56 protein-coding genes (1 of these 56 only partly in view) are annotated in these 57,671 nt (G+C 31.9%); 25 read left to right on the forward strand and 31 right to left on the reverse strand.

The genetic code is table 11. From position 1 onward, the window contains the following. Nucleotides 1-88 precede the first annotated feature (88 nt). The 11 genes from WNY78_RS03845 to WNY78_RS03895 form a co-directional block, all read right to left on the reverse strand. The gene (locus WNY78_RS03845) at nucleotides 89-1,288 is read right to left on the reverse strand and encodes an ATP-grasp domain-containing protein (RefSeq protein WP_342871866.1); all 1,200 of its coding nucleotides are present in this window, start codon (nucleotides 1,286-1,288) and stop codon (nucleotides 89-91) included. A 62-nt stretch (nucleotides 1,289-1,350) separates the two neighbouring features. Further along, nucleotides 1,351-2,760 (reverse strand): leucyl aminopeptidase family protein, encoded by a 1,410-nt coding sequence (locus WNY78_RS03850; protein WP_342871867.1) that lies wholly within the window; start codon nucleotides 2,758-2,760, stop codon nucleotides 1,351-1,353. Nucleotides 2,761-2,763: 3 nt separating this feature from the next. After that, complete coding sequence (locus WNY78_RS03855; protein WP_342871868.1) at nucleotides 2,764-3,537, reverse strand: alpha/beta hydrolase-fold protein; 774 nt, start codon at nucleotides 3,535-3,537, stop codon at nucleotides 2,764-2,766. Nucleotides 3,538-3,734: 197 nt separating this feature from the next. Beyond that, on the reverse strand, nucleotides 3,735-5,207 hold the full coding sequence (gene guaB, locus WNY78_RS03860; protein WP_342871869.1) for an IMP dehydrogenase: 1,473 nt from the start codon (nucleotides 5,205-5,207) through the stop codon (nucleotides 3,735-3,737). Nucleotides 5,208-5,240: 33 nt separating this feature from the next. Beyond that, nucleotides 5,241-5,750: a hypothetical protein gene (locus WNY78_RS03865; protein ID WP_342871870.1), complete on the reverse strand. Its 510-nt coding sequence runs from the start codon at nucleotides 5,748-5,750 to the stop codon at nucleotides 5,241-5,243. Further along, the gene (locus tag WNY78_RS03870) at nucleotides 5,751-6,278 is read right to left on the reverse strand and encodes an FMN-binding protein (RefSeq protein WP_342871871.1); all 528 of its coding nucleotides are present in this window, start codon (nucleotides 6,276-6,278) and stop codon (nucleotides 5,751-5,753) included. Between the two features lie 88 nt (nucleotides 6,279-6,366). Next, nucleotides 6,367-7,524, reverse strand: a complete 1,158-nt coding sequence (locus tag WNY78_RS03875) for a porin (RefSeq protein WP_342871872.1) — start codon at nucleotides 7,522-7,524, stop codon at nucleotides 6,367-6,369. Nucleotides 7,525-7,651: 127 nt separating this feature from the next. After that, nucleotides 7,652-9,847 (reverse strand): PepSY domain-containing protein, encoded by a 2,196-nt coding sequence (locus tag WNY78_RS03880; protein WP_342871873.1) that lies wholly within the window; start codon nucleotides 9,845-9,847, stop codon nucleotides 7,652-7,654. An 11-nt stretch (nucleotides 9,848-9,858) separates the two neighbouring features. Beyond that, nucleotides 9,859-10,344 carry a DUF2271 domain-containing protein gene (locus WNY78_RS03885; protein WP_342871874.1) on the reverse strand — a complete coding sequence of 162 codons (486 nt, stop codon included), beginning with the start codon at nucleotides 10,342-10,344 and terminating at the stop codon, nucleotides 9,859-9,861. A gap of 12 nt (nucleotides 10,345-10,356) precedes the next feature. Further along, nucleotides 10,357-11,826: an ankyrin repeat domain-containing protein gene (locus WNY78_RS03890; RefSeq protein WP_342871875.1), complete on the reverse strand. Its 1,470-nt coding sequence runs from the start codon at nucleotides 11,824-11,826 to the stop codon at nucleotides 10,357-10,359. Nucleotides 11,827-11,836: 10 nt separating this feature from the next. Continuing rightward, a complete protein-coding gene (locus WNY78_RS03895; protein WP_342871876.1) occupies nucleotides 11,837-12,742 on the reverse strand; it encodes a DUF6607 family protein in 906 nt (301 codons plus the stop codon). A 104-nt stretch (nucleotides 12,743-12,846) separates the two neighbouring features. Between WNY78_RS03895 and WNY78_RS03900 the strand changes: the two genes are divergently transcribed. Together WNY78_RS03900 and WNY78_RS03905 are read left to right on the forward strand one after the other, a co-directional pair. After that, complete coding sequence (locus WNY78_RS03900; protein ID WP_342871877.1) at nucleotides 12,847-14,988, forward strand: TonB-dependent receptor; 2,142 nt, start codon at nucleotides 12,847-12,849, stop codon at nucleotides 14,986-14,988. A 10-nt stretch (nucleotides 14,989-14,998) separates the two neighbouring features. Then, nucleotides 14,999-16,102 carry an HmuY family protein gene (locus tag WNY78_RS03905; RefSeq protein WP_342871878.1) on the forward strand — a complete coding sequence of 368 codons (1,104 nt, stop codon included), beginning with the start codon at nucleotides 14,999-15,001 and terminating at the stop codon, nucleotides 16,100-16,102. Between the two features lie 54 nt (nucleotides 16,103-16,156). Here WNY78_RS03905 and WNY78_RS03910 read toward each other — a convergent pair whose 3' ends face one another. Together WNY78_RS03910 and WNY78_RS03915 are read right to left on the reverse strand one after the other, a co-directional pair. Beyond that, a complete protein-coding gene (locus WNY78_RS03910; RefSeq protein WP_342871879.1) occupies nucleotides 16,157-17,020 on the reverse strand; it encodes a hydroxymethylglutaryl-CoA lyase in 864 nt (287 codons plus the stop codon). A 37-nt stretch (nucleotides 17,021-17,057) separates the two neighbouring features. Further along, entirely contained in the window at nucleotides 17,058-17,684 is a 627-nt protein-coding gene (locus WNY78_RS03915) for a LysE family translocator (RefSeq protein ID WP_342871880.1), read from the reverse strand. Between the two features lie 90 nt (nucleotides 17,685-17,774). Here WNY78_RS03915 and WNY78_RS03920 point away from each other — a divergent pair, with 90 nt between their 5' ends. Next, a complete protein-coding gene (locus WNY78_RS03920) occupies nucleotides 17,775-18,728 on the forward strand; it encodes a spondin domain-containing protein (protein WP_342871881.1) in 954 nt (317 codons plus the stop codon). A gap of 91 nt (nucleotides 18,729-18,819) precedes the next feature. After that, entirely contained in the window at nucleotides 18,820-20,562 is a 1,743-nt protein-coding gene (locus WNY78_RS03925) for a T9SS type A sorting domain-containing protein (RefSeq protein ID WP_342871882.1), read from the forward strand. A gap of 43 nt (nucleotides 20,563-20,605) precedes the next feature. Here WNY78_RS03925 and WNY78_RS03930 read toward each other — a convergent pair whose 3' ends face one another. Next, nucleotides 20,606-21,643 (reverse strand): quinone-dependent dihydroorotate dehydrogenase, encoded by a 1,038-nt coding sequence (locus WNY78_RS03930; RefSeq protein WP_342871883.1) that lies wholly within the window; start codon nucleotides 21,641-21,643, stop codon nucleotides 20,606-20,608. 123 nt (nucleotides 21,644-21,766) lie between these two features. Between WNY78_RS03930 and pepT the strand changes: the two genes are divergently transcribed. Both pepT and WNY78_RS03940 read left to right on the forward strand, forming a co-directional pair. Beyond that, nucleotides 21,767-23,011, forward strand: coding sequence for a peptidase T (gene pepT / locus WNY78_RS03935; RefSeq protein ID WP_342871884.1), 1,245 nt, complete (start codon nucleotides 21,767-21,769; stop codon nucleotides 23,009-23,011). Nucleotides 23,012-23,025: 14 nt separating this feature from the next. Then, entirely contained in the window at nucleotides 23,026-23,628 is a 603-nt protein-coding gene (locus tag WNY78_RS03940; RefSeq protein WP_342871885.1) for a DUF1801 domain-containing protein, read from the forward strand. Between the two features lie 198 nt (nucleotides 23,629-23,826). Here WNY78_RS03940 and yajC read toward each other — a convergent pair whose 3' ends face one another. The 4 genes from yajC to WNY78_RS03960 form a co-directional block, all read right to left on the reverse strand. Further along, a complete protein-coding gene (gene yajC, locus WNY78_RS03945) occupies nucleotides 23,827-24,114 on the reverse strand; it encodes a preprotein translocase subunit YajC (RefSeq protein ID WP_342871886.1) in 288 nt (95 codons plus the stop codon). 4 nt (nucleotides 24,115-24,118) lie between these two features. Then, nucleotides 24,119-24,616, reverse strand: coding sequence for a DUF1573 domain-containing protein (locus WNY78_RS03950; RefSeq protein ID WP_342871887.1), 498 nt, complete (start codon nucleotides 24,614-24,616; stop codon nucleotides 24,119-24,121). A 125-nt stretch (nucleotides 24,617-24,741) separates the two neighbouring features. Beyond that, nucleotides 24,742-25,653 carry a transcription antitermination factor NusB gene (gene nusB / locus WNY78_RS03955; protein ID WP_342871888.1) on the reverse strand — a complete coding sequence of 304 codons (912 nt, stop codon included), beginning with the start codon at nucleotides 25,651-25,653 and terminating at the stop codon, nucleotides 24,742-24,744. A gap of 161 nt (nucleotides 25,654-25,814) precedes the next feature. Then, nucleotides 25,815-26,918 carry a Glu/Leu/Phe/Val dehydrogenase gene (locus tag WNY78_RS03960; RefSeq protein WP_342871889.1) on the reverse strand — a complete coding sequence of 368 codons (1,104 nt, stop codon included), beginning with the start codon at nucleotides 26,916-26,918 and terminating at the stop codon, nucleotides 25,815-25,817. Between the two features lie 145 nt (nucleotides 26,919-27,063). Here WNY78_RS03960 and WNY78_RS03965 point away from each other — a divergent pair, with 145 nt between their 5' ends. From WNY78_RS03965 to WNY78_RS03975, 3 genes are all read left to right on the forward strand, one after another. Beyond that, complete coding sequence (locus tag WNY78_RS03965; RefSeq protein WP_342871890.1) at nucleotides 27,064-28,818, forward strand: ABC transporter ATP-binding protein; 1,755 nt, start codon at nucleotides 27,064-27,066, stop codon at nucleotides 28,816-28,818. 71 nt (nucleotides 28,819-28,889) lie between these two features. Then, nucleotides 28,890-29,291: a PUR family DNA/RNA-binding protein gene (locus WNY78_RS03970; RefSeq protein WP_342871891.1), complete on the forward strand. Its 402-nt coding sequence runs from the start codon at nucleotides 28,890-28,892 to the stop codon at nucleotides 29,289-29,291. 118 nt (nucleotides 29,292-29,409) lie between these two features. Next, complete coding sequence (locus tag WNY78_RS03975; RefSeq protein WP_342871892.1) at nucleotides 29,410-31,914, forward strand: M14 family metallopeptidase; 2,505 nt, start codon at nucleotides 29,410-29,412, stop codon at nucleotides 31,912-31,914. Between the two features lie 170 nt (nucleotides 31,915-32,084). Here the strand turns inward: WNY78_RS03975 and WNY78_RS03980 are convergent, their stop codons facing one another. The 3 genes from WNY78_RS03980 to WNY78_RS03990 are packed head-to-tail and all read right to left on the reverse strand — an operon-like array spanning nucleotide 32,085 to nucleotide 34,363. Continuing rightward, complete coding sequence (locus WNY78_RS03980) at nucleotides 32,085-33,116, reverse strand: lysophospholipid acyltransferase family protein (protein WP_342871893.1); 1,032 nt, start codon at nucleotides 33,114-33,116, stop codon at nucleotides 32,085-32,087. Beyond that, nucleotides 33,113-34,024, reverse strand: a complete 912-nt coding sequence (locus WNY78_RS03985) for a bile acid:sodium symporter family protein (protein ID WP_342871894.1) — start codon at nucleotides 34,022-34,024, stop codon at nucleotides 33,113-33,115. Before WNY78_RS03985 ends, WNY78_RS03980 begins: the two co-directional genes overlap by 4 nt. A gap of 3 nt (nucleotides 34,025-34,027) precedes the next feature. Then, complete coding sequence (locus WNY78_RS03990) at nucleotides 34,028-34,363, reverse strand: tRNA-binding protein (protein ID WP_342871895.1); 336 nt, start codon at nucleotides 34,361-34,363, stop codon at nucleotides 34,028-34,030. Between the two features lie 67 nt (nucleotides 34,364-34,430). Here WNY78_RS03990 and WNY78_RS03995 point away from each other — a divergent pair, with 67 nt between their 5' ends. Beyond that, nucleotides 34,431-34,985, forward strand: a complete 555-nt coding sequence (locus WNY78_RS03995) for a thioredoxin family protein (protein ID WP_342871896.1) — start codon at nucleotides 34,431-34,433, stop codon at nucleotides 34,983-34,985. A gap of 308 nt (nucleotides 34,986-35,293) precedes the next feature. Here the strand turns inward: WNY78_RS03995 and mazG are convergent, their stop codons facing one another. From mazG to ruvX, 4 genes are all read right to left on the reverse strand, one after another. Further along, entirely contained in the window at nucleotides 35,294-36,073 is a 780-nt protein-coding gene (gene mazG / locus WNY78_RS04000; RefSeq protein WP_342871897.1) for a nucleoside triphosphate pyrophosphohydrolase, read from the reverse strand. Nucleotides 36,074-36,160: 87 nt separating this feature from the next. Continuing rightward, nucleotides 36,161-36,589: a DUF5606 domain-containing protein gene (locus WNY78_RS04005; RefSeq protein ID WP_342871898.1), complete on the reverse strand. Its 429-nt coding sequence runs from the start codon at nucleotides 36,587-36,589 to the stop codon at nucleotides 36,161-36,163. A gap of 15 nt (nucleotides 36,590-36,604) precedes the next feature. Next, entirely contained in the window at nucleotides 36,605-37,195 is a 591-nt protein-coding gene (gene def / locus WNY78_RS04010) for a peptide deformylase (protein WP_342871899.1), read from the reverse strand. A 65-nt stretch (nucleotides 37,196-37,260) separates the two neighbouring features. Then, nucleotides 37,261-37,674, reverse strand: a complete 414-nt coding sequence (ruvX, locus tag WNY78_RS04015) for a Holliday junction resolvase RuvX (RefSeq protein WP_342871900.1) — start codon at nucleotides 37,672-37,674, stop codon at nucleotides 37,261-37,263. Nucleotides 37,675-38,267: 593 nt separating this feature from the next. Between ruvX and WNY78_RS04020 the strand changes: the two genes are divergently transcribed. The 3 genes from WNY78_RS04020 to WNY78_RS04030 are packed head-to-tail and all read left to right on the forward strand — an operon-like array spanning nucleotide 38,268 to nucleotide 42,052. Next, nucleotides 38,268-39,083, forward strand: a complete 816-nt coding sequence (locus WNY78_RS04020; protein WP_342871901.1) for a 2,3,4,5-tetrahydropyridine-2,6-dicarboxylate N-succinyltransferase — start codon at nucleotides 38,268-38,270, stop codon at nucleotides 39,081-39,083. A 9-nt stretch (nucleotides 39,084-39,092) separates the two neighbouring features. Further along, entirely contained in the window at nucleotides 39,093-40,958 is a 1,866-nt protein-coding gene (locus WNY78_RS04025) for a sulfatase-like hydrolase/transferase (protein WP_342871902.1), read from the forward strand. Nucleotides 40,959-40,993: 35 nt separating this feature from the next. After that, nucleotides 40,994-42,052: a glycosyltransferase family 9 protein gene (locus WNY78_RS04030; protein WP_342871903.1), complete on the forward strand. Its 1,059-nt coding sequence runs from the start codon at nucleotides 40,994-40,996 to the stop codon at nucleotides 42,050-42,052. Nucleotides 42,053-42,076: 24 nt separating this feature from the next. Here the strand turns inward: WNY78_RS04030 and WNY78_RS04035 are convergent, their stop codons facing one another. Next, nucleotides 42,077-42,898, reverse strand: a complete 822-nt coding sequence (locus WNY78_RS04035; RefSeq protein ID WP_342871904.1) for a glycosyltransferase family 2 protein — start codon at nucleotides 42,896-42,898, stop codon at nucleotides 42,077-42,079. 50 nt (nucleotides 42,899-42,948) lie between these two features. On the opposite strand from WNY78_RS04035, the gene WNY78_RS04040 reads away from it, so the two are divergent. Further along, nucleotides 42,949-43,722: a glycosyltransferase family 2 protein gene (locus WNY78_RS04040; protein WP_342871905.1), complete on the forward strand. Its 774-nt coding sequence runs from the start codon at nucleotides 42,949-42,951 to the stop codon at nucleotides 43,720-43,722. On the opposite strand, the gene WNY78_RS04045 is transcribed toward WNY78_RS04040, so the two are convergent. The 4 genes from WNY78_RS04045 to WNY78_RS04060 are packed head-to-tail and all read right to left on the reverse strand — an operon-like array spanning nucleotide 43,699 to nucleotide 47,080. Further along, entirely contained in the window at nucleotides 43,699-44,469 is a 771-nt protein-coding gene (locus WNY78_RS04045) for a lipopolysaccharide kinase InaA family protein (protein WP_342871906.1), read from the reverse strand. The two genes, WNY78_RS04040 and WNY78_RS04045, sit on opposite strands and share 24 nt — an antisense overlap. 30 nt (nucleotides 44,470-44,499) lie before the next feature. Then, nucleotides 44,500-45,378, reverse strand: a complete 879-nt coding sequence (locus tag WNY78_RS04050) for an alpha-1,2-fucosyltransferase (protein ID WP_342871907.1) — start codon at nucleotides 45,376-45,378, stop codon at nucleotides 44,500-44,502. Further along, nucleotides 45,375-46,178, reverse strand: coding sequence for a glycosyltransferase family 2 protein (locus tag WNY78_RS04055; RefSeq protein ID WP_342871908.1), 804 nt, complete (start codon nucleotides 46,176-46,178; stop codon nucleotides 45,375-45,377). Before WNY78_RS04055 ends, WNY78_RS04050 begins: the two co-directional genes overlap by 4 nt. 2 nt (nucleotides 46,179-46,180) lie before the next feature. Further along, nucleotides 46,181-47,080, reverse strand: coding sequence for a hypothetical protein (locus tag WNY78_RS04060; RefSeq protein WP_342871909.1), 900 nt, complete (start codon nucleotides 47,078-47,080; stop codon nucleotides 46,181-46,183). Nucleotides 47,081-47,175: 95 nt separating this feature from the next. Between WNY78_RS04060 and WNY78_RS04065 the strand changes: the two genes are divergently transcribed. The 8 genes from WNY78_RS04065 to WNY78_RS04100 are packed head-to-tail and all read left to right on the forward strand — an operon-like array spanning nucleotide 47,176 to nucleotide 53,347. Then, entirely contained in the window at nucleotides 47,176-48,060 is an 885-nt protein-coding gene (locus tag WNY78_RS04065; RefSeq protein WP_342871910.1) for a glycosyltransferase family 2 protein, read from the forward strand. Between the two features lie 14 nt (nucleotides 48,061-48,074). Further along, on the forward strand, nucleotides 48,075-48,719 hold the full coding sequence (locus WNY78_RS04070) for a class I SAM-dependent methyltransferase (RefSeq protein WP_342871911.1): 645 nt from the start codon (nucleotides 48,075-48,077) through the stop codon (nucleotides 48,717-48,719). A gap of 4 nt (nucleotides 48,720-48,723) precedes the next feature. Beyond that, entirely contained in the window at nucleotides 48,724-49,284 is a 561-nt protein-coding gene (locus WNY78_RS04075; protein WP_342871912.1) for an L-threonylcarbamoyladenylate synthase, read from the forward strand. A gap of 30 nt (nucleotides 49,285-49,314) precedes the next feature. Then, a complete protein-coding gene (locus WNY78_RS04080) occupies nucleotides 49,315-50,742 on the forward strand; it encodes an HD domain-containing protein (RefSeq protein WP_342871913.1) in 1,428 nt (475 codons plus the stop codon). 2 nt (nucleotides 50,743-50,744) lie between these two features. Then, nucleotides 50,745-51,197, forward strand: coding sequence for a GNAT family N-acetyltransferase (locus WNY78_RS04085; protein WP_342871914.1), 453 nt, complete (start codon nucleotides 50,745-50,747; stop codon nucleotides 51,195-51,197). Then, a complete protein-coding gene (locus WNY78_RS04090; protein ID WP_342871915.1) occupies nucleotides 51,194-52,210 on the forward strand; it encodes a COX15/CtaA family protein in 1,017 nt (338 codons plus the stop codon). Before WNY78_RS04085 ends, WNY78_RS04090 begins: the two co-directional genes overlap by 4 nt. Nucleotides 52,211-52,236: 26 nt before the next feature. Continuing rightward, on the forward strand, nucleotides 52,237-52,758 hold the full coding sequence (locus tag WNY78_RS04095) for a hypothetical protein (RefSeq protein ID WP_342871916.1): 522 nt from the start codon (nucleotides 52,237-52,239) through the stop codon (nucleotides 52,756-52,758). A gap of 13 nt (nucleotides 52,759-52,771) precedes the next feature. Continuing rightward, a complete protein-coding gene (locus WNY78_RS04100) occupies nucleotides 52,772-53,347 on the forward strand; it encodes a HupE/UreJ family protein (protein ID WP_342871917.1) in 576 nt (191 codons plus the stop codon). Between the two features lie 12 nt (nucleotides 53,348-53,359). Here the strand turns inward: WNY78_RS04100 and WNY78_RS04105 are convergent, their stop codons facing one another. Next, on the reverse strand, nucleotides 53,360-54,424 hold the full coding sequence (locus WNY78_RS04105) for a hypothetical protein (RefSeq protein WP_342872325.1): 1,065 nt from the start codon (nucleotides 54,422-54,424) through the stop codon (nucleotides 53,360-53,362). Nucleotides 54,425-54,541: 117 nt separating this feature from the next. On the opposite strand from WNY78_RS04105, the gene WNY78_RS04110 reads away from it, so the two are divergent. The 3 genes from WNY78_RS04110 to WNY78_RS04120 all read left to right on the forward strand — a co-directional run. Next, nucleotides 54,542-55,444, forward strand: coding sequence for an ATP-binding cassette domain-containing protein (locus WNY78_RS04110; protein ID WP_342871918.1), 903 nt, complete (start codon nucleotides 54,542-54,544; stop codon nucleotides 55,442-55,444). A 58-nt stretch (nucleotides 55,445-55,502) separates the two neighbouring features. Beyond that, complete coding sequence (locus WNY78_RS04115; protein ID WP_342871919.1) at nucleotides 55,503-56,327, forward strand: ABC transporter permease subunit; 825 nt, start codon at nucleotides 55,503-55,505, stop codon at nucleotides 56,325-56,327. 126 nt (nucleotides 56,328-56,453) lie between these two features. Beyond that, on the forward strand, nucleotides 56,454-57,671 hold the start of the coding sequence (locus WNY78_RS04120; RefSeq protein WP_342871920.1) for a T9SS type B sorting domain-containing protein. Its footprint extends 2,178 nt past the window's final position; 1,218 of the gene's 3,396 nt are visible here — the first part of the coding sequence; its start codon is at nucleotides 56,454-56,456; its stop codon lies off the right edge, out of view.

Below are 57,671 nucleotides of genomic sequence, written 5' to 3' on the forward strand. Positions count from 1 at the left end.
ATTGTTGAGTAATCGATAGAAACGAGTTCTAGCTTAATGTTTTTTATTTTATCAAATATACCACAACTCATCAATCAACTCCCAAAACCTACAACGACTTATCTGGAGCTGGTAAACTGGCATGAAACTCCTTCCCTATTCTATCTGTATACTGATCTAACAATTCTAATACACGTTCACTAGAATCTGAAACTACAATGAGTCCAATATGCCATTGTTTATCCATTCTCCAAGCAATTTCTTTATCTGTGAAGCTTGAAGTATCAGGATATTCAAATCGGCTTAAAGACACCACAATTCCTGCGTATTGATTATTAATCTTAGGTAATTTATACTTAGTTTTCCTTAGGTTTGCAGCTTCAATTTTTGCCCATTCAGACCATAAGTTTATTCCAGATGCGTATTGCACCATTTCGGCTAAATTTGCACCTCCTACTCTAGATGATGTTTCTAAAAAGAATAATTCTCCAGTGGCTTTAGATTGTATAAACTCAGTATGAGACGCTCCAAATTGCATCCCAAATGCTTTCATCACTTCAGCATTCATTTTTTGTAGACCTTTTTCAATTTTAGATCCAATCTTAGAGCTTGCAGATCTAAAAATTCCGCCTCCATGAGCCACTTCAAAAGGTGTATCTAAATATTTACTCACTCTAGAAAACATCACTTTTCCGTCAACATTTAATCCGTCAACATGAAACACATCTCCTGGTGCAAATTTTTCGACTAAATAATTATCGCGTTCATCACCTAAATCATTGATGACTTGCCACAATTCATCTTTACTATGTATTTTTTTAATTCCTGTTGCTGAGGCTTCCATTCTTGGTTTAATTAACCAAGGTGCAGGCACACGATCTGCATATTCATTGATAGTATCATTATTAAATAAATCTGTAAACTCAGGCACATTAACACCTTCTTCTTTTGCTTTTACTCGCATTGCGAGTTTATCTCTAAAATAATGTGCTGTAGTTCTTCCCATTCCTGGCATTCTAAAATGCTCACGAAGTAATGCTACTTTTTCAACATCAAAATCATCAAGTGCTACAAAACGATCAAACTTAATCTCTCTAAATTTATAAGCAATGCCTTTACTTACATCATGTTGATTCCAATCTTCAATATAAAACGTATCGTCAATAGATTCCCAAGGCCAAGGTTCTTGATCTAGCTTTTTCTTAGTTAATAAAAAGACATTATTTCCATCTGCTTTACAGCTTTTCAGGAAATCTTCGCCTTTAAAATACGTTGAAATGCAAAGGAAGTTTAGTGGTTTTTTAGACATGATGTTATTTTAGAATCAAGACTTGATTGATTAGTACTTTCAATTTACAAAACTTAATATGATTAAGATACTTTCGATTTAATAAATTCTGTAATTAACTGAATCCCATAGCCTGAAGCACTTTTCATTTTTGCGTAAGGAGAGCTTCCGAAGGAAACACCTGCAATATCTAAATGCATCCATTTTTCATGATCTTCTGTAAATGCTTCTAAAAACTTGGCTGCATTTGTTGCTCCAGCTAGCGGATTTCCACTAAAGTTTCTAATATCTGCGATATCGCTGTGCAAGTCACTTTCATAATCTTCAAACATTGGTAATTGCCACACGCGTTCGTGAACTTTGTATCCAATATCTGATGTTGTTTTAGCCATCTCTTCGTTATTCGTAAACATTCCAGCAGCATGATACCCTAAAGTTCTCACGACACTTCCTGTTAATGTTGCCAAATCAATCAAATATTCAGGCTTAATTTTTTTAACAGCATAGCTTAATCCATCTGCTAAAACCAAACGACCTTCTGCATCTGTATCAATAATCTCAATTGTTTTACCAGAGTACGAATTTATCACATCTCCTGGTCTGTAACTTTCAGCATCTACAGCATTTTCTGCAGAGCAAACAACACCTACAATATTGATATTTAGTTTTAATTTAGCTACCAATTCTACAACTCCTAACACAACAGCTGCTCCACCCATATCACTTTTCATGTAGTGCAAATTTGTAGATGGTTTAATGGATAGTCCACCAGAATCAAAAGTAATCCCTTTACCAACGAGTGTGATATCTACTTTTTTAGTCTTTTTTGGTGTGTATTCTGTAATAATTACTACAGGTTTATTCACACTTCCTTTACCAACAGATAATACAGCGTCGAAGCCTTTTTTCTCCAGCTCTTTTTCTTTTAAAACGGTACATTTATAGTCAGCTTCTTTCGCTGATTTTTTTGCCCATTTCCCTAAAAATTCTGGTGTTTTAATATTTGGTGGTGCATCAACTAAAGCTTTAATTTTATTGATGGTCTCACCTGTAAATTTCCCTTCGTCTAAACTCTTTTTAATGGTTTTAGATGATGAAAATGAGACAACCGTTTTTTGATCTTTTTTGATTTCAGATTTATACTCACCAATCTGATATTGAGCCATTTCAAAACCAATAACTGCTTTTTTTATCTGGTCTTCGGAAAGATCTTCAGCGTAAACCTGAATCGTTTTATCCCAATGTTTCTGGGTTTCAAAAGCTAATTTCCTGAAGGTCTCTTCTAATTTTACCAACTCCTTTTCTTCTCCTAAACCAATGAGATAAATACGGTTACCCTCTTTTCCGTAGAGTAATTGATAGGTAGAAAAACTACCATCAAAATCTGGTTTATCAATTGGTAAAAATTCTTTTATAGCATCAAGATTATCTTTTCTACATGGTAAAATAAAATCTTGTAATACATCAAGAGATTTAGTGTGTTTATACGTCATAATTTAAGATTTAAAAAAAAGCCATTTTACAGCTTTAGGGAATTCTTCTCGCCAATGCATTTCGGCATGATTACCATGTTCATTGATAGAAAAATGAAAATCGATATGATAACCTTTAGTCATTTTTTCTTTAATAATGTCTCCTAATCTGTGTGCATTAGGCAAATGTTGCTCGCTTTCTTTTCCTCCAGAATACAAGTAAATTTTTGATTCCTCTAAAGGTTTAAAGGTTTTTGTGTACTTAAATATGCGGTTAGAAATCCATAGACTAGGTGAGAAAATCATTAGTTTTCCAAAAACACCAGGATTAGACAAACCTGCATGAAGACTAATTAATGCTCCCATTGAACTACCACCAATTCCTGTATTTTCGAAATCTGTGAGTGTTCTAAATTTTTCATTGATATAAGGCATTAGTTTTTCAATCATAAACTGAATGTAAAAATCACCTTTTCCTTCACCAAAACGCGGATGATAATACGGCAAATATTCACTGATACGTTCTTGTTCGCCATGATCTACAGCAATGATAATTAAATCACCAAAACCTTCTTCTGCTAATTTTGCCATCGACTTATCAATAGCCCAATCACCATAAGGTGCAGATGGATTGAATAAATTTTGTCCATCTTGTAAATAAAGCACTGGATAATGCTTATCTGTTTCGTAATAATCGTGTGGTAATAAAGCCGAGATTTTACGAGTCGCACCTAAATGCGGAATTTCGTAGGCTTCTTCAATAACTTCTATAATAGGTTCAAACTCCGTCACTGTCATTTATAATTAATTTTTAAAAATAGGGAAAACGAATGTACAGAATTAAGTCAATAAATGCTATCCTTTAGAATATATTAATTAAAAAAAATACAAACGATTTATTACCAAAAACCTATTGATAAATGTTCGAGTAATTTAACGATCAAATGTGTTCAAAATAAACAAACCAAGTCGCTTTTCAATAATTATAAAGCAAACTATCTAGAATAATTTGGAGATTCATTTGTAATCGTTACATCATGAGGATGACTTTCATTGATACCAGATGCTGTAATTTTCACAAATTGTCCTTTATCTTGAAGCGTAGCGATATCTTTTGAACCACAGTAACCCATTCCTGCTCTTAATCCGCCAATAAATTGATGAATACTTTCAACCAATTCACCTTTGTATGGCACACGACCAACTATACCTTCTGGTACTAGTTTTTTGATATCATCTTCTACATCTTGGAAATAACGATCCTTACTACCTTGTTTCATGGCTTCAACAGATCCCATGCCTCGATACGATTTAAATTTTCGACCTTCGTAAATAATGGTTTGTCCAGGACTTTCTTTTGTTCCTGCCAATAACGATCCTAACATCACAGAATCTGCTCCTGCAGCAATAGCTTTAGGGATATCACCTGTATAACGAATTCCTCCATCTGCAATAACTGGCACACCAGAACCTTTTATGGCTGCTGCAACTTCTAATACTGCCGAAAACTGCGGAAATCCAACTCCTGCAACAACTCTCGTCGTACAAATAGAACCTGGTCCAATCCCAACTTTAACAGCATCTGCTCCTGCTTCTACTAAATATTTTGCGGCTTCTCCTGTTGCAATGTTTCCTACGATAACTTCTAACTTCGGAAATTTCTGTTTAATATCTTTTAGTACCATCACCACACCTTTGGTATGACCATGAGCTGTATCTATTATCACTGCATCTACTCCTGCTTTCACTAATGCTGTTGCACGTTCTACAGCATCTGCTGTAACACCAATTGCTGCTGCAACACGAAGTCTTCCGTAAGAATCTTTATTTGCATTTGGTTTTTGAGTAACCTTTGTGATATCTCTAAATGTGATGAGTCCAACTAGTTTATAGTTATCATCAACAATCAATAATTTTTCGATTTTATTCTTTTGTAGAATCTTCTCAGCATCTTTCAACGAAGTGCCTTCTCTTGAAGTTACTAAATTTTCCGAAGTCATTACTTCAACAATCGGTCTATTATTTTCGTGTTCAAAACGTAAATCACGATTAGTAACAATTCCTTTCAGTAAACCATTGTCGTCTACAATAGGAATTCCTCCAATACTATGCTCTGCCATGTTTTGCTTTGCATCACTCACTTTTGCTGTCAATGGCAAGGTCACAGGATCGATAATCATACCGCTTTCTGCACGTTTTACTCTACGTACTTTTTCGGCTTGTTGCTCTATAGTCATGTTTTTATGAAGTACACCAATACCACCTTCTTGAGCCATAGCTATTGCCATTTTGCTCTCTGTAACCGTATCCATAGCTGCTGAAACTATAGGAATATTTATCGTAATGTTACGCGTTAATTTGGTTTGGATATTAACTTCTCTAGGTAAGACTTCAGAAAATGCTGGAACTAAAAGTACGTCGTCATAAGTAAGACCTTCTCCAACAATTTTATTTTCGTGTGCTGTCATGATGCAATTAGAATTAATTGCGAGCAAAGATACTTATTTTAAATGAGAAGACATTTTTTTAGAGATAAATAATTGGTATAGAATTATTAGTACAGATAGTGTGTAAGTGATGGTCATCAAGGTTCCTGATATCATGACCACATATTTCATCCAGAGAATTCCATCCCATAAAAAGTAAAGACCTCCAAATGTTAAAACTACAGAGATAAATGGCTCTACAGCTAAAACAACTTTAAGTTTTTTTGAAAGTTTTGTAGTACTTAAAATTAAACCGACTAAAAAGAAGATTATAGACATGGATAAAATATGACCATGAACTAAAGTGAGCATCTGTTGTTCATTCTTTTTGAATTTCATTACAGTTGCATCCTCAACATCTTCATTACCTAAATAATGTTCTTCAATACCGTTTGGATTTGCTGAAGAGGTTTCGCTAACAAATAATAAACCCGTGTAAAACCCAATGCTCAAAACAATAATAAATGTACCAATTAGCATTTTTATTTCCTTCGGAAATGTAAAAATTAAACCATTGACTTCCATTTATAAAGCTTTTTTAGTTTTAAGAATTTCTAGTGATCTCAACATGTCATTTACTGCTGTTGTCATAGAACGTACTGAAATGGTTGCTCCAGCAATAGCGACAATATTATCTTGATATTTCAGTCTATCTTTAGGCGTTTTATCTACAAATTGTTTTAACCAACGTTTGCTACCTATCTCACCACCATAATCTTCTCTGTACACCAATACTTTAGCTTGTTTTACAACTAAATCTGTACTTAGTAGTATCAAATAATCAAACTCATCTGTTTTACTAGGTGCTTTTGAAACATAAGCATATCCTAATAATATGTTATCCTTTTTGATTTCAAAAAAATGATTTGGGCTAAATTCTGAAGGAAGTGTTTTTAAAATTTCGACATCAAAAGTTTTAGATTCGAAAACGAATTCTTCAACATCATAAGTGTTTTTTATTTCCTTATCAACCTTCTTCTGGATATTTTTAGGTAGCTGAGATCCTATAAATAAAAACGCTAAACATGTGAATAAAATAGACGTAAATTTCATATTTCAAAAGTAAACTTTTAAAAGTCTATTAGCCAAAAAAGACATAAAATCTTAATTGGCTAATACACTTGATAATATTTAAAACAACTTAGAACCAAACACCTAAACCAACATTTAATTGATTAGGAATATCTGTATCTGTTGCATTATCTTTTATTTGATAATCTGCTTTAACAACTGCACCAGGCGCAATTTTATAACTTAAACCAACTGTCCATTCATTACGATCATAACTATCATTTTTCATCAATCCTCCATCTACAGAAGCATGAGTATCATAATCTTCATATCTAGCAAAGGCAAATAATTGTTGTTGTTTTTTTAATGGTAGTAAGTTGTAAGCTGCTTCTACATAATAACCTTGTAAAGCGCTTCCTAAATCTGCTGCATTTAAAGTATTATAATCTTCACTATCGCTAATACTAGCGTGAATAAATTGACCACGAGCAGTAAAACGTTTATAAGCATATCTCGCATCAAAACCTACCATGGAAATCCCAACTGAAGTTCCATCAATATCTTCAATGTCATCTTCTGCTTGAGTACGACCAAAATATCCAGATAAACCTAAACGTAATCCTGGAAGTCCGTAGTAATCTAATTTAGCAGAAAACGTTGGAGAATCAACTGTAGATTTAATTCCTTTTTGTCTTCCGTTTCTTAATCCATTACTTCCTCCTAAAACTTTTGTGCCATTCACTGAAGAAAATCCGTTAAAAATATAAGCTTGGTAACGTAATGACGCTTCATTGAAACGACCCGAAACTCCAAAACCAATTTCTCTCCAAGTTGTTGGCACGATACTACCATCAACACTAGGTCTTTCAACACCATTAAATGTTGTAGGTTCGTGATATTCATTTACAATTCCCATTGGCACCAACATTAATCCACCACGCAGATTAACATTATCATTTAAACTATATTGTAAAAACGCTTGCTCTACAAATACTTCTTCTACATGTTCTAATTCAACTTCTGTAACAAACTGTACTTTATCATTAAACTTATATCCAAAAAGTAATACCAAACGTTGTACATCTAATTCTCCATTATCACCTTCTGGCTGGTTATATGTGATTTCTCCATAACCTCCTACTGTAACTCCAGTATTGATGTTTCCTGATAAAATACGCTGAGCTGCATTTTGTTGATTTTGAGGATTAGTGTTTAAAGAATCTGGAACTGTTTGAGCATACGTCAATGATGCAGATAATGTAATAATAAGGGCAAATACTTTTTTCATTTTGATTGTTTTGTTATTCTTATTTAGACTTGATACAGATAGTTTGGTCTAATTCGGGTGCAAATTTAAAACAGATATTTAGTTGAACCAAAGTTTATTTAGATTAATTTTAAATAAAATATTTGATTTAGTAACAATCGGTTTTAATCTGTTCATTAGATTCAAAATGACTCAATGGCAAATGAAGTATATTATTAGAGATATCATGTAGTTTTATTAAGACTTGATTTTGCATCACTATAGAACCGCAAATCATAATTACACCTCCATTTTTAAGATGTTTTCCTATAAATTTGGCTTGATTTAACAACAGATCTTGAACGTAAACTTTATCAATACCCTCTTGAGAATAAGCAATTTGACATGTTTTTAATTTATTGTCATGTAATGCCTCATCAAGTAAGCCTGAATAAAGTTTTAACGATGTTTTTTTACGTAAGCCTAGAAATAAATGAATATCGCTTTTTGCCTCATTTTGGTGAATCATCCCTAAAAAAGGTGCGATTCCTGTTCCGTTGGCTATCATGATAACTGGTTTTGATGGCTTCGGAAAATGGAAATCTTTATTTTGCTCAACTGTTGCAGATATTGTATCACTAGTATTAAGAGTACTTAAATATGACGAACATAAACCTTTATTATGTCTTTTAATGCTCAATAATATATCATCTCCAAATTTTGCTACTGAATATTGTCGCGCTGCCTCGTTAACATTAGGTTTAAAAGCTAACAAATCTCCCGATTGAAATTTCACTTTTTTTGTTGGCTTTAATTGTAACATAAAAGTGTCATCACAATTTAAATCGGTGCGTTTTACAACTTTAAATTGTCTCGTGTTTTTTGAATTAAGCTTTACTACAGGTTGTTTGATTTTAAGTTCTAAACCATTAGTAATATTCCATTGTTTTATCCACGTTTGAAAAGCTTCAAACGACTGATTATTAATTTTAAATAGTTTTAATTGTTGTTTAAAACCTTGATGTGAATTTAGAAGCGTATCAACATCTTCAGCATATTTACAATAGTCTAGATAAAGTAAAGACCCAAAACCTAAAACATTAAAATCTATTGTTTGATTTTGATGTGTATTTACGACTAAACTTTCAAATTTTGTAGCATTAATTGGTGCATCACCTTCACCATAAGTAGATGTGAAGATGACAATTTGTTTAGCTTGCTTATAGTTGGTATATGTATTCATTTCAGAAATAAAAACCGTTTTACCTTGTGAGAGTAAAGCTTTATAAAATAGGTTAGCAAAACCGATTGTACTTCCAGTTTCTGAACCTACAAGAATAATGATTTCCGAAGTATCTTTTGAAAATTTATTTTTGGAGATTCCTGGTTTCTTCCTTCGTTTTAAGGTCATTGCAAAGCCAGAATAGATAAAAAACAATAGTGCTACACAAACCACAAACAATACAATTGACCATAAAACAGTGCCTTGACCTGTATGCAAAAACAAACTCCATTGCGACAATAATTGTGTCAATGGATACTTTTGTTCACTAACAATTACTCCAGTATATTGATTGACGAGCAGCTCTTTATCTTTCAGTTTGATAAAAAAATAATCTTCTATATCTTCGGAAAATGGAAATTCTAAGCTTTTTACGTCTGTGATTTTTAACGATTTAAATAGTTCAAAGTCTGAGATTGAAGGTGTATCAATTTCCGTAGTTACAACCTCAGGATACTCATGAGATATGTTTGTTTCTGGAAGTAATGAAAACTTTTCTAGCGACAAATACACACCTGTTAGCGCGACAATCACAATAGGAATTAAAAGCCACCTACCAAAAACGACATGATAATATTGCTCGAAATTTTCGTTAACAATTTTAGAGAAGTAGCGACGAATTCCACCTTGTCTTTTGGCAATTAAAATCATTCCTGAAAGTGACATCAGTATTAAAAAGAAAGATACTAAACCAACAATAAGTCGTCCTGTTGATTTTAAAAAGAGAGAGCGATGTAAATTGGTAGCAAAACTAAAAATAGGTGCTTTTTCTATAAGATTACCTAATTTTTCGCCTGTTTCTGGATTAACGTAAAAGGTATTGTTTTCTCCCTCATTTGTAATAACAGACGCTATAACAAAATCATTCTCATCGGTTTCGATAGTCAGGATTTCATCATAACGTTCTGCTAAATGTTTTATAGTTGTCGCTACTGGTGTTTTGCTATTAATTCCATATGGTTGTAACTGATTTGAAATTGGCTCGAAAGCCAAAATCATACCAGTGACCGAAGCTAAAACTATAAAAACAGAGGAAATTAAAGCCAAAATAAGATGGCTAAATCTCCATATAGAAATGGTCATTCTTAATCGTTTTATTGAGGCATCATACGTATATATCTAATAAAACCTGTGCCTTCAATTTTACTTTTTACGTTTTGTGATGTAAGTTCAAACTCAACATCGCTTGTAAAATAATCTTGATCTTCTACAGCAGATTCAAACCTAAGTTTGTAACCTTTATCTAATTTATCATTATCAATTTCAATGACATTAATTGCACGTTCGCCTCCACTGATTGTTGCTCCAGTAATAGCATCTAGATCTGATCGCCTTTTTCCGTAGAAATCCCACCATGATTCTACAGTATTATACCACTCATCATCATCACCTTTTACATACAATGTTTTTTCATAATCGCCTTCAGGATTAAGTAATGAAATGACGATGTATGCACCTTCTCCAGTGTAATTAGTCATTTGAATCATGCATTTGTATTTTGATGATTCTTTTAAATTTTTAAAAGACATGAAGCCCAAAACCAAAACTAATAATGGTAGTATTATGCGTATTTTTTTCATAGGAAATTGATCTTATTTTAAAAATTCTATTGAGCTATTATTCTTCTTAAGTAGCTCATTTTCATTTGCTAAATCGTATGCAGTTTCTTCAAAATCAGTAACTAATGTTTTATCTGCTCCTTGATCTATAAGAAATTTTAAGACATCAGTGTTTTCAGCTTTCATAGCTGCCAAAAGTAAAGCTGTATTACCTTGGCTATTTTTAGCATTTATATCTTGTTTCATATCTAATGCAAGCTTAATTAAGTCTGTACTATTTTTATCAACAGCGAAATGAAACCATGTATTTCCGTTTTTTTGAACCCTTGTTAGATCAATATTATAATGTTTAAAGAGTTCCATTTTTTCAAAAAATTGCGCATCATTTCTTTTAGAAAAAGCATTTGCTAAATAATATGCTAAATTATTTCCCTCAGCATCTACAATAGTTGTATCGTAACCTTTTCTAATTAAAAACTCAACAACAGCTGGTGTGTTTCCTTGTATTGCAAGTGATAAAGCAGATTGTCCTTTTTTGTTAGTATCATTAATAGTTTTTAGGTTTGAAACTAATATTTTAACCACCTCTAGGTTGTTTCTTGAAGCTGCATTCATTACTGCACTATTGCCTTTAAAATCTTTTGTTGCTGCGTCTAAACCTTTTTCTAGCAAATAATAAATAAGCTCAGTATCTTCACTTCTAGATGCTACAATATGTAATGGAGAAACACCTTCTTCATTAGAAATATTTGGATCTAAATCTAGACTCTCTAAAAACTTATAAACCTCTACTCCATTTGTTTTACCTCGTGTACCATTAGCTGCAAACAAAAAAGCTTGATTTGTTCCTGTAATCCCTTTTTTTATTAAGGCACTCATTAACTCTATATTTCCTGTTTTTGCGACATAATTGAAAACGCCATTTCCATTGTTATCAACACTATTAATATCTAAACCTTTAGATTGAAAATAATTAATAAGCATTAACTCATTATCACTTGGCGCTACTAATAATAATGCATTTGCACCATTTGGAGTAAGGTCTGTTTTTAGATTAGCTCCATTTGCCAAGCACAAATCATATACCTCAGTATTTTGTTGACCTGATGATGCTGCGAAATTTAGAATTGTATTTCCTTTATCATCTGTAAGATCGGTTTTTGCACCTTTTTTCAGTAAATAATTCATGATTTCAACATTACCTTTATAGGCTGCCCAAAAGATATATGTTCTACCATCATGAGTTAGTTTATTGACATCATTACCTTTTTTTGATTGTATGTACTCAATAGTTTTAGTTGGCGCATTTTGAAGAATCGCATAAACCACTGCATCAAAATTATTAGCATTAGCTTGAGCAATATTGTTTCCTTCTTTAATTTTCAAATCTATATTTTCTATTGAAGGATTTGAACTCCAATAATCACGATTTAAAAACACATTGTCTTGAGAATAGCCAAAAACACTTATTAGAAGTGTCACGATAGCTATCAATGATTTCATCTGTTTCATATTATTTTTTCACGAAAGATTCTATTACAGTCTCAATTTGCTTTTCATCGTTTATATCTTCTGCAAATAAGTATTTGTAAAGTAATTTATTGTCTACTTTAGATTCTAATGATAGATTTTGGTGTCTTCCATAAACGTCATCCCACTTACGTCTTACAATTACCCATTTATCTTGGTTTTCTTTCCACCAATTTGCTGCTGCTTGACATCTACTATCATCAACCTTAACATACGTATTATACCCTTTTTCTTTAGCTAATATGACATCGTCTTTTCCTTCTTCACGAATCACTTTATCATTATCTTGATCATGTACCCAACCATAATTAGTAATTTCATGTCTATTACCTCTATTGGTTATGTTGTAATCACTACGCTTCGTATATTCTCTTCTTGGTAAAGGTGCAGTGGTTGTGTTTTCCCAGTAACTTTTCCCATCAACATGAACCCAAGTTGAAGAACCTTCATAACGCGGACTATCATCTACTTGATACACCTTTTGTGTCCATTGACCTTTAACAGCTTGCTTATCTTTTTCTTCGGAAAGCCATTCATTATCACCATTAAACATATAGAAATTTGTGTTTTCAAATAACCAATCTTGTCTCCAATGCTTTACGATATGAGGTTGCGCTGGATTTCCTACTTGTAATAAATGCTGAATTGAGATTTTATCATCACCATCTTCAATTAATTCTGCCCATTCTAATCCTTTATCAACCTTAGTTTTAGAAGGTCTGTACAATGAGTCTTCACTATAAGAAAACGTTTCAGCAAAGTTGAATGTTACTTCAAAGCAACCACACATTTTTTTAATAGCTTCTTGATCTAGTTCTTTCTTGTTTTGAGCATTTCCAATTGATGAAAATGTTAAAATTACGATTAGCAAACTTACTATTTGTTTCATTTTTAAGCGTTTATTATTTGAGATTAAAAAAAGTTTAAATTTATCTATTCTTATTTAGATTGAATTAAAATAAGTATATATATTTGCAGCAAAACTAATCAAGAATGAGTCTAAATAAAAATAATTTTAGCATTTATTTTTCACTTTTTTTTATAAGCTTGTCTTTTTCACAGACAACCAGAGAGATAGAGAAAGATTCTACTAAAATTGAAACATTAGAGGAAATTGTAATCACAGGACAATATAATCCGCAGTCTATAAAGAAGTCTGTTCACAATGTAATTGTTATTAATAGAAAACAGATTGAACAACAAGCTGCAAGTAACTTAGCCGATTTATTAAACTTCAATCTCAACCTTAATATCATACCTAATTCTCAATCAGGAAAATCAACAATTTCATTTTTCGGACTAGATGCACAATACTTTAATATACTCATAGATAATGTGCCAATGGTTAGTGATAATGGCTTAGGAAACAATATAGACTTAACACAAATAAATCTTGACGATGTTGAACGAATTGAAATTGTAGAAGGCTCAATGGGAGTTGAATATGGAGCTAATGCAGTCTCAGGTGTGATTAATATAATTACTAAAAAGTCTATTGATAATGATTGGAAAATTCAAACCTATATACAAGAAGAAACGATTAGTGATGAATATGCTTGGTTTGACGAAGGTCGTCACATACAATCTATAAACATTGCACATAATATCAATGATAAATGGTTTGCTAAACTAGGTTTTAACAGAAATGACTTTACAGGATTTCTTAATAACAGACAAGGTAAAAGCTATTATCAAAACGATGGATTACGAGGTTATGAGTGGTTACCAAAACATCAAATAACCAGCAATGCGATAGTAAATTACAAAGCGAAAAATTTTAGAGTATTTTACAAGTTTGAATATTTTAACGAACGTATCAATTTTTATGATGCTACCGTAAGAGCAAATATTGATACCCAATCTCAAACAAGTAATCCATCTGCTACAGACAGAATTTTCACCACCAATCGTTTTCTAAATAATCTCAATATAGATGGAAAACTAAATTCTGGAGCTAACTACACATTCGCGTTATCATACCAACAACAAAAACGTGATATTAACGAGTTTAACTATTATATTCTGAGCCATGAACGAAGCAATGAAATAGATGAAACATATCAATCTAGTCAAGTTGTGTTTTCAAAAGGAACCATTAATAATCTTGTAAAAAATGATACTTATAATTTTCAATTAGGTTATGAAGGTCGCTACATAGAAGGATTTGACACACAAGCCTCTGGAGAAATCACACAGCAAAACAAAACAAATAAACAAAATAATATTGCGATTTTTGGTTCTTCGGAAATTGAACTATCCAATACATTCTCGCTAAGACCAGGAGCACGTTTTGAGTATAATTCTTTATTTAATTCAAAATTTTTAGGATCACTTAGTGCTCGCTATTTATTAAAAAACGGATTTGAACTTCGAGGAAATATAGGTACATCCTACAGAGTACCAAATTTTGAAGAACTCTATTACTATTTTGTGGATTCTAATCATGATGTTCAAGGTAATGAGAATTTAGACCCAGAAAGTGGCTATTCTGCATTCCTAAACTTAAAAAAACGCAGTTGGTTTAATGATATTTCAATGATTTCAAATTTTAAAATGAGCTACATTGATGTGTCAGATAAAATTGATTTAGCAGTTGTAAATACAACACCTTTACAATTTCAGTATATAAACATCGACAAATTTAAACTTTGGGGATTAACTCTAGATAACACTATTAAAACACAAGGACTCTCATTTAACTTAGGTGTCACTTTTCAAGGAATTTCTCGTATTAACTCAAATGAAGTTAATGGTCAGGACGATTTTTTATACAATTTTCAAGTGAATACAAGTGCATCTTATGTTCATAAAAAATGGGATACTGTATTCTCTTTATATCTCAAATATAATGGAGAGCAACAAAATTATGTGGCTACAGATACAGATGAAAATGGTAACTCTCTATATTCAAAATCAACAACAGAAGGCTATAGTTGGTTAGACGCCTCAATAAAAAAATCATTTTTTGACAATACAATAGATCTCACTTTAGGAAGTAGAAATCTATTAGATATCACTAACGTCAACATTAATAATGCTACAGTTGGAGGTACGCACTCATCAAACAACAATGCTCTTTTATTGGGCTACGGAAGATCTTATTACTTAAAACTATTATATAACTTAAATTTTTAAAAAGAATACCATGACAAACAAATTATTAAAACTCACAATATGCTTAAGCATTATATTATTTACTAGCTGTAGTGATAATGATGATGGACCACAAGCGCCTCTAGAAATTACTATTGAAGGTGCAGCAATATCACCTGAAATTGGTGGATCAAACCAACCTAATCAAGTCTATATAGATTTGAGTACAACTACAACAACTGCTGTACAACGTGATAGTTGGGATTTAGGATTTTACTCTGGAAACGATTTTAGAGTTGTAATCAATGGATCTATTGCTATGGCAGTTGCAGAGCTTTCTGTAACTGATATTGATGCAATTTCATCTTCTACTCAAGAGGTTGTGGATGTACAACCTCAAGTGGCTGTTGGAACGTTTGATAGTAGTAATGTAGCTTATGTAGATGCTTTTGACGGAAACATTAATGGCACTGCAATAGAACAAATATCTGATATCGATTCTGAAAACAATGTCTACTTAGTAAATCTTGGAAATGAAGTAGGTACTGATACACCTACAACTGGAAGTGTTTCCTTAGATGGAGAAGACAGAGGTTGGATTAAAATAAGAGTGTTAAAAGATGGCAACAACTATCTTCTACAATATGCAGATTTGGATGCGACAACTCATAACGAAATCACAATTTCAAAAAGTACAAACTATAATTTCACGTTCTTCAGTTTCAATACTGAAACTATAGTAAACGTTGAACCAATTGCTACAATGTGGGATTTAAACTTTACTGTTTTTACTGATGAAGTTTTTGCTGGACCTGACAGTTATGGTGCTTACATTTATGCCGATTTTGTAACGAGTAACAACCTTCAAAATGTAGGTATTTATATGATAGATACTGAAGTAGATACTCAATTTTCTTATGACAATTTTACGTTTTTAGATGTAGACGATTTTAACTTCTCAACTGATCAACGTACTATTGGCAGCACATGGAGAAATGGTGGTGGACCAGGTGCTTTACCTTCACTAAAAGAAAATGTATTTTACATCGTAAATGATGCTAATGGTAATTATTATAAATTAAAATTTTTGGCACTCACTAATCCAGATGGAGAACGTGGATATCCTGAATTCGTGTACAGTTTATTAGAAGAATAAGTCTTAGTGACTGTCTAAAACATAAAAGTCCTTATCGAAAGATAAGGGCTTTTTTTAATGGTATTTAGTAAAAATCTTTGTTGCTTCGTTATAAGAACTCTCAAAACTCATCGCATTAAGATTATTATGTTTAGTGGATGTAAAATAGGATAGTAATTTTTCGGTAGGCATATTACCTGTAAGTTCATCTTTTGCCATTGGGCAACCACCAAATCCTTGAATAGCACCATCAAAACGCATACAACCTGCTTTAAATGCTGCATCTACTTTTTCATGCCAAGTTGTTGGTGTCGTATGTAAATGTGCACCAAACTCAATCTCAGAATATTGCGGAATTAAATTAGAAAACAAATAGTCAATATTTTCAGGATCAGAACTTCCAATAGTATCACTGAGTGAAAGAATCTTCACTCCCATTTTGCTTAATCGTTCTGTCCATTCTCCTACGATATCTACATTCCAAGGATCACCATAAGGGTTTCCAAATCCCATTGAAATATAGACAACAACTTCTTTATTGTGAGTATTAGCGAGTTCTAAAATTTCAGAAAGCGTTACAACAGATTGCGCAATGGTTTTATGAGTATTACGCATTTGAAAATTCTCTGAAATTGAAAATGGATAACCTAAATAATCAATCTCAGGATGTTTACAAGCATCACTAGCACCTCTTGTATTTGCTATAATGGCTAGCAATTTACTTTTAGTTGTACTCAAATCAAGCTGCGCTAAAACTTCGGCAGTATCTACCAATTGTGGAATCGCTTTAGGTGATACAAAACTCCCAAAATCTATGGTATCAAAACCTACACGTAACAAAGATTGGATGTATTGTACTTTCGTTTCCGTAGGAATAAAAGTTTTAATCCCTTGCATCGCGTCACGAGGACATTCAATTATTTTTATAGGTGTAGTCATCTTGTTCAAAGATAGTAATAATGACGAAATGTTGGTTTTATTTTTCCGAAGTAAAAATTAAAATTGCAATCGCAACAAAGACAATAATTTGAAGCCATTTTAAGTATAACCCAATTTTTTTATTCTGTTTAATATATTCGGAAATGGAACCAGCTAAAACAGCTAGTAATGAAAAAATGATACCAGATACAAGCATAAACAATAGACCCAATGTGTAAAATTGAACAACAGAATTCAAAGTGTCACTAAACAGAAATCCTGGAAAAAATGCTAAAAAGAAAATAGACACTTTAGGGTTTAATACGTTCATTATAAACCCTTGTTTAAATAGTTGTAATATACTTTTCTTCGGAATATTGTCGCTATTTAAACTCAACTCAGAACTTGATTTATAAACTTTAAAAGCTAAAAACAATAAATAGAGTGCGCCAAGTAATTTTATAATAAAAAATAAAGTGCCACTTTCTTTAATTATTGCAGATACTCCAAAAGCTACAAGTGTAGTATGTACTAAACAACCTGTGATTAAACCTGCTACTGTAGCTAATCCATATTTTTTGCCATTTACTATACTTTGCATCAGTACATAGATGTTATCTGGTCCTGGAGATAGTGCTAAAACCGAAGTGGCAATCATAAAAGAAATAAGGAGGTCGTAATTCAAGTTGATTTTTTTTCTAAAAATAATTAAAATATTATGTAAGACTACTATTGTTTTAACGACATAAAATACTAATCATTAATTAATCCCACTATGAAAAAAATTACTTTAGCTTTAAAACCCTTAGTATCTACCACAGTGTTGCTCATTACTGCAATGACTTTCGCTCAATCCACAGCCAGTTATAATATTACATTTAATAGTACTTGGGAAAATGAAACTGTAGATCCTATAAATGGTAACAGTACTGCTACAATTCCTGGAAATGCGCATTGGTCTAATTTTGTTGGTGCGACACATAATAGTAATTATACGCTAGTAGAAATGGGTTCATTAGCATCTTTAGGTATTAAAAATGTTGCTGAAACTGGAAATAATGATGCTATCATGGCAGAAGTTATGAATGAAATTAATGTTACAGGTAATGCAGACCAATGGCTACAAGAAGGGTTTTCTCCTTTTGCTGCAATTAGCTCTGCAATGTTTACAGATGTACTTGTGAGTGAAGACTATCCATTAATAAGTTTAGTGTCTATGATAGCACCAAGTCCAGACTGGATGATTGCAGTAGATGCTATTAATTTAAGAGATGGCAATTCATGGAAAACTGAAGTTGTAATAGACTTATTCCCATATGATGCTGGTACAGATAGTGGTACGACTTATGGAGCTGCAAATCAAATTACAATGCCTTTTGAACCTGTTGATATTCTTATTAATGAAGGTCCATTTAATGCTAAGCCAATAGGTACAATTACCATAACTTTTACTGGTGAAACTCTTAGTGTTGGTTCTCAAAACATCACACAAGTGAGCTTATATCCAAACCCTTCAAATGGCTTGTTTAATGTTAAAACGTCTAATTCTAATTCGCTTAATGAAGCATTGGTTTATGATATTTTAGGAAAACAGGTTGCTACTTTCAAAAACACGAGTTCTGAAAACGACTTACAAATAGATTTAACTCACTTAAACAATGGTGTTTACTTAGTGAGATTAGTTCTAGAAGATGGTTCACAATCTACTAAAAAGGTGATTATCAACTAATACATCTGTGTATTTCATCTATAAATTAGGTATTTAATCGGATTTTCATATATTTACAACCTAAAGTTAACCTACACATATTCTTTAAGTTATGAAGAAAAGTATCCAAATCAAGGCATTGTTATGTCTTAGCATGATATTTTCATTTTCTTTTGTAGATGCACAAAATGAACCACAATGTGGTACAGTTGCTACAGCAGAATCTGAAAAATATTTTCAAAACTCACTTCCACAAATTAGACAATTTGAACAAGAGTATTACCAACTAAGTTCTCAACGGTCTTCAACAGCTGTGAGTTCTGTACCTGTGAAAGTACATATTTTAAGAACTGATGCTGGATTTGGTGGTTTATCTGAAAGTGATATTAATTCTATCATTGCTGACATGAATGTCTTTTATGCAAACGCATTTCTAGAATTCTTTATTTGTGATGCTATTAATTATATAGACAGCTCTGAATATTATGATTATTCAATTGATGAAGAAGATGCCTTAACACTAGCTAATAATACTGCTAACGTAATTAATATCTATTTTGCAAACTCTGTAAGTACTGCAGAAGGTGGTGGATTATGTGGATATGCATATTTTCCTGGTGGACCAGAAATTATCATGATGGATAATTCTTGTGCTATCAATGGTAGTACAATGTCTCATGAAATGGGACACTTCTTTGGATTATCTCATACACATGGAAACACAAATGGTACGTTAACAACAGAATTAGTTGATGGCTCTAATTGTGACACAGATGGTGATTTTATTTGTGATACTGCTGCAGATCCTCAATTAGGATATGGTAATGTAAACACATCTTGTAATTATGTTGGTACAGCAACAGATGCTAATGGTGAGGATTTTGTGCCAGACCCTCTAAATTTAATGTCCTATTCTAGAAAAGAATGTCGTACATTATTCTCTTCAGGTCAATACGCTCGAATTTATGGTGTGTACCAGGCTTCTAGATCTGTAATGGCTTGCCCAACTTTTAATGTAGATCTTACTGCAGATTTCACTCGAGATTGCGGTAATTCTATGGTCGTTGACTTTACAGATACTAGTATTGGAGCAACAGCATGGGAATGGGATGTTGATGGAGATGATATTATAGATTATACAACTCAAAATCCTTCTCATACATATTCTAGTCAAGGCGAATATGATGTTACTTTAACTATTTCAAACGGATCAGAATCTTTAACAAAAGTATACCAAGAATATATCATTGTTGGAGGAGAAACCACTAATACAACCCAAATCATATTAACCTTAACTACAGATGATTGGCCTAATGAAACCTCATGGGTTTTTAGAGATAGTGCTGGTTCTGCTTTATATACGAGTCCAACATATGTTGATGGAGATGATGATTTCACAACTTTTACAGAAACCTTTGACATTTCAACAAATGAATGTTACACATTCGAAATGATTGATAGTTATGGTGATGGTATTTGTTGTTTCTCAGGTAATGGGTCTTACACACTTGAGACTTTAGAAGGTGCTCCAGTTATTACTGGTGGAGATTATGGATTTGGCGAAATCACCTATATGGCTAACGCTGTGTTAAACGTAAACGACTATTTTTCTTCTAATGAAATCAGTGTATTTCCAAATCCAACACAAGATATTTTAAATATTAAATTAGCTAATACTAATGATTTACCAGACAGTTATACCGTTTATAATATGTTAGGTCAAATTATTACGAGCAAGAAAATTACTCAAGTAGATGATTTAAATTTACAAACCGATACATTTAGTAATGGTGTATATTATTTAGAATTGACTAAAGAAAATAACTCAAGTACAATACCGTTTATTAAGAATTAGTACTTCGGAAATATGATAACTCAAAAGCGAATTGACTTAACCGTTAGTTCGCTTTTTTTAGTAGTAACTTATTAATGCTTTTAATCAAACTTGGACCTTCATAAATAAAACCAGTATACACTTGTACTAAGCTAGCTCCAGCTTCTATTTTTTCTAGAGCATCTTCTGCAGAATGAATGCCTCCTACTCCAATTATTGGAAACGATTGATTACTTTTTTCTGAAAGATATTTGATAACTCGTGTAGATTTCTCTTTAATAGGTTGTCCACTTAGTCCACCATTTCCTATGTCTGCAAGACGCTCATCAGACGCTTTTAAACCCGTTCTATCAATTGAAGTATTGCTCGCAATTACTCCATCAAGGCTCGTTTCAGCAATAATATCAACAATTTCATCCAACTGTTGGTCATTTAAGTCTGGAGCAATTTTCAATAAGATAGGCTTTTGAGTATCAAATGTGCTATTTGCTTTTTGTACTTCATAAATAAGCTCAAGAAGATACTCTTTATCATTCAGTTTCGCATGACTGCCAACATTAGGGCAGCTTACATTGAGCACAAAATAATCAACATAAGGATGTAAGCCGTTAAAACAAGTGATGTAATCTTTAGTGTAATCTTCAGGTTTGGTATCTGTATTTTTACCAATATTTCCTCCAATGATGAGTTTACCTTTATTCATTTTTAATTGGGTAATTGCAGTTTCTAAACCTTCGTTATTAAAACCCATTCGGTTGATAATCCCTTTATCATCCTTTAATCTAAATAAACGCTTTTTAGGGTTTCCAACTTGACCTTTAGGAGTTACTGTACCAATTTCTATAAACCCAAAACCAAAATTTGCCAACTCATTATATAAGACCGCATTTTTATCAAAACCTGCAGCTAAACCTACTGGATTTTTAAATTTCAGTCCAAAAACCTCACGCTCCAAAGCTGGATTTTCTACGAGATATAAATTTCTAAATAAAGATTTAAATCCTGGTATTCTGGATACATTCCGAATTAAAGAAAAGGTAAAGTAGTGTACTTTTTCAGGATCAAAACAAAATAATAAGGGTCTTAGTAACAGCTTGTACATTGAAAATCTTTTCTAGTGCAAAAATAATATACATTTGAATATAATCCCTAACTTTAGGATTAATAATTAACCTATAGTTTTTTATCTTTCACACAAACCCTAAAAAGAAAACAATTACACGTTATGATTTCAAAAGAAGACATCACAAAACGATTTATAAGCTACGTTATAGTTGACACAGAATCAGATCCAGAAAGTGACACTACACCAAGTACAGCAAAACAATGGGACTTAGCAAATGCGCTCGTTGAAGAATTAAAGTCCATTGGCATGAGCGATGTTACCATTGATAAAAATGCGTATATCATGGCAACTTTACCAAGTAATGTGGATTATGATGTACCAACTATTGGTTTTGTATCTCATTTTGATACCACTCCAGATTTTACTGGAGCAAATGTAAAACCTCAGATTATTGAAAATTATGACGGAAAGGATATTATTTTAAATGCTTCGGAAAACATCGTGCTTTCTCCAGATTATTTTGAAGATTTATTACTCTATAAAGGTCAAACTTTAATTACAACAGATGGTACGACACTTCTTGGAGCAGATGACAAAGCTGGAATAACAGAAATTATCTCTGCCATGGAACACCTTATCAATAATCCAGAAATTAAACATGGAACGATACGAGTAGGATTTACTCCAGATGAAGAAATTGGTCGTGGTGCACACAAATTTGATGTCAAAAAATTTGGAGCAGATTGGGCTTACACTATGGATGGCAGTCAAATTGGAGAATTAGAATACGAGAATTTTAATGCTGCTGGAGTAAAAGTTAATATTAAAGGTAAAATTGTGCATCCAGGTTACGCTAAAGGAAAAATGGTTAACTCCATGTACATCGCTACAGAGTTCATAAATTCTTTACCTCGTTTGGAAACACCAGAGCACACTGAGGATTACCAAGGTTTTTTCCATCTTCACAATATAGAAGGAAGTGTTGATGAAACGATACTCCAATATATCATTAGAGATCATGATATGGATCACTTTGAAGCAAGAAAAGAAGTAATGCAAAAACTCACAGATGCCATAAACGAACAATACGAACGTGAAGTCATTACTATTGAAATCAAAGACCAATACTTCAACATGAAAGAAAAGGTCGTACCTGTAATGCACATTGTTGATATTGCCGAAGAAGCAATGAAAGCCTTAGATATTGAACCGCTTATCAAACCTATTAGAGGAGGAACCGATGGTTCTCAACTAAGTTATATGGGTTTACCTTGTCCGAATATTTTTGCTGGTGGACATAATTTCCACGGAAGATATGAATACGTACCAGTAGAAAGTATGATAAAAGCAACAGAGGTTATTTGTAAAATTGTAGAGTTAGCTGCAGAAAAGGCATTGAAATAAAGATTGAGATTAGCATGAAAAAAGTAAATTCCGTAGAAGAATACATAGAAGTAAACTCTCATTTTTCTGAAGAACTTACTATACATCGGAAAATTATAAACTCAACAGAGTTAGAAGAAACCATAAAATGGAGTATGCCAACATATTGCTTAAATGGTAAAAATATACTAGGTCTTGGAGCCTTTAAAAATCATTTCTGTATTTGGTTTCATCATGGTATCTTTTTGAAAGACGAACATGATTTACTTCATAATGCTCAAGAAAACAAAACAAAAGGCATGCGTCAAATGCGTTTTGAATCTAAAAGTGATATCATTGAGGCTGCTGTGCTAAGCTATGTAAAAGAAGCTACTGAAAATCAAAGATTAGGCAAAGAAATCAAACCTACAAGAACAACAAAAAAAGATGTAGTCATACCAGATTTGATTAGCGAAGTTATAAAATCAAATGCTGAATTCGAAACAGCATTTAAAGCGTTATCTCCTTCATGCCAAAGAGAATATTGTAATTATATTACTGAAGCTAAACGAGATACTACAAAAATTTCAAGACTGGAGAAAATCAAACCTATGATTTTAAAAGGTAGTGGCTTGCATGACAAGTACAAAAATTGTTAAGGCTGTCTAGGTGTTGAATCAATTTGAAAATTTCAAAAATGAGCTATGCCATTTTCTACAAACCATTCGAATTTTGCACTTGAAAAATCTAACTCCCTTCATCTGAATGAAGAAATCTCTATTACCCAAGTAAATTATTAGACATAAAAAAACTCCGAAAGCGAACTTTCGGAGTTTTATATATAGACTATTTAAATTCTATTTTTCTTTAACAGGAGCGTTTAATTTTCGGCTAATTTCCATAGAAATAGCAGAACGTTCAAACTTAATTTTTCCTGCAAGGGTTTCGATAACACAGCTGTTGTCTTTATCATTTAGATCAACAACTTTACCATGCATACCGCTTTTTGTAACAACTTTATCACCTCTTTTTAGCTCTGCAGCAAACGCTTTTTCTTGCTTTGCTCTTTTCATCTGTGGTGCAATCATAAAGAAGTACACTACAGCAAACATGGCTACAAAAGGTAAAATATCTCCAATTCCCATAAAATTACTTTACAGATTTAATTGCAGCTGATCCAGCTTTCTTAGCTGGTGCATTAGGATCTGGCTCAACAAAAGCTTTAATCTTAACAATTTCAGAACCTTTTTCTGTGTTAGTTGTTAAAGTAATTGACTTTTGAACTTGGTTTGAACCTTTACCATTAAATTTTACAGTAAACTCAGCAGACTCACCTGGAGCTAATGGGTTTCTGTTCCAATCTGAAGGTACAGTACATCCACAAGTACTTTTAATATTACTTACTACTAAAGGTGTCTTACCTGTATTAGTGTAGCTAAACTTTGTTTCTACTGGAGTACCATTTACGATAGTTCCGAAATCGTGTTCAGTCTCAACAAATGAAATCACTGGAAAATCTCCAGCAGTTGCATCTCTTTCTGCAGCTACTGCTACATTTTCTGATTTAATTTTGCTTGTTGCATCTTCTTTACAAGATGTGAAAGCTACTAAACATAATGCGCTTAACGCTAAAATTGTTTTTTTCATTGCTCTATTTATTTAAATAATTTTTGATTCGAGAAGTCAAATGTACTAATAATTTCATTTAATCAAAATTTTTAGGCCATTTTCAAACAAAACATTAACACTCTATATCCTATAAAATATAAGGCTTACATTAAACCTCTACCAATTTTATTAAGGTTACCATCTGCAGTATATCCTTTAACAATTTTATCTAAAATACCATTAATGAAGTTACTACTTTTTGGTGTAGAATATTCTTTAGCAATTTCTAAATATTCGTTAATGGTTACTTTTACTGGGATTGATGGGAATTTTTGAAATTCACAAATAGCCATTTGCATCAATACTGTATCTATTTGAGTGATACGTTCTGCATCCCAGTTTTTAGTTTTAGATCCTATTTCTTCACTAAATTTAGTCTGATTTAGCATTGTTTTTTTCAACAATTCAACTCCAAAATCTCTGTCTTCCAAATCTTTATATAATTTTGGCGTAAAGAACTTACCTTCAGAGGACACTTTGACTTTCTTTAAAATCTTAAGGATTGCAGTATTAACAACAGGAAGATCATCCAACCAAGTAATGCGCTTATCTTCAAAAAAGTCATATAACTTATCATTAGGAGCAACAACTTCGGTAAATAAATCAATAATAAAAGCTTTATCTTCTTTAAAGGTTGATGTTTTAGTAGACATATAGTCTTTATAAATATCACTTTTAAGTATAGATTTGAATATCACATCAACATATTCAAAATCTAAATACCAAAGATTCTCTTTCTGGTTTTCAATTAATTCTAACAATACTTCATTAGAACTTAAAAGAGTTAACACCTCATTGTTTACAAACTTAGAGTTAGGATTTTTATCCTCTTTAGATGGTAATAATTTGTTTTGAGTTTTATCTAAGATATCTTTTGATTTTTTATGCACCTCAATTAACAATGATAATTGAGCAATAAATAAATCATACATGCTATCTAGGCTTCTTAGAAGAAATTTCTCGTTAACTTTTACATTATCACTTTCACCTTCAGTTGAAGCGTAAAGTGTTTGCATTACTTTAATACGAATATGTCGTCTATTTAACATGTTTACAAAGAACTATTAATTAATAAAAGCAAATTTGAATACTGACTTGTTGAAGTGCAGTTGTCAAATTTGCTTTGCAAAAATACTATAATTTTAAAAGGTGCAAACTATTTTAGTTTGTAATATTATTATTTTTGTTGTTCTCTTTTTCTAGTGTCGATACGTTGTTTTGCAATCGTCATTGCAGCAACATTGGTTGTCTCATTATTAATCTTTGCACGATTAAATATTTCTAATGTTGTATTGTAAATATTTTCGGTTTTACGAATAATTTCTTGACGATCATAATTCTCTAATTCTGCATAAACATTAATGATTCCTCCAGCATTAATTAAAAAATCTGGAGCATACAAAATATTTTTATCCTGTAATATTTTACCATGTTTAACTTCGTCAGCTAACTGATTATTGGCTGCACCTGCTATGATATCTGCTCTTAATTTATGGATTGTATCATCGTTAATAGTTGCACCCAAAGCGCAAGGCGCATAAATATCCATTTGCTCGCTATATATATCTTGTCCGCCATAAATAGTAACATCATATTTAGAACGCACTTCTTCTAAACGTTCTTGATTGATATCTGCAATTGTAACTTTAGCTCCTTCGTTAGTTAAATGTTCAACTAAAGATTCACCAACATGTCCAATACCTTGAACAAAAACATTTTTATCTTCAAGAATATCGCTACCATATTTAAACTTAGCAGCAGCTTTCATTCCCATAAAAACACCATAAGCTGTAATTGGTGATGGGTTTCCTGCACCTCCTTTACTTTCAGAAATTCCAGTAACATATGGTGTAACTTCTCTTACAAGATCCATATCTTCAGTAGTCATTCCTACATCTTCAGCAGTAATGTATCTACCACTTAAAGAGTGAACAAACTCACCAAACTTTTTCATGAGTTCGGGTGTTTTTTGAGTTTTAGCATCTCCAATAATAACTGCTTTTCCACCACCAAGGTTTAAACCAGTAATAGCAGATTTGAATGTCATCCCTCTTGAGAGTCTTAACACATCATTAAGTGCTTCCCATTCGTTATTATAATTCCACATTCTAGTACCTCCAAGAGCAGGTCCCAAAACTGTGTTATGAATTCCAATTATTGCTTTTAAACCAGTATCTTTGTCATTGCAAAAAACGATTTGTTCGTGATTATCAAAAGATAACTGCCCGAAAACTGGGTCTATCTTTGAAAGTTCTTTAGGACTTAAAACATCTGATGTCATTATATGTAGATTAAGTGTTTATTTTAATTATGTGTAAAATAGCGAGCAAAAATAATCCAATATTAGAGTATTAGCAAAAATAAGGTCTTAAAAATATCAATTTGTTAATATTAAATTTCGATATAGTAAAGTTTTGATATAGTAAATGAAAGAACTCAGACATATAAATAAATATTTTAAAAAGTATCGCTATAGATTACTGTTAGGAATCTTAATAACTATTGGTGCCAAAATATTTGCTCTTTTTACACCAAGATATATTGGAAAAGCTATTACTACTATTTCCAAAAAATTAAATGGAGACATTACAGAAACGGTTTTTAGACAAGAACTGGCTTTAAATATTGGTTACCTCATTGGAGCTGCCGTTATTGCTGGAATATTCACATTCTTAATGCGCCAAACCATTATAAATGTATCTCGTTTTATCGAATATGATTTGAAAAACGAAATCTATCAACAATATCAAAACCTATCACTTAATTTCTATAAAGCCAACAAAACTGGTGATTTAATGAATAGAATTAGTGAAGATGTAGGAAAAGTTAGAATGTATGCTGGTCCAGCAATTATGTATACAATTAATACTGTGACTCTTTTTATTGTGGCTTTGATTTATATGATAAGCGTTGCTCCTAAATTAACACTGTATACTGTTTTACCATTACCTTTATTATCTTTTATTATTTACAAATTAAGTAAGGTCATTAATAACCGAAGTAGAGTTGTACAAGAGTATTTATCACATCTTTCTGCCTATACACAAGAGTCTTTTAGTGGAATTTCTGTTATTAAATCCTACGGAATAGAAGAAAGAAACTATGATGAATTTAATAAACTTTCCGAAGAAAGTAAACAAAAGCAGATTGATTTAACGAAAGTTCAAGCGTTGTTTTTCCCTTCTATGATTTTACTTATTGGTTTAAGTAACGTTCTTGTTGCTTACATTGGTGGTATGCAATATATTAATGGAGAAATTAAAGAAATTGGTACTATTGCCGAATTTTTAATCTACGTTAATATGTTAACGTGGCCAGTTGCTACTGTAGGTTGGGTTACAAATCTAGTACAACAAGCCGAAGCATCTCAAAAACGTATCAACCAGTTTTTACAAGAAGAACCTGAGGTTAAAAACCTAAATACAACACCAACAAATATTGATGGTAATATAGAATTTAAAAATGTCAGCTATGTCTATCCAGATACAAATATAAAAGCTTTAGACAATGTTAGTTTTTCGCTTAAAAAAGGAGAAACGCTTGCTATATTAGGAAAAACAGGCTCTGGAAAATCGACAATTCTAGATTTAATTGGACGACTTTATGATGTGCAAGACGGTGAGATTTTAATTGATGGCACAAAAATAAATCAAATAAACCTTAAAAGTTTGAGAGACCATATTGGTTATGTGCCTCAGGATGCTTTTCTGTTTTCTGATACTATTGAAAACAATATCATGTTTGGTAAAGAAGATGCTACAGAAGAAGAGGTCATCCAAGCTGCTAAAAATGCTGACGTCCATAAAAATATTAAGACTTTTACTAATGGCTATAAAACCAAATTGGGAGAACGTGGTGTGACACTTTCTGGCGGACAAAAGCAACGTATATCTATTGCGAGAGCTATAATAAAAGCTCCAGAAATCATGTTGTTTGATGATTGCTTATCTGCTGTAGATACCGAAACCGAAGAAAAAATTCTTAAAAGTTTACGGAAAATTTCCGAAGGAAAAACAACCATTATAGTGAGTCATCGTGTATCTTCTGCAAAGGATGCTGATAAAATTATTGTACTCGAAGATGGTAAAATCATTCAAAAAGGAACACATGAAACTCTTGTTAATACAGATGGTTACTATAAAGAGCTATATTTAAAACAGCTAAGCACAAAAGAATTATAGTTATTTGTTGCTTACTAATCTTTTTTTTTAGATTTTTGGTGAACAATCAATTCAAAAATTAAAAATTAGCTATGAGTGATCACGGAATGATGGAGAAAGAAGAAATTTTCTCAAAAGTCTTAAGAGCAGGGCGACGAACCTATTTTTTTGATGTTAGGGCAACTAAGGCAGAAGATTATTATCTTACCATTACTGAAAGTAAAAAATTCACCAACGACGATGGATCTTTTCATTACAAAAAACATAAAATCTATTTATACAAAGAAGATTTTACAGAGTTCAATGAGATTTTAAGAGAAATGACCGATTATATTATAACTGAAAAAGGGGATGAAGTTATAAGTGAACGTCACCAAAAAGATTTCAAAAAAGAAGATTATTCTGCTCCTAATGATGTGACAGAAGGTGGAGAATCAATTGACACTTCTGATTCTGCTGAAAAATTTACAGATATTAATTTTGAAGATATATAAATCATTCAATTGTTAAATTATACCAAACCGCTATTCATTGAGTAGCGGTTTTTCTATTTTTATACCATTACTGTTTTCAATGTACTGAAATAGTATGACTAACTAATCAACTTGCTTTATGAGACTAACTATCCTTCTACTTGTGCTTTTTATATCAAATCTTAATGCACAATCTCAACCCGATTTATCGTATTATCTTTCTCAGGATACAACGTACGACCAAACTATCCCAACGCCAGAATCTGTAATTGGTCATCAAGTTGGTGAGTGGCATATTACTCATGATAAGTTGGTGTTTTACATGCAGGCATTAGCGAAATCTTCAAACAGGATTTCCATTGAAAATCGAGGTACAACCTATGAAGGCAGACCTCTACTCCTATTAACAATTACATCTCCAAATAATCATAAAAATTTAGAATCTATAAGGCAAGCACATATTGCTTCTACCCAAAATAATACCGTCAACACCAGCAATATGCCAATTGTGGTCTATCAAGGTTTTTCCATTCATGGTAATGAACCAAGCGGATCAAACGCAGCCATGTTGGCTGCTTATTATTTGGCTGCAGCCCAAAGTGAGGATGTAAAAAACTTGCTAGAAAATACTGTTATTTTATTTGACCCTTCTCTTAATCCTGACGGTTTACAACGTTTCGCTTATTGGGCAAATACGAATAAAAGTAAAAATCTTAATCCAGATCCTAACGATAGAGAATATGACGAGATATGGCCTGGAGGACGCACAAATCACTATTGGTTTGACATGAATCGAGATTGGCTACCTGTACAATTACCTGAGTCGCAAGCTCGTATTGCGAGTTTTCACAAATGGTTGCCAAATATCCTTACAGATCATCATGAAATGGGAACCAATGCGAGTTTCTTTTTTCAGCCAGGTATTCCATCAAGAACACATCCTCTTACTCCAAAACTCAATCAAGAACTCACTAAAAATATTGGTAATTTTCATGCAAAAGCCTTTGATAAAATTGGTTCGCTGTATTATACTGAAGAAAGCTTTGATGATTTTTACTACGGAAAAGGATCAACCTTTCCAGATATTAACGGTGGGATTGGGATTTTGTTCGAGCAAGCCAGTTCTCGAGGACACATTCAAGAAAGTGATAATGGGATTTTGACGTTTCCATTCACCATAAGAAATCAACTTACGGCTGCATTGTCTACTCTAGAAGCTGCAAAAAATATGCGTGAAGAGATTCTACAATACCAACATGATTTTTATAAAAATGCAAGAGCTGAAGCGACCAGAGAAAACGGAAAAGCAATCGTCTTTGGAGATGAAAAAGATGCTGCAAAAACATTTCATTTAGCCGAAATTTTAAAACGCCAACACATAGATTTCCATGAATTAAAGGCTGACTTTACGAGTAATGGCAAACGCTTTAAAAAAGGACATGCGTTTATTATTCCGAAGAATCAGAAAAACACACGTATGATAAATGCGATGTTTGAAAAGCGTACACAGTTTCAAGACAGCTTGTTTTATGATGTGTCTGCTTGGACATTTCCGTTAGCGTTTGGGTTGGATTATGCTGAAAACATAGCTACCTTAAATGCTGGAGCGAAAGTTGAAACACTTCAAATGAAAATTGGCAACGTTTCAGAGAAAAGTAATTATGCCTATTTAATGGAATGGCATGAATATTACACACCAAAAGCTTTAAATGCTATTTTAAGTTCTGGATTACGAGCAAAAGTAGGCATGAAACAATTTAGTATGAATGGCAAAGACTACGACTACGGAACGATTTTAATTCCGGTTCAAAATCAAGATAAATCTGCAACAGAACTCTATGCCTTTTTGCAGAACATTTCCGAAGAAAGTCATGTTCAAATTGATGCTGTAGAAACTGGATTAACTCAAGGTATTGATTTAGGAAGCAATCAATTTAGAGCCTTAAAACAGCCTAAAGTTGCTATGATTGTTGGTGATGGCATCAGTCCATATGATGCTGGAGAAATCTGGCATTTATTTGATCAACGTTATGATATACGACTCACTAAATTGGATAACAACTCATTAAATAGGGCAGATTTGAATCGTTATAACACCATTATTTTACCAAGTGGTCGTGTTGATGGAGGTGCTACAAAAAAACTAAAAGAATGGGTTGAAAAAGGTGGTACTCTCATTGGTTACAGAAGTGCTTTAAACTGGTTAAAAAACAGCGAGTTTATTAAAATAGATTTCAAAAAAATGGAGCGTGAAGCTAAGAACATCACCTTTGAACAACGAAGTGATTTTAGAGGTGCTCAATATATTGGAGGTGCTATTTTTGAAGCTAATATTGACCGTTCGCATCCTATAAACTTTGGATATAAAAATGATAAAATCGCTTTATTTAGAAACAATACGTTGTTTATGAAAGCAGATAAACAAAGTTATAATAACCCAATTCAATACACAAAAAACCCATTATTGAGTGGTTATATTTCAAAACCAAATTTAGATAGTTTAGCATTAACAGTCCCTTTTAAGGTTAAAAATTTAGGACGTGGAAATGTTGTTGTATTTACTGATAACACTAACTTTAGAGCCTTTTGGTATGGTACTAACAAATTGTTGATGAATGCTATTTTCTTTAGAGAGGAGATGTAATTAGTTTACAGTTGCAGTTTTCAGTATGCTTACTCGGTTGTAAACTATTACGCAGAGATTCTTTGAAAAACACAGAGGTGTCTTTTTAGAAATTAGCACTATATGGTCTTATTGGGACAAATATTTCGAGAAAACCGAAACAACTCCACAGCAGACAACACAACAATAAACTATAATTTCACAGACAATAAAGCCAACACAATCACATTGATGAGATACATAAATGCGAATTTGATTTGAAATACAAGTCCTAAAATTAGCATCACTATCAGAATAAAAATAGGCACTAAAGAAATAACAATTGCAAATCTAAAGGTCGATGTGAATTCAATTTCTTTAATTTTTGGTTGTGCAATTTTTTTCCAAATGAAGTAAGGTATAAACAAATTGATAATTAATAAAACCTTAAATAATCGTTTTAAAGGATGGCTCTTTTTTGGTGTGCTTGTTTTGCAATCCTCAAAGTTACTAGCAATACATTGATTGACTTCTTCTGGTTTTGTAAAATCAACATTTAAATCTTCCAGTTTTTTGAGTGTTGAGTCGTATTTTTCACTTTCAATATGAATAGTAAGCTGTTGCAATTGTTGTGACACTTGCTCCTTAAGTTTTATAATACTTTTGTTTTTATCACCTAAGAGTTCTTTATCAACTTGAATTGGAGTGCCAAAATTAATCAACGCAGAATCACTAAACTTTTCAGCCTTTTTATAATTTAACCCAACAGGAATGAGTTGAATTTTAGTGTTTGGATAACGTTCTAATGTTTCAAAAATAATACGCGTAAACCCTTTGCTCAACGGTCTCACAGTTCTGTTTAAATTATGACTGCCTTCAGGAAAAATCACAATCGCATTTTGCTCACTCAATAACTTTGAACTCTTAGAAAATATGGAGTTATTTTTATTCAAATTCCCCCAACCATCTCTAATACGATATACTGGAAGCATTTGTAAACTTTTCAAAATTCTACTTACTAAAGGCTTCTCAAACACACCTGCTCGTGTTAAAAAATAAGAAAACCGTCCATTTTTAGTTGCAATTAACAACGCATCCAACAACGCATTTTGATGGTTTCCCAAAAATATTACAGCTTCATCTTTAGGAATATGATTAGCATTTCTAATGTCTATTTTTTTGAAATAAAAAAACAAACCTAAACGTATATACGCTCTTACAGTAAATAACCAAATCTGTTTCAAACTACTATTACTTTTGATGGTTTCCGACTCCAATAAAACGCTAAAATTAATCCCGAAACAATATGCCAAATTCCCCAAAAAGCAGCCATAATTGCCATACCTCCTAACCCGTTAAAAAATGTAAATATGAGTAATAACCCTAGACCAGAATTTTGGATTCCTGTTTCAATAGCTATTGTTTTTTGATCTTTAAACGATAATCTAAATGCTTTAGCAGTAAAAAACCCTAATAATAGTGCTAGTGCGTTATGACAAATTCCAATGATTAATACATAATGAATATAGTTATTAAATACTTCAATGTTTTTAGAAAATGCAATAAGTACTATAGAGACAAAAACCAATATTGAAATTGGTTTAAGCAACTTAGAAAATTTAATTGCAAGACCACTGTTTTTATGCTTAATTAACATACCTAAAAATAAGGGTATACCTAAAATTAGCACTATTAGTTTTACAATTTCATAAGGCTGTAATTGTACATCTTTTAAAATTTGAGATGTTGGTTCGTATAAACTTGCATATAAATGAAAATTTAGTGGAGTTACTATGATGGTTAAAAACGTTCCAATTGCAGTTAAACTAACAGATAAAGCTGTATTTCCATTTGCTAAATGCGTCATGAAATTTGAAATATTACCACCAGGACAAGCTGCAACCATTATCATACCTAGTGCAATACTTGGTTGTGGTCTAATTAAAATAATGATTAAAAAAGTTAATAAAGGTAATAGCACAAACTGAGCTAAAAGACCAACTAACACTAATTTTGGTTGTTTTAATAAAGACTTAAAATCATTTATAGAAATACCTAAAGCAACTCCGAACATCACAATTGCTAACGCGATATTTAGAACCCACAATCCATCACTATCAAAATTTATTTTTACGTTATCTAATTGCTCCATGTATTATGAGACAGCGAGTCCGTTTTTAACTCGATTTTCAGGGTTTAGTAGAATAACATCTTTACCATCAACGGCTCCTAATAATAGGCATTCACTCATAAATTTTGCTATTTGTTTCTTCGGAAAGTTGACTACCGCAACTATTTGCTTTTGAATTAATTGTTCTTTAGTATACAAGGTCGTAATTTGAGCTGAGGATTTTTTAATCCCTAGGTCACCAAAATCAATCGTAAGTTGATAAGCTGGGTTTCTAGCTTCAGGAAAATCATTAACCTCAATTATAGTTCCAATTCGCAAATCTATTTTTGTGAAGTCTTCGAAAGTTATTATATTATCCATAGAATTTGCTCATGAAAGTGAGTCTGTTTTTAAAAATAACTAAATTACTAAAAACTCACAGAATAATATGGCACTTACACCCTCTAATATGCTTCCACTAGGAACAAAAGCTCCCGATTTTAAATTAGTGAATACTGTTGATGACACTTTGGTATCTTTAAATGAAGCAAAAGGTATTAAAGGCACTATGGTGATGTTTATTTGTAATCACTGTCCGTTTGTAATTCATGTGAACCAGCAATTGTCGCAATTAGCAAAAGATTATGCTTCAAAAGGAATTAATTGCATTGCGATTTCAAGTAATGATGTTGAGAACTATCCACAAGATGGACCAGAAAAAATGAAGCAACATGCTATAGATAACGATTATATATTTCCTTATTTATATGACCAAACTCAAGACATAGCAAAAGCTTATGATGCAGCTTGTACTCCAGATTTTTATGTATTTGACAGTAATTTAAAATTGGTTTATAGAGGTCAACTAGATGACTCAAGACCAGGAAATGATATTAAATTAACAGGAAATGATATTCGTAAGACTTTTGATAATTTGTTGAATGGCGAGCCAATTTCCGAAGTACAAAAACCAAGCATTGGTTGTAATATTAAGTGGAAATAAAACTTTATTAAAACATTTTAAGAAATAGACAATCCTATTTTTAGATCTCGATATGCATCGGGATAATTCGAACTGCTCTTTCATTGCGCCTTTCAGCTTTTAAAAGTACGTTCTCATTAAATAATAAAATCCTGTCTGAATACACAGACAGGATTTTACCCCTAACTAAACTAAATTTTAAATCTTAATGCGTCCGCTTAACTACTGCATTAAGATCACCTACTTATGATTAAGAAACTATATTAAGTTTCTATCTGCTTTATATACGTGTCGTTTTATATGTTTGGATTACGACGATTGAAAAAAAGTTATATTTTTTTTGCTTCTTCCCAATAAACGTCCATTTCTTCTAGTGTCATCGCAGATAAATCTTTTTTTAATTCTTTAGATTTTTGTTCTAAATATTGAAAACGCTTGATGAATTTTTTATTGGTTCTCTCTAATGCACTTTCTGGATCTACATTTAAGAAACGAGCATAATTAATCATTGAGAATAATACATCGCCAAATTCACTTTCAATTCTATCTTGATTATTTTGATTGACTTCTTCTTGAAGTTCTCCTAACTCTTCTTGTACTTTTTCAAACACTTGATGTGGTTCTTCCCAATCAAATCCAACTCCTGCAACCTTATCTTGAATTCTGTTAGCTTTTACCATAGCTGGCAAACTTTTAGGAACACCTTCTAGAACGCTCGTTTTCCCTTTGCCTTCTTTTAGTTTTATTTGTTCCCAATTTCTTTTGACGTCTTCTTCGTCTTTAACCGTTACATTTCCGTAGATATGAGGATGACGATTTATGAGTTTATCACAAATACTGTTGCAAACATCTGCAATATCAAAGGCTTTTTTCTCACTTCCAATTTTAGAATAGAACACAATGTGAAGTAATACATCACCTAGTTCGTTTTTCACCTCTTCTAGATCATTATCTAAAATGGCATCACCAAGCTCGTAAACTTCTTCTATGGTAAGATGACGAAGGGTTTGAAGAGTTTGCTTTTTATCCCAAGGGCATTGCTCACGCAACTCATCCATAATGATGAGTAAGCGCTCAAATGCTTCTAATTGCTGAGTTTTATCTGACATATAAATTATTTAAAACTCAAAAATACGACGGTTTCACTCAGGTAGAAATTCTAAGCAACATTTAATATGAACAATCTATTAACGAGACTATTCTTCTTCGTCTGCAGTAACGACTTCTTTATCTTCATCTAAAGCACCAAGCATATCATGCTTTTCAAGTAAATTGTACCATTGTACAATTTTTTTGATATCACTTGCATACACTCTATCTTCATCATAATCTGGTAAGACTTCAAAGAAATACTCTTCTAACTTGTCTTTAGAATCTTTATGACTTATTGACGTTTGCTTTGAATCTTCTTTAGTTCTAATTTTTTTCAAAACCTCTCTAAGCGGCAACTCTTCTGTTAATGTATAGACAGCAATTTCGCTTAATACACTAATGTTACTGTGAATATTCACAGATACCTTTTTTTGATCAATTAGAGATTCTACAACAAAACCATTACGGGTTTGTGTAACAATTTTATATAATCCTGGTTTTCCAGAAATGGAAAGTATTTTATCTAAAGTCATAATATATGTTAAGTATTAGCGCTTTTTCTTCATTAATGGAAAACGCATTCTGTAATCTACTTGTATTTTTCCTTTGGAAATATTAGCCAATTTCCCTTTTATTAAACGTTTTTTTAGTGATGATAGTTTATCGGTAAATAAAATACCTTCAATATGATCATACTCATGCTGAACTACTCTAGCTATTATACCATCATAAACTTCAGTATGTGTTTTAAAATTCTCATCCTGATATTTGATCGTCACTTTTGGTTGTCTAAACACATCTTCTCTTACATCTGGAATACTTAAACAGCCTTCGTTAAAAGCCCATTCATCACCTTCTTCCTCTAAAATTTCAGCATTTATAAATATGCGTTGAAAATTTTTAAGTTGCTCTTGTTCTTCTTCTGTAAACACCTCATCTTCAGCAAAAGGCTCAGTATCTACAAGAAACAAACGAATTGGTAAACCTATTTGAGGTGCTGCCAATCCAACACCTAATGCACCATGCATGGTTTCTTTCATATTCTCAATAAGAGCATCGAGATTAGGATAATCTTTTGTAATAGGTTCTGCTTTTTTTCTTAAAACAGGGTCACCATATGCAACAACTGGTAATATCATTTTATTGTAATTTTCGGGTGCAAAAATACGATTCTTTAGATAATTTAAGAATTTTTAAGATGCTTTTAAGACGGATTTTGTAAATAACTCTGCAATATAATAGTTGCACTAATTTCATCTATCAATGCTTTATCTTTACGTTGCTTTTTCTTAAGTCCGCTATCAATCATCGTTTGAAATGCCATTTTAGATGTAAAACGTTCATCAACACGTTTTACTGGTATTTGTGGTATCTCTTTTTCTAACTTAACTAAAAATTTAGCAATAGACACTTCACTTTCAGAGGCTTCGTAATTCATTTGCTTAGGCTCTCCTACTACAAATAATTCTACATTTTCTTCGGAAACGTACTGCTTTAAGAATACAATCAACTCTTTAGTTGCAACCGTTGTCAAACCAGAAGCTATAATCTGCAACTCGTCTGTGACAGCTATTCCTGTTCGTTTTGTTCCGTAATCTAATGCTAAAATTCTCGCCATTTGCCAAAGTTAATTCTTATAATCTAGCTTATCAATCTTAATGCCACAAAAAAACTCTTCTTTATAGACTAAAGAAGAGTTTCAAAATAATCAACTATCAATTAAACTCATGAAATTGCTTACCCTCTACCTTAAACAATCCATGATATACTTTTAAGACACTATAGTTTCAATTAAGTCACATTTCCGAAGAAAAAATTTAAAATTTTAACATAAAAAAAGTCTTTCTTGGGGCACAGAAAGACTTTTGGGGATTTGCTATTATATTATTTAAGGCATGTAAGGCTATCGCTAACAGATTGTTAACTAATTATTTAGACACCCAATTTTTTAATAGGTCACATTTTATTTTTTAAACTTTAATTTTACAAAAAAACCCTCCTAAGGGATCAGGAGGGTTTTACAAAAATTAGCTATTAATTATTAAAGAATCCAAGTATTTGTTTAGGGAAAACACTTGGCAAATAATAATTCACAATATTAAGACACCACTTTATTTGATAGGTCACATTATTTTTAATTTTTTATTTATTCTGAATTTACTCAACAAAATTATAGGCTTATATTTGTAAAAATTGCAGATAAAAAACACAATGAAACAACTACAAAACATTATAGAAAACGCTTGGGATGATAGATCTTTATTAACAGATCAACTCACCATTGATAGTATAAGAAGCGTTATAGACTTACTAGATGAAGGCACATTAAGAGTTGCTGAACCTACAAATGACGGTTGGCAAGTCAACGAATGGGTGAAAAAAGCAGTTGTTTTATATTTCCCTATACAAAAAATGGAAACTTTAGAAGCTGGTATTTTTGAGTATCATGATAAAATTCCTTTAAAACGTGATTATAAAAAACGTGGAATTAGAGTGGTACCAAATGCTGTAGCTCGTCATGGTGCTTATATTTCTGCAGGTACTATTTTAATGCCTAGTTATGTAAATATTGGAGCTTATGTTGATGAAGGCACTATGGTAGATACTTGGGCTACAGTTGGTAGTTGTGCACAAATTGGAAAAAATGTACATCTCTCTGGAGGTGTTGGGATTGGTGGAGTTTTAGAACCTTTACAAGCCGCTCCAGTTATTATTGAAGATGGTGCATTTATTGGTTCTCGTTGTATCGTTGTTGAAGGCGTTCATATAGAAAAAGAAGCTGTTTTAGGTGCTAATGTCGTGTTGACAATGAGTACAAAAATCATAGATGTTACTGGTGATAAACCAGTAGAAATGAAAGGTAGAGTTCCTGCACGATCTGTAGTTATTCCTGGAAGTTATACTAAGACATTTGCTGCAGGTGAATATAATGTACCTTGTGCTTTGATTATTGGGAAACGTAAAGAAAGTACAAATAAAAAGACATCGCTCAATGATGCTTTGAGAGAATATGATGTTGCTGTTTAATTAGAAAAAATGGCAAACTATTATAAAAGTTTAAAACTCTTTGCAAAACGTTTTTTATTAGTTGTACTAATCTACCAACTGTGTCGGTTTTTATTTTTGATATTCAATTTTAATACGTTTAGCAAACCTTTTTTTAGTACTTTTTTTGGAGGACTGAGATTTGACGTGTCTGCAATTGCTTATATTAATTTGCTTTTTGCACTATTACATTGTATTCCTGGGACTTTTAAATACAATAGGATATACCAAAAAGTACTTAAAGTGTCATTTTATTGTGTTAACCTACTCTTTATATTTACCAATTTTGTAGATTTTGAATATTATAAGTTTACAGGTAGACGGAGCACTTTTGGTATGCTAACTGCTCAAGGCATGGAACAGGAAGTTAAAGGTTTATTAGGTACTTTCATCATAGAGTTTTGGTATTTACCACTCATTGGAATTACACTTGCCATTGCGTTTTATAAAGTAATCCCTAATTTAAAACTGCCTGTTTTAGCTTTTAATCATTCTAAAAAAGATTACGCCAAACAAACACTTATATTTCTTGGTGTAATGGTTTTGATGGTAATTTTAGGACGAGGAGGTGTGCAAAAAAAACCCCTTCGTATTATAGATTCTAGTGGTTATGGCTCAATAAATCATTCAGCATTAGTTTTAAATACGCCATTTTGTGTCTTAAAAACGATTAATAAAAAGGAAACTTTAAGTAGTCCAAAATATTTTTCTCAACCTGAATTAGATAGCATTTTTAATCCTGTAATGACTATTAATCCTAAAAAGGAAACGAATAAAAAGAATGTTGTTTTAATCATTCTAGAAAGTTTTGGAAGAGAAAACTTAAACGTTGGTGTCACTCCGTTTTTAGATTCATTAATTACTAAATCTTATTATTTTGAAAATGGCTTTGCTAATGGAAAACTATCCATTGATGCTGTTCCTTCTACGTTAACAAGTATTCCTAGCTTATTAAAACACTCCATCATCACTTCTAGTTATGCTGTAAATAAAGTAAATGGCTTACCACGTATATTAAAAGAACAAGGTTATAATACCTCTTTTTTTCATGGTGCTTTTAATGGTAGTCAAAACTTTGATCAATACGCTAAAGTTTCTGGTTTTGATTCTTACTTCGGAAAAGACGAATACCAAGGACCTGAAGCGTTTGATGGTAAATGGGGAATTTTTGATGAGGAATTTTTGCAGTTTTTTAATACTAAACTAACCACATTTAAACAACCTTTTTTTAGCACAGTTTTTACTATTTCGTCTCACAACCCTTATATAATTCCAGAAAAATATATTGGCAAATTTCCGAAGGGAAACTCCAAAATACACGAAACTGTTGCATATGCAGATTACGCTTTAAAACAGTTTTTTGATGCTGCAAAAAAAGAAGATTGGTATAACAATACGCTTTTTGTTATTACTTCAGACCACACTTCTGTTAGTAATAAAAAACTATTTAATACTAATGTTGGTAAGTTTAGAATTCCTATTTTGTTTTTTGATCCTTCCGAAGAAAACTTTATTGGAACGCACGATAAAAATTTCCAACAAATAGATATTTTACCTTCCATTATTGAGTATTTAGGGATTTCAACACAAACAATTAGCTATGGAAAATCTTATACATCAAATCAAGATTTTGTCGTCTATTATTTAGATAACATTTATCATTTAATTGATGGAGATTACTATTTAGCATTTAACGGAACAACGTCTCTAGGCTTATATAACTTTAAAAAAGATCCTCTATTAAAGGAAAATTTAATTTCGGTAAAAACAGAAAAAGCAAAAACTTTAGAACAATTTATCAAAGCTTACATTCAATCATTTAATGAACGTATGATTGATAATAAGTTAACTTTATAGTACTTTTTCACGAAAACGCTATTTAATTTGGCACTATGAAAATTCTAGTAATTCAACAAAAAATGATTGGTGATGTATTAACAAGCAGTATTTTGTTTGAAGCTTTGCGAACCAAATACCCAAATGCACAGTTAGATTATTTAGTTAATTCTCACACACTACCAGTTATTGAAAACAACCCAAATATTGACAATTTTATTCTCTTCACTAAAGCCGAAGAAAATAGTAAACGTGCGCTTTTAAAATTTGCAAAAAAAATAAAGCAAAATAAATACGATGTTGTCATCGATGTCTATTCTAAACTGTCGAGTAATATTATCTCGTTTTTTTCTGGTGCTAAAACTAAAATCTCTTACTACAAACATTACAGCACTTTTGTTTATACGCATAACATAAAAAGACTTAACAAAACTGAAAGCAAGTCTAATTTAGCAATAGTAAACCGGTTTCAATTACTACAACCACTTGGTATTGAAGCAACGTCTGCTAAACCAAAAATTTATTTAACAGATAAGGAGATTACTGATAGTCAACAATTTTTAATAGACAACCATATCGACTTTAACAAACCACTATATATGATTAGTGTTTTAGGAAGTGGAACCAATAAAACCTATCCGTTTTCATACATGGCAAAAGTTATAGATCGTATTGCGCAGCAAACGAATGGACAAATTTTATTCAATTATATCCCAAACCAAGAAGCAGAAGCTAAAGCCATTTATAATTCATGTCAACCAGAAACTCAGAAACTCATTTTCTTTAATGTCTTTGGGAAAAATCTTCGTGAATTTTTAGCAATCACTAAACATTGTGATGCTTTAATTGGCAATGAAGGTGGTGCTGTAAATATGGCAAAAGCACTTGACATTAAAACGTTTGCAATTTTCTCACCTTGGATTAGTAAAGACACTTGGAGTCTTTTTGAAGACGACAAAACACAGGTATCTGTGCATTTAAAAGATTATAAAGCTGAAATTTATAGTAATAAAGCTGAAAAGGAAATGAAAAAAGAAGCTTTAGAACTTTATAAAGAATTTTCTCCTGAGTTTTTTGAAGACAAATTAAAGGCCTTTTTGAAACAGACTATTTAACTGTTTAAAGGAAAGTACTAACAACTATTTTTTAATAATCCCAAAATCTGTAAAACGAGCATTGCTTTGTTTCGTTTCTTTTCTTATTGCCTCGTTCTTTTTTCGGATATCTACATTTTTATATGGTCTTTCATGATATAAATGTACACAAATTGCGCTATAACGTACTTGCAGAAATTTAATTCCATTATTCATCATACGCTCACCTACTTCCCTATCTTCTGCTCCATATTGCATGCGCTCATCAAAACCATTTACAGCTAAAATATCTGCTTTATAACAAGACACATTCATCCCGTCAAAAGTAGCTTTAGTTGGAGTTAATGTATTTAAAAATTGTGCTTTGCTTTTTGACTTAGTTAGTTTATTGAATTTGAAACTTTTAGTTTGTCCTTGGGCTATTAACCAATCTTTGTTAAAACAATTCTGCAGGCTAATCACCTCTTCTGTTATTGCATTAGAAACCGATTCATCTAATTTAAAATAACCACCTGAAAGTGCACATTTTTTTCTTCGGAAACTAAGATGTGTTTCTACAAAATCTCGTCGAGCAATGCAATCTCCATCGGTAAAAATGAGATAATCAGAATTTGAAGCCACAATTGCTTTATTTAAAATCTTAGTTTTTTGAAACCCATTATCTTCCTGCCAAACATGGATTACTTTTAATTCCGTTTGAGTCGAAAACGCTTCAATTAACTGTTTTGTTTGCTCGTCAGAACCATCATCTGCAACAATAATTTCAAAATTAGATGTCGTTTGAATACTATAACTATACAATACGAGGCTTAACCATTCTGGCTGATTGTAAGTACTAATTATAACAGAAGCATCAATAGTTTTCATTGGTTCAAAAATAGTTATTTTTACGCATTAAACGTATTCTAGATTCTTTTTTGAAAACCAATAAAAGTAACATATCTGCTTTGATGATTACCTTCAATGAAATAAAACACATTGAAGAGGTTATTAGTAATCTCACATTTGCTGAAGAAATTATAGTTGTAGATTCTTATAGTACTGATGGAACCTTTGAGAAATTAACCGAAATGGATAATGTCACAGTTATTCAAAGAGAATTTAAAAACTTCGCAGATCAACGCAACTACGCGATTGAACAAGCCAATTGTGAATGGATTTTCTTTATTGATGCAGATGAACGTTTAACTGAAGCGTCTCAAATAGAAATAGTTGAAACGGTAAAACATAATAACGGAATTGAAGCATTTAAATTTCCGAGGAAATTCATGTTTAATGACAAAATATTGCGATTTAGTGGTTTGCAATCCGACCAGGTCTTTCGGTTATTTAAAAAAGGTGTCACTAAATATCGCGAAGATAGATTAGTACATGAACTCCTTGATTTTAATGGAGAATTTAAGGTTTTAAAACATGATATGTTGCATTATTCGTTTAGTGATTATCAAGCCTACAAACAAAAAACTGAACACTACGGCTTATTAAAAGCACAAGAATTATTTAAAAAAGGGAAGCGACCAAATTGGATTCATTTTTATATCAAACCAGCTTATAAATTTATAGCCAACTACATCTTTAGATTCGGTTTTTTGGATGGAAAAGAAGGGTATATAATTTGTACTCTCAATGCGTACGGTGTGTTTTACAGGTATAAAGCGCTTGAAAATTTACTTAGCACGTCTCCAAAATAAAATTTTGTTTTTAAGACGTCTTTTTCTGTGGTATCGGTTTTGAAATGCTTCGGTATACGTCCACATGAGGTTAAAGATGTCTTCATAATTTTCTCCAGAAGATTTCGCATACTCATCACTCATAATCTCCACCATAAACTTGTGAGTCGTGAGTTTTGAAAAGTTTTTGATTCGGGTTTCAAAATCTAAGGGTTTAAATTCCATTCGGTTTAAATCCACCAAATAAAATTCATAATCCTCTCCTACTTTTTTTATGAGTGTATTTCCTGGAGAATGATCTAGAAAATGAACGTTTTTTTGATGTAGCTTATACGTAAATCTAGTAAACGCTCTTAAAATGTCTTCGTGGTTAGGGTACTTAAAATCGGTTGTCAACTCACGATAGGTTAAATCACAGTCTAACTGCTCACTTATATAATAACTTTTTTTAAATAAAAACGGTGTTTTAAACTCATAATAAGCAACTGGTTGTGGTGTGCCAATATCTAAACTCTGAAGCCACTTTGCATATTCAAACGAGCGTTGTGCTTTACTTTTTCTAAAAAAACGATACGCTATTTGATTCACCAAATTAGGAATTCTAAACGACTTAACATTAAGCGTTTTATCATCTAGCTGAAACAACTTTAAAGAGTTGCGATCTTGATTTCCAAAACCCTCGCCTTTAGTGTCATAATTTATAATTATATCATCTAAAAAAGCCTCGTTTTGCTTAAAATTATCGTGTATAGATTTGTTTTGAGTCATTAATTATTTGTGCGCTTTTAGCATGAAAATTTATAGTCTAATCCAATCTTTTGACACGAGATCTCTCACATCATTATCAGAATTTAAAAACCAAGGATCTGGTGCTACTACAATATTACCCTTTTTATTACTTAACCAAACTGCCCACCATGAAAAACTACTTGCAGACATCACAAAATGTTGACATGAAGCCATTAATTGCAAGTCTTCTTTAAATTTAATTTTATTGGTTTGGTAATCTATTACTGTGAAATCTTGGTCAAATTTCACGTTTTCTAAACACCATTCTGGATCATCAGAAAACACAAAAAAATGTGGTTTCTCAGTATTTTGATTTATATGTTGCGCTGCATTATAAAAATAATCTAAGCTAGAACTATTAAAAACATGATTATTCACATAATCACCACGTCTCATATGTACACAAACTGCATTTACAGATGTGATTTTGTTGTACAATTCTTGTGCTTGTGTTGACAATGAATCTTTAAATTGAAAATCTTTCCGAAGTTCATTTTCAGCAGCTTCAAAATAAGATTCGCTTTGCCAATACCCAGAATATAAGGTATTATCTTTAGGATTGTTGATTAACCAATCTTCAACAGTAAACGTTTTTTCTTTGTATCTTTTTATTCCGAAGAGCTTAATACCTTTTAAAAATTGTGAAATAAAATTAAGACCTAGTTTATCAAATTGTATCAATAGACTAGGCTTAACTAAAAAATTTGGTTCTAACTTAAATATATCTAATTGATAGTCACGATTAGTCACCATAGCTGTATCGTAAGTTTTTAATAAACTTGTAAGATCTAATTTTAATGTGGTGTCTAATTGGTGTGCTATACGCCTTCCCAAAGCATATTGAAACATCTGGTTTCCTAATCCTCCACGCAATTTAACTATAATCATAATGCCTTTAAATATTTATCAATACCATTCTCTGTCCAAGATAGTTTTTCATTAATGGTTTTTAATTCTATGTCATTATTTAATTCTAATCTACTCTTTGATTTTTCAAGATGATAGATGTGATAAACAATACCTCTATATCGTAATCTTCTTGATTTTAAACCAAAATTATGAAATCTCAACGCTAATTCAGAATCTTCTCTTCCCCAACCTTTAAAGTCTTCATTATAACCATTTACTGCAATAAAATCTGATTTAAAGTAAGACGTATTACAACCTCTAAATTTTTTAGAAAATTGGTGATTAGCTTTATAAAACTGACTTAAAAACGGGCTATAAATAGCACGCGTACGTTTTTTTATCCCTTCGGAAAAAGGCCCAAAACGAACCTCTTGCTTTGCAAAAAGAGTGTCTAGATGCGCTTTTTGTATGTTTACGCGACTTCCGTAGAGATAGCAATTTTCCGAAGAAAACTGTAAATGATCCTTTATAAAATTTGGATGCATTATACAATCTCCATCTACCTGAATGATGTAGTCTCCTTGGGATTGTGCGATGGCTTTGTTTAGTATAATGGATTTAGTAAACCCAACATCTTCATGCCAAATATGACGAATTGGAATGTTAATATCTTCGGAAATTTTAGAAATCAATGTTTTTGTTTCAGGTGTAGAACCATCATCTGCAATAAGCACCTCGTCTGGTAAAATGATTTGATTTTTAAGACTTTTCAAAACCAAAGCTAAGGCTTCTGGCCAATTGTAAGTTGAAATAATTAATGATGATAATCGTTTTTTCATATTTAAAAATAAGACTCAAAATTAATTTTACTCCTTTTAAAAATCTTTAAAAACTTAAACCACTGTCCAAAATTCTTTTTTCTTAAAAAGGACGTTGACAGTTTTAAATCGTCGCTGCTTTTAATATAATCTTTAATGTCATTTAAATTCTGGCTTGGAAAATGTCCCAACTCTTTCCATATGGTTGGGTCTAAATAAAACACGTTTTTTATGGTGTCAAAATTAGTTGCATCAGCTTTTTTCCATTTATCAAAAAACTCTGAATTAAGTTCTGCACTATGTCCCCAATTTTCAAATTTAAATTTTAATTCTTCTTCTGTTCGAGACAAGCATTCGTGAAGTAATATATTATCTGTATAAATAACACGTTCTTTAGAGTTACGAGCATTTTTATAATTTGGATAATTGGTGGCTAACATGACTTTTGTAGGCTGGTTTACATAGAGTAAACCTTCATCCAAGTACTTATATATATTTATTAAAAAGCCTGCAATTTGAACTGGTTGCTTTTTAGGATTAGTTAAAAAATGATCATATTTTTTAAGTGTTTCAACAAATTTTTTAAAATCAATAAAAAACTCATCTGCGTCAATTTGAATGAGCCAATTGCCAAGTCCCATTTTTTGAGATAGCATATGACGTTCTCGAGTATCATTTTGTAATGTAGTTAATTCAGGGACATAAAAGTTATCTCTATAAATCTCAATTTTATTATCTACATCAAAGGTTTTTAACCACTCTATAAAACTATCGTCTATTTCAAATCTATTACCTTTCCATGTACGTTGTTTTTCGTCTAATGCCAAATAAATTTTATCAGACTCTTCATATACTGGAGGAATAGAATTTTTTAGTTTTTCATAATCATAAGACATTAAAAAACCTACTTGTATTTTCTTCATATCTATACATTGTAATATTACAATATTAATCATTTAAGAAAACTTAATCTCTCAAACCTTCATTTTTTTGATTAAATTTGCACAGCTTACAACCTATGGATATATCTATTATAATTATAAATTTTAATTCTTCAAACTACACGATTAACTGTATAGAATCTATTTATAAATATACTAAAGATGTTAATTATGAAATAATTGTTGTTGACAATAATTCATCTTATGAAGATATAGAAACCCTTAGTGCTTTTTTAGAAGGTAAACCTATCACATTTTTAAAGAGTAAAGTGAACTTAGGCTTTGGAGGAGGTAATCATTTTGGTTATCAATTCGCAAAAGGAAATCATTATGCGTTTATTAATAATGATGCTGAATTAACCGAGAATTCACTATTAAAATTACTCAATTATAGTAATAAAAATAAAAAAGCTGGTGTCATAGGTCTTCATCAAGTAAACAAAGATAATGAGCGTTTTAAATATAGCTACAGGCAATTTATTGATTTAAAATATCACCTTTTTAAACAAAAGAAACCACAGAAATACTATTCTAAAAAAACAAATAGCGATTTAACGAGTCCGTTTGAAGTTGATATAGTCTCAGGTGCTTTTATGTTTTTCAAAAAAGAAGCTTACGAAGTTGCTGGTGGTTTTGATCCAAACATATTTTTGTTTTATGAAGAAATGGATATTTGTCTAAGATTAAAAGATAAAGGTTATCAAACTATATTCTATCCAGAATCTACATTTATACATTATATGGGTCAAAGTTCTGCTAATGTTAAAATTAAAAACGAGTTTACAATTTCATATTTATATGTGATTCAAAAAAACTACAGTTACTTTTATTATTTCGTATTAAAATTAATACTGCTATTAAAATATGGGTTCAAATCAATTATAAAACCTAAAAAATATTTCTCTTCCTTTAAAATCCTATTAAAAGGAGGAAACGCTTTAGTATATTCAATGAAACCTTAACAAGATCTAAATCTATGGATTACGAAAACAAACCAGATGCCTATTATAGCTTTCCACGACCAGAAATGCTAGATTTATTACCTAAAAACGCAAAACGCGTTTTAGATGTTGGATGTGGACAAGGCACTTTTGCTACGCAAATAAAAGCTTTTAATAATGCTGAAGTTTGGGGAATTGAATACATGCCTAACGAAGGTGAAGTTGCAAAAAAAGTCATGGATAAAGTATTTATTGGTGCTGTTGAAGATTATATCGATGAACTTCCAGACAACTATTTTGATGCCATATATTTTAATGATGTATTAGAACATTTGACATATCCTGATGATGTACTAAAAAAACTAAAACCAAAATTGGTAAAAAACGGACTCATCATTAGCTCTATACCAAATATGAGAAATTTTAGGGTTTTGAAAATGCTGGTTTGGGATGGTAATTGGGATTATACAGATCATGGTGTGATGGATAAAACTCATCTACGTTGGTTTACAAAAAAGAGTATTAGAAAAATGTATGAAGATTTAGGTTATGAAGTCATAGTACACAAAGGATTACATCCAAGTAAATCATTGAAAATCATTCTTTATAATATCCTATTATTGTTTAGGGCTAGCGATATTAAATACATTCAATTTGCTACAGTAGCACGCAACGTGTAAACCAATGAACGAAATAATTCAAGAAGCTTTAACTGTTCTCAAACAAGGAGGTCTCATACTCTACCCAACAGATACCGTTTGGGGAATTGGTTGTGACGCGACCAACTATGAAGCGGTTAAAAAAATCTACAAACTCAAACAACGTAAAGACTCTCAAGCCTTAATTTGCTTGGTGAATAATTATTCAATGTTAGAAAGGCATGTCGATAATGTTCCCAATATGGCCTATACAATTCTAGATATTGCCGTAAAACCAACAACTATAATTTACGATGATCCTGCAGGAGTTGCCGAAAATTTAATTGCAGGTGACAATACACTAGCAATTCGTGTGATTAAAAATACTTTCTGTGAAAAATTAATCAGGTATTTAAAAAGACCATTGGTATCGACATCTGCAAATATTAGTGGTAAACCATCTCCAAAATCATTCAAAGAAATAAGCGATGAGATTATAAAAGGTGTGGACTATGTCGTAAATTTGCAAAACGAAAAAAGCATGTCTAAACCATCTACAATTATCAAGTTAGGTAATGATGGTATGGTTAAGATTATTAGAGAATAGATTTTTTTTGCCACGAATACTCAAATTTAAATGTCTAAGACAAATTTTAAAGAAGCTTTAAAAAACGACATCTTCAAAATCATCTCCAAATCTGCAAAAGATATAGGAGTTGACAGCTACGTAATTGGTGGTTTTGTTCGAGATTTCATATTACATCGTGGAGAACACAAAGATATTGATATTGTTGCCATTGGAAGCGGAATTGCCCTTGCAAAACAAGTCGCAAAAAACTTACCAAACCGTCCAAAAGTACAGGTATTTAAAACTTACGGAACTGCGATGTTGGTCTACAATGACATGGATATTGAGTTTGTTGGTGCTCGTAAAGAATCCTACAACGAAAACAGTAGAAATCCTGTCGTAGAAAACGGAACACTTCAAGACGATCAAAACCGCAGAGATTTCTCGATAAATGCAATGGCTTTAAATTTATCTGATGATGACTTCGGAAATTTGCTAGACCCATTCAATGGCATCCAAGATTTAGAAAATAAGATCATTAGAACACCTCTAGATCCAGATATCACCTATAGCGATGACCCTTTGCGTATGATGCGTGCTATTCGTTTTGCAACACAACTCAACTTTACAATTGAAGACGAATCTTTAAAAGCGATTTCTCGTAATAATGAACGCATAAAAATTATCACCAAAGAGCGTATAGTTGTAGAACTCAATAAAATCTTAGAAAGCGATAAACCATCCATTGGATTTTTACATTTAGAAAAAACCGGACTTTTAAAACACATTATGCCAGAGTTAACAGCTCTAAAAGGAATTGATGAAGTAGAAGGTCAAACACATAAAGATAATTTTTACCACACGCTTGAAGTTGTAGATAATATTTCTAAAAACACCGATAATCTTTGGTTACGTTGGGCTGCTTTACTACATGACATCGGAAAAGCACCAACAAAAAAATTCAGCAAAAAAGTAGGTTGGACCTTTCATGCACACGAATTTGAAGGCGCAAAAATGGTCTACCATTTATTTAAAAGATTAAAAATGCCTTTGAATGATAAAATGAAATTCGTTCAAAAAATGGTATTTATGAGTTCGCGACCAATTGTATTAGCTCAAGATTTAGTGACAGATTCTGCTGTACGACGCTTGGTTTTTGATGCAGGCGATTATGTTGAAGATTTAATGGTATTGTGCGAAGCAGACATCACAACTAAAAATCCAAAGAAATTTAATAAGTATCATAATAACTTCAAAATTGTTCGTCAAAAAATTGATGAAGTTGAAGCACGAGATCATGTTCGTAATTTTCAACCACCAATTTCTGGAGAAGAAATCATGACCACTTTTGGATTAAAACCCTCTCGTGAGATTGGTCAAATTAAAGAAGTGATTAAAGAAGCAATTCTAGAAGGCGACATTCCAAACGAGTATGATGCCGCTTATCAATTAATGCTGAAAGAAGGTAAACGATTAGGTTTAAAAGTAAACGCGTAATTATGATTAAAATCATAAGAACAGACTCAAAAAATAAAGACTTTATCAACCTAGTTAAAGATTTAGATGCGTATCTGAGAATGACTGATGGTGATGAACATGAATTCTATAATCAATACAACCATATAGACACTCTCAACCATGTCATACTCATATATATGGATCATAAAGCAGTTAGCTGTGGTGCCTTTAAAAAATTTGATGATTCAACTGTAGAAATAAAACGAATGTTCACCATGCTCAAAATGCGTGGCAACGGATTAGCTTCGGAAATTTTAAAAGCTCTAGAACTTTGGGCTTCAGAATTAAACTATAAAGCGTGCATTCTTGAAACTGGTATTCGTCAAAAAGAAGCTGTTGCATTTTATAAAAAGAATAATTATCAAAACATTCCGAATTATGGTCAATATGTAAATATGGACAATAGTTTGTGTTTTAAAAAAGAATTAAAATGAAAAAAGATAATAAAAAAGTCATCTATTGGCTTCTTACAGGTTGTGTTTTAATTTTTATAATGGTTGTTGTTGGTGGTATCACCAGGTTAACCCATTCTGGATTATCAATTTCTAGCTACAAACTTATTTCTGGTACCATTCCGCCAATGAATGAGGTAGAGTGGCATGAAGCTTTTGATCTTTACAAACAATATCCCGAATATCAAAAACTCAATAATCACTTTGATTTAGAAGACTTTAAAGACATTTACTTTTGGGAATGGTTACATCGTGTGATAGGTCGCTTTATTGGTGTAGTTTTCTTTATTCCTTTTTTATATTTTCTGATTAAAAAACAACTCACAAAATCAACTATCAAAAAAAGTATTGTACTTCTAATTTTAGGAGGATTTCAAGGTTTTTTAGGATGGTATATGGTTAAAAGTGGTTTAGTAGATAATCCAGATGTAAGTCATTATCGTCTCGCAGCTCATTTAACTACAGCATTTATCACTTTTACTGCCACATTCTGGGTAGCTTTAGATCTAATATTTCCGAAGAAAAAAGACATAGAAAAAGGCATTAGAAATTTCATTAGAATAAGCTTAGTCGTATTAATTATTCAAATTATTTACGGAGCATTTGTTGCTGGTTTAGATGCAGGTTTTATTCATAATCATTGGCCAATGATGAGTGAAGGGAAATTTATGCATGAAACGGTTTACATTGAACAGCAACCCGTTTACAAAAACTTTTTAGAAGGGAGAAGTGGTGTGCAATTTGCGCATAGAATCATAGCTTACTTTGTAGTTGCCTTTATTATTGGTATTTGGCTCAAAGCTAGACGATTAATTTTAACAAAATACCAACTTATTGGTATTAACTTGCTACTTGTTGGAGTTACGCTTCAATTCATTCTTGGTGTATTGACTATTATTTATGCAGTTCCTGTTTGGTTAGGTGTTACGCATCAAATTGGTGCTTTTTTATTGTTATCTGCTATGACATTTACCTTGCATCGCTTTAGTAAATAATCTAAAAAATAGTTTATTTTTGCATTATGATTTACAGATTTAGAGTCATCCTTGACAACGATACCGAAGACGATATTTTTAGAGATATTGAAATTCGAGAAACAGATTCTCTAGAAGATTTGCATAATGCTATTACCCAATCTTTTGGGTTTGACGGACTAGAAATGGCATCGTTTTATGTGAGTAACGAAGATTGGGATCAAGGTGAAGAAATATCAATGTTTGATGTGAGTGAAGGTCACAATGACGCTAGAACGATGAGTGAAACGATTCTCAACACTGTTCTTGATCAAACACAAACAAAACTCATTTATGTTTATGATTTTATGAGCATGTGGACGTTTCTTGTCGAACTTGCCGAAATTGTTGAAGTCATTGAAGGTACAGATTACCCTAACCTTATGTTTGTTCACGGACAAATACCAGATTCAGCTCCAGAAAAAAACTTTGAAGCCGAAAATCTTGATGATGACGATTTCAATGAGTTTGATGATGATTTAGATGTTGATGATTACAGTGATCTTGATTTTGATGAAAACTGGAATTAAGCTTTTCTAGGCTATGACTGACTTTTGGTTCTATTTAAAAGAAGGTATCAATCACATTTTAGATCTTGATGGTCTAGACCATTTCTATTTTATCATTTCGTTTTGTATTCTGTTTTCTTTTAAAGACTGGAAAAAAATTGTGGGACTCGTAACTGCTTTTACTCTTGGTCATTGCATCACTTTGTTTCTTTCTGGATTAGAATTGGTAACTATAAATGCAGACACTGTAGAACTACTCATCCCAATTACCATTTTACTGAGTTGCCTAAATAATTTTTATGTGTTGCTGAAGGATAAGCAAACTAAACAACAACTCATTATCACTTACGTTATTTTGTTAGTCTTTGGATTAATCCACGGATTAGGATTTTCTAACTACATTAAAATGATGCTCTTTGATGGAGAATCTATTGTATTACCACTGTTAGGATTTAATGTTGGGATAGAATTGGCGCAATTAGTCATTGTTACTGGATTGCTAGCTGTAATCTCAATACTTCAACTCATAGTAAAATCTCATATTAAATGGGTTAGATTTGGAGTGAATGCGATAATCTTCTTACTGGTTTTAAGGATGATTTTTGGTTAATCCCAAACCTCATCAAGAAAAATTATTCATATTAATATCTTCATAATTACGTTTGACAAAACCAAGAGCATTTCTTAAAACGCTCCCCATATTTGTGCTTTTTCTAAATTCTAGATCTAAGGTATAATTATAGATATGTTCTTTAAGCAACTCAATGTTTTCAGTATTTGAAATGGTATCTGCTTCCATACAGTCTAGTAATTCTCCTATTCTATCTTGAAAACTTCGCATACGACGAACAATAATGGAACGCTCTTCAATTTTATATTGATCTATAGATTCTTTTTGAATTTTCTCTCTAACTAGTTCCACCATTTTAAAGTTTTCCTTAAAAAATTGCGGTCTGTAAATGTTCAACTTTCCTTCGTAACATTGTTGATCGAAATCTATGGCTCTAATTTTAAAAACAACATGATCAAAATCGTGAGTTGGCACAATTACGTAATTATATGAACGCATATCTCCCAAGAGTCTAATCATACAACGCTCATTAAACTTCACAAACTCTTTTGCTATTTGAGCTTTTTCAGACGAGTTGCATTCAGGTAACATCGTTTTTATAAACTCATCTCCTGGAATACCTGCAATATGCTCTTCAATTATTGTGTTTTTATATACCAAAAAGTTAAGATTGTAAGGCGATAACATGTGCTCTAATTCTAATCCGTAAACACGAGAAGCATCCGCTTTTTTGACATAAAAATAGGTGTAATTATCATTGAGAATATTACGCACTTTAATCCTAAATGGCTTTGTATTACCAAACGTACAAAAATCTATCGCATCAATATTTAAGTATTTAAATATGGTTTCATTACCATCTGAAATCAAATTAGAATACACACGTTTAAGACTCAAATCTATTTCTTCGCGTTCAAATTCATTATAATACACACGTATCCAAAGCGTATCTTCATCATTTTTATCAAATACCTCAACAGCACCTTGAAATCTTAATAAATCATCATAAAATATTGGCAACCTAAAATTTCGGTTATACTCTTTCAAATAACTGTAAAGTTTATCGTTGATAGGATAAGCAGGCTTCTTTTTTGATATTTTTAAATCGTCCATAATTTTAATTGTGCTCTAATTTAACATTTTCCAAATTACTTTGTAACAATAATATGTTTTGTTCGTCGTATTTATAATCAACCACTGCAGAATCTTTTCTGCAAAAAAATCAATCAAATTTTGGAACCAATTTTAACCATTAATAATCTTACCAAAAAATTTGGCTACCTCACTGCTGTCAAAGATTTATCGTTTACCATCAATAAAGGCAATGTTTATGGCATTTTAGGACCAAACGGAAGCGGAAAATCAACAACACTAGGTATTGTTTTAAACGTCGTCAATAAAACCGAAGGAAGTTTCCATTGGTTTGATGGCAACACAACTACTCATGATGCGCTTAAAAAAGTAGGTGCAATTATTGAGCGACCAAATTTTTATCCTTACATGACTGCAGAGCAAAACTTAAAATTGGTTTGTAGAATCAAAGGAGTAGATCACAGTAAAATCAATGAAAAGCTAGAAGTTGTTGGGCTTTTAGACCGTAAAGATCATAAATTCAAAACCTATTCTTTAGGGATGAAACAACGTTTAGCAATCGCATCAGCATTGTTAAATGATCCAGAGATTTTAATCCTAGATGAGCCAACAAATGGTCTCGATCCTCAAGGAATTCATCAAATTAGAAAAATTATCAAAGATATTGCAAGCAAGGGTACGACTATTTTATTGGCGTCTCACCTACTCGATGAAGTTGAAAAAGTATGTACACACGTTGTTGTTTTGCGTAAAGGCGAGAAATTATATTCTGGTCGTGTAGACGAGATGATTTCGAGCCATGGCTTTTTTGAACTTAAAGCAGAAATGCATAACGAGCTTAAAACATTATTAGAGAATCATCCTTCCTTCGGAAATATAAAAGTTGAAGATCAGTTAATCACTGCATTTTTAAACGAACCAATGGATGCACCAACATTTAATAAACTGATGTTTGATAAAGGTATTATCCTTTCTCACTTAGTCATGCGTAAGGAAAGTTTAGAAGAACAATTCTTGCAATTAACAGATAACACAGAAGCATAATCATCAACCAAAAAGCATTCTGAAGGTTTTTTACTTCAGAATAAAAAAATCAACCACTATGTTAAGATTACTACAACTAGAACTTCAAAAATTACTGCTCAACAGAGCAAGTAAGGTTCTTATATTTATATCGTTCATATTACCATTTTTTATAATTCTACTATCCTCAATACGATTTAATGTCTTTAATTATTTCACTTTAGAAGTAGGACATTATGGTGTTTTTAACTTCCCAATTGTATGGCATATCATGACGTTTTTTGCGTCCTATTTCAAACTCTTTTTTGCCATTGTCGTCGTTAGTATGATTGGTAATGAGTATAGTAACAAAACGATTAAGCAAAATTTAATTGATGGTTTGAGTAAAAAGGAATTTATACTTTCTAAATTTTATGCTATTGTTTTCTTTTCTGCTTTATCAACTCTTTTAATCTTCATCATTTGTTTAATTGTTGGTTTATTCTACTCAAGTATTGATGAAGCACATCTTATGTTTAGAGAAACGGAATATCTATTAGCCTATTTTGTTAAGCTTGTAGGCTTTTTTAGTTTATGTTTATTTCTAGGTGTTTTAGTAAAGCGTTCTGCTTTTGCACTTGCATTTTTGTTTGTATTATTTCTTTTAGAATGGATCATCTATGGTATTTTAGCCTATAACCTTGATGAAAGTACGGCTACAAAAATTCAGAACTATTTCCCATTAAAATCCATATACAAACTTATAGATCAACCTTTTCAACGTATTGCCATCTCAAAAGCACCAAATGGGCAAGACTTTTTATATGACTTTGCTGTGCATTGGTACGAGTTTGCAATTGTTATAGCTTGGACTGCCTTATTTATCTTTTTATCGTATAGATTGCTTAAAAAGCGAGATTTGTAATATCTTAGTGACTTAGATTTCTACAAAAGAAATAATGTTATAGCTTAAAATTTCCTAAGAAAATTAGGAGTTTTACGTATTTAATTGTTTTATCAATAGACTTTCTAAGTTAATTGCGACTATTACATGAAAAAGAATTCCCTCGTATTACTAATAACACTGTTTTGTGTTACCTATACTTTTGCTCAACAAGAAGCATCAAATTGGTATTTTGGACAAAATGCTGGGTTACGATTTAATGCAGGAACAGGTACAGTTACAGCAATCACAGACGGACAATTAAGCACATTAGAAGGTTGTACTTCCATCTCAGATACCAGTGGGAATTTACTATTCTATTCTGATGGTCGTACGGTATGGAATGCCAATCATATTGCCATGGCAAATGCTAGTGAAGCTTTAAACACAGGTCTTAAAGGTGATGAATCTAGTACGTCTTCTGGATTAATCGTACCAAAACCACAAGATCCTGACTCCTATTATATTTTTACTGTAGATGAACCTCATCACGATAATCCATCACCAGCAACAGCAACAGATGATGGTCTTAATAATGGTTTGATGTACTCGTTGGTCGACATAACTTTAAATGGTGGTTTAGGTGATGTTGTAGATACAGAAAAGAATGTTCCGTTAATAACTTACGATCCTACAGATCCGTTGGAAGAACGATTTAAATGTTCAGAAAAAATTACTGCAGTAAAAGCAGATGATTGTTCTTCGTTTTGGGTCATTACTCACTTTGTAGATAAGTTTTATGCTTTTAAAGTTGACATCAATGGTGTGCAAACAACTCCAGTGATCTCTACTGTTGGACCAGACGTTCCAGTTTCTGGGTATCGTAGAAATTCTCTTGGTTATCTCAAAGCGTCTCCAGATGGAACTAAATTAGCAGTTGCTCATTTTGGATTTGCAACTACCGAAGGTGGTAATGCTGGAGGTGGTGTATATTTATTAGATTTTGATAATGATACAGGAATTGTTTCTAACTCTGTAGAGTTATATAGTCCAACTCTAAATGACAGTCCGTATGGTATTGAGTTTTCTTCGGAAAACAGAAAAGTATATGCAACTATTAACGCAGGAATAATTGGAAGTGGAGCAAGTAGCATTTTACAATGGGATTTGGAAAGTGCAGATATACCAGGTTCTTTGGCATTAATTCATCAATCTGCTACGTTAAGTGCTGGAGCACTACAATTAGGATTGGACAAACGTATTTATAGAGCACAAATGAGTTTCACTACTGGTAATTCTGGTAATTTTATTGGAATCATCAATAATCCTGAATTATCTGGTTTTGCAACCAATTATGTAGAAAATGGGATTCTATTAGATGTCAAT

The organism is Psychroserpens sp. AS72, from assembly GCF_038900375.1.
Classification (GTDB): Bacteria; Bacteroidota; Bacteroidia; order Flavobacteriales; family Flavobacteriaceae; genus Psychroserpens.

Excerpts from the sequence above, each read along its gene's own strand:
- WNY78_RS04030 (WP_342871903.1), top strand. The coding sequence starts at position 40,994 with ATGAAAATTCTAGTAATTCAACAAAAAATGATTGGTGATGTATTAACA.
- WNY78_RS03950 (WP_342871887.1), bottom strand. The coding sequence starts at position 24,616 with ATGAAAAAAACAATTTTAGCGTTAAGCGCATTATGTTTAGTAGCTTTC.
- WNY78_RS04095 (WP_342871916.1), top strand. The coding sequence starts at position 52,237 with ATGATTTACAGATTTAGAGTCATCCTTGACAACGATACCGAAGACGAT.
- WNY78_RS04020 (WP_342871901.1), top strand. The coding sequence starts at position 38,268 with ATGAAACAACTACAAAACATTATAGAAAACGCTTGGGATGATAGATCT.
- WNY78_RS03880 (WP_342871873.1), bottom strand. The coding sequence starts at position 9,847 with ATGACCATTTCTATATGGAGATTTAGCCATCTTATTTTGGCTTTAATT.
- WNY78_RS03975 (WP_342871892.1), top strand. The coding sequence starts at position 29,410 with ATGAGACTAACTATCCTTCTACTTGTGCTTTTTATATCAAATCTTAAT.
- WNY78_RS03925 (WP_342871882.1), top strand. The coding sequence starts at position 18,820 with ATGAAGAAAAGTATCCAAATCAAGGCATTGTTATGTCTTAGCATGATA.
- WNY78_RS03960 (WP_342871889.1), bottom strand. The coding sequence starts at position 26,918 with ATGACATCAGATGTTTTAAGTCCTAAAGAACTTTCAAAGATAGACCCA.
- guaB (WP_342871869.1), bottom strand. The coding sequence starts at position 5,207 with ATGACAGCACACGAAAATAAAATTGTTGGAGAAGGTCTTACTTATGAC.
- def (WP_342871899.1), bottom strand. The coding sequence starts at position 37,195 with ATGATATTACCAGTTGTTGCATATGGTGACCCTGTTTTAAGAAAAAAA.
- WNY78_RS03990 (WP_342871895.1), bottom strand. The coding sequence starts at position 34,363 with ATGGATAATATAATAACTTTCGAAGACTTCACAAAAATAGATTTGCGA.
- WNY78_RS03920 (WP_342871881.1), top strand. The coding sequence starts at position 17,775 with ATGAAAAAAATTACTTTAGCTTTAAAACCCTTAGTATCTACCACAGTG.
- WNY78_RS04065 (WP_342871910.1), top strand. The coding sequence starts at position 47,176 with ATGGATATATCTATTATAATTATAAATTTTAATTCTTCAAACTACACG.
- pepT (WP_342871884.1), top strand. The coding sequence starts at position 21,767 with ATGATTTCAAAAGAAGACATCACAAAACGATTTATAAGCTACGTTATA.
- WNY78_RS03890 (WP_342871875.1), bottom strand. The coding sequence starts at position 11,826 with ATGAAATCATTGATAGCTATCGTGACACTTCTAATAAGTGTTTTTGGC.
- WNY78_RS03885 (WP_342871874.1), bottom strand. The coding sequence starts at position 10,344 with ATGAAAAAAATACGCATAATACTACCATTATTAGTTTTGGTTTTGGGC.
- WNY78_RS04100 (WP_342871917.1), top strand. The coding sequence starts at position 52,772 with ATGACTGACTTTTGGTTCTATTTAAAAGAAGGTATCAATCACATTTTA.
- WNY78_RS04005 (WP_342871898.1), bottom strand. The coding sequence starts at position 36,589 with ATGACTTTAGATAAAATACTTTCCATTTCTGGAAAACCAGGATTATAT.
- WNY78_RS04025 (WP_342871902.1), top strand. The coding sequence starts at position 39,093 with ATGGCAAACTATTATAAAAGTTTAAAACTCTTTGCAAAACGTTTTTTA.
- mazG (WP_342871897.1), bottom strand. The coding sequence starts at position 36,073 with ATGTCAGATAAAACTCAGCAATTAGAAGCATTTGAGCGCTTACTCATC.
- WNY78_RS03895 (WP_342871876.1), bottom strand. The coding sequence starts at position 12,742 with ATGAAACAAATAGTAAGTTTGCTAATCGTAATTTTAACATTTTCATCA.
- WNY78_RS03900 (WP_342871877.1), top strand. The coding sequence starts at position 12,847 with ATGAGTCTAAATAAAAATAATTTTAGCATTTATTTTTCACTTTTTTTT.
- WNY78_RS03905 (WP_342871878.1), top strand. The coding sequence starts at position 14,999 with ATGACAAACAAATTATTAAAACTCACAATATGCTTAAGCATTATATTA.
- WNY78_RS03965 (WP_342871890.1), top strand. The coding sequence starts at position 27,064 with ATGAAAGAACTCAGACATATAAATAAATATTTTAAAAAGTATCGCTAT.
- WNY78_RS04050 (WP_342871907.1), bottom strand. The coding sequence starts at position 45,378 with ATGATTATAGTTAAATTGCGTGGAGGATTAGGAAACCAGATGTTTCAA.
- WNY78_RS04070 (WP_342871911.1), top strand. The coding sequence starts at position 48,075 with ATGGATTACGAAAACAAACCAGATGCCTATTATAGCTTTCCACGACCA.
- nusB (WP_342871888.1), bottom strand. The coding sequence starts at position 25,653 with ATGCAAACACTTTACGCTTCAACTGAAGGTGAAAGTGATAATGTAAAA.
- WNY78_RS04045 (WP_342871906.1), bottom strand. The coding sequence starts at position 44,469 with ATGACTCAAAACAAATCTATACACGATAATTTTAAGCAAAACGAGGCT.
- WNY78_RS03855 (WP_342871868.1), bottom strand. The coding sequence starts at position 3,537 with ATGACAGTGACGGAGTTTGAACCTATTATAGAAGTTATTGAAGAAGCC.
- WNY78_RS04085 (WP_342871914.1), top strand. The coding sequence starts at position 50,745 with ATGATTAAAATCATAAGAACAGACTCAAAAAATAAAGACTTTATCAAC.
- WNY78_RS04035 (WP_342871904.1), bottom strand. The coding sequence starts at position 42,898 with ATGAAAACTATTGATGCTTCTGTTATAATTAGTACTTACAATCAGCCA.
- WNY78_RS04090 (WP_342871915.1), top strand. The coding sequence starts at position 51,194 with ATGAAAAAAGATAATAAAAAAGTCATCTATTGGCTTCTTACAGGTTGT.
- WNY78_RS03940 (WP_342871885.1), top strand. The coding sequence starts at position 23,026 with ATGAAAAAAGTAAATTCCGTAGAAGAATACATAGAAGTAAACTCTCAT.
- yajC (WP_342871886.1), bottom strand. The coding sequence starts at position 24,114 with ATGGGAATTGGAGATATTTTACCTTTTGTAGCCATGTTTGCTGTAGTG.
- WNY78_RS03870 (WP_342871871.1), bottom strand. The coding sequence starts at position 6,278 with ATGAAATTTACGTCTATTTTATTCACATGTTTAGCGTTTTTATTTATA.
- WNY78_RS04080 (WP_342871913.1), top strand. The coding sequence starts at position 49,315 with ATGTCTAAGACAAATTTTAAAGAAGCTTTAAAAAACGACATCTTCAAA.
- WNY78_RS03845 (WP_342871866.1), bottom strand. The coding sequence starts at position 1,288 with ATGTCTAAAAAACCACTAAACTTCCTTTGCATTTCAACGTATTTTAAA.
- WNY78_RS03910 (WP_342871879.1), bottom strand. The coding sequence starts at position 17,020 with ATGACTACACCTATAAAAATAATTGAATGTCCTCGTGACGCGATGCAA.
- WNY78_RS03865 (WP_342871870.1), bottom strand. The coding sequence starts at position 5,750 with ATGGAAGTCAATGGTTTAATTTTTACATTTCCGAAGGAAATAAAAATG.
- WNY78_RS04075 (WP_342871912.1), top strand. The coding sequence starts at position 48,724 with ATGAACGAAATAATTCAAGAAGCTTTAACTGTTCTCAAACAAGGAGGT.
- WNY78_RS04060 (WP_342871909.1), bottom strand. The coding sequence starts at position 47,080 with ATGAAGAAAATACAAGTAGGTTTTTTAATGTCTTATGATTATGAAAAA.
- ruvX (WP_342871900.1), bottom strand. The coding sequence starts at position 37,674 with ATGGCGAGAATTTTAGCATTAGATTACGGAACAAAACGAACAGGAATA.
- WNY78_RS03850 (WP_342871867.1), bottom strand. The coding sequence starts at position 2,760 with ATGACGTATAAACACACTAAATCTCTTGATGTATTACAAGATTTTATT.
- WNY78_RS03875 (WP_342871872.1), bottom strand. The coding sequence starts at position 7,524 with ATGAAAAAAGTATTTGCCCTTATTATTACATTATCTGCATCATTGACG.
- WNY78_RS03995 (WP_342871896.1), top strand. The coding sequence starts at position 34,431 with ATGGCACTTACACCCTCTAATATGCTTCCACTAGGAACAAAAGCTCCC.
- WNY78_RS04115 (WP_342871919.1), top strand. The coding sequence starts at position 55,503 with ATGTTAAGATTACTACAACTAGAACTTCAAAAATTACTGCTCAACAGA.
- WNY78_RS04055 (WP_342871908.1), bottom strand. The coding sequence starts at position 46,178 with ATGAAAAAACGATTATCATCATTAATTATTTCAACTTACAATTGGCCA.
- WNY78_RS03985 (WP_342871894.1), bottom strand. The coding sequence starts at position 34,024 with ATGGAGCAATTAGATAACGTAAAAATAAATTTTGATAGTGATGGATTG.
- WNY78_RS03970 (WP_342871891.1), top strand. The coding sequence starts at position 28,890 with ATGAGTGATCACGGAATGATGGAGAAAGAAGAAATTTTCTCAAAAGTC.
- WNY78_RS03930 (WP_342871883.1), bottom strand. The coding sequence starts at position 21,643 with ATGTACAAGCTGTTACTAAGACCCTTATTATTTTGTTTTGATCCTGAA.